The following is a 57671-nucleotide window of genomic DNA, read 5'->3' on the forward strand; positions in this document are numbered from 1 at the left end:
CACCTGCGGCGATTTTCAGCCCGGTCATTGCCCCTGTAGCAGCGGCTTCAATAATGCTTTTTGGCGGTGTTTCGGTGAAAGAGAGGTTATTAAAGGAAACTTGCGAAGATTCCGTAGCCGGGCTTAACAAGCGAGCAAACAAGATCCCGCCGGGGATCGCCATTAACGATGCCGCCAGCAGATATTCCACTGGCACGCCCAGTGCAGCGTACCCAATCATCGTCGAACCGGCAATTGAGGCCATGCCACTACAAATCGCCGTAAATAATTCATTGCGATTCAGACGATCAATAAATGGCTTCACGATCGCCGGAATTTCGTTTTGCCCGAGGAAAATGGTGGTGACAGCAACAAATGACTCAATCTTGCTGATATGTAAAGCTTTCTGGAATATACCGCCAAGAATACGAATTAAGATCCCCATCACGCCAATGTAGTAAAGAATACTCACCAGTGCAGTAACGAAGATAATTGCCGGTAATACCCTGAAACCAAAGATAAATCCTGCGCCATCAAACAGGGTGTCCATTTTCGGCCCAACCAGAGAACCGAAGATGAAGGCACTACCCGCATCGCTGTACGCCATCACTTTATGGACACCAAAAGCGACCTTTTCTGCAACCCAACGTCCAGGCGGAAGCCAAAGCATAATACCGCCAATCACGACCTGTAATACCAGCGCCGCGCCGACGGTTCTCAGGCTGATCTTCTTCTTATTCACCGACAGCAAAAACGCAATCGTCAGCAATACCACCATTCCCAGAACACTTCTCATGACATCCATAGTTATTATCTCTTCATGTCATTTTGGGCGACGGCTTTCTGCCCATTATAAATAGCCGGGCTTGCACCTTGCGATACAGGCCCGACTTGCTATCAACACTTAATGGGTTTTGATGTAGCCGCGAACGCATTCTTCGACTAATCCCCAGAACCAGTCGGTATCAATTGTGATGCCGACTTTGGTATTAGCGGGCTTACCGAGAACACCCAGTTCGTCGCAGACGGTACGCCCGTAACAAGGGCCGCTGTTGACGTCTACTTCGACATACATTTCCTGGGTTTTAATGCCATCAGGGTTAATCAGATAGCCAATGCAGGTGGCGTCATGCACCGGGCCACCAGCCAGACCATAATTTTCGAACTGAGTTTTGAGGGTGAAATTCATGATGTCACTGAACAGTTCACCGGCAGGGCCACCTGCCCTTTCCATCCGCGCAATCACATCCGGGGTGCAAACGGTCTGGTTAGTGAGATCGAGGCCCATCATCACCAACGGAACGCCGGAGGTGAACACTACGCGTGCGGCTTCCGGATCAGCAAAGATGTTGAACTCGGCAGACGGCGTAAAGTTACCTGTACCGTAAGCGCCGCCCATTAGCACAATTTCACGGATTTTCGGCAGAATTGCAGGCTGCATCCGCATTGCCACCGCGATGTTTGAAAGTGGACCAACCGGCACCAGAGTGATATCGCCATCGCTTGCCATCAGGGTATCGATGATGTATTTCACCGCATGGGTGCTTTCAGCTTTACGGGTCAGCGGCTCGAATACCGGGCCATCCAGTCCGGTTTCACCGTGAATATTATCGGCAACGATTTGTTTGCGCATAATCGGCTGCGGCATCCCCGCATAAACCGGAACATTAATCTCCAGTTTCTGACAAACATTCAGACCATTAATTAATGTCTTATTGAGGGTTTGATTACCGGCCACAATGGTAATACCTAATAAATCAATCGCCGGATGTTTCGCTGCCATCATTATTGCAATAGCGTCATCATGACCCGGATCACAATCCAGGATAATTTTTCTTTTTTCCATTGTTTATTCCCTCTGTTTCAAGTTGCGTTATTTTTTCTACAGCAAAGAAAATTCAATCGGGCCGATAATTGAATCTTAACAACAGCGTACGTATGCTAAATATGAGAAATCTCATAGCGGGTAAACATCGTGAAAGAAATCCACAATAATGATCTTAAGCAGCAATTAATTGACGAATCCGCATTTAAGGTGTGCTTTGCAACGGATGTTTCAGTGGACACTCGGCTGTTTCATTTTTTAGCGCGTGACTACATTGTGCAGGAAGGACAACAGCCGTCATGGCTGTTTTACCTGACGCGAGGCCGCGCCAGACTCTACGCCACGCTTGCTAATGGTCGGGTGTCGCTGATCGATTTCTTTGCCGCCCCCTGTTTTATTGGCGAGATTGAGTTAATCGATAAAGACCATAAACCGCGCGCGGTGCAGGCTATTGAAGAGTGTTGGTGTATTGCGCTTCCCATGAAAAATTACCGTCCGCTGTTATTAAACGACACACTATTTTTACGAAAACTCTGCGTCACCTTAAGCCATAAAAATTATCGCAATATTGTTTCCTTAACTCAGAATCAATCATTTCCGTTAGTGAATCGCCTGGCCGCATTTATATTACTCTCGCAGGAAGGTGATCTTTATCACGAAAAGCATACCCAGGCGGCAGAGTATCTGGGTGTTTCTTATCGACATCTGTTATATGTTCTCGCACAATTCATTCACGATGGTTTATTAATTAAAAATAAGAAAGGATATTTAATTAAAAACAGAAAGCAGTTGTTAGAGCTGGCGCGGGAGATGGACCCGGAGAATAAACTCTCCGGGATGATGCAGTAAAAATTATTTGAATGCTGCGTGATTGCCGGATGCGACGCTTGATGCGTATTATCCGGCCTACGAATCGAGCATTACGCCAGACCAATAAAGAACCCGGCAATTGTCGCACTCATCAGGTTGGAGAGCGTCGCGGCTGCCAGCGCCCGTAAACCAAGCTGAGCGATTTCGGGCGCACGTTTTGGCGAAATAGCCGAGAACGCCCCAACGACAACACCGATAGAGCCGAAGTTAGCAAAACCACAAAGCGCAAAGGAGATAATCGCCACGGTCTTCACGTCCAGCGTGCCGCCCGTTTGCAGATAGGGCGAGAAACTCAGGTAAGCGACAAATTCATTAATCGCCAGTTTCTGCCCAATCAAACTCCCCGCAAGGTTGGCATCACTCCAGTCAACCCCCATGATCCACGCCAGCGGTGCCAGCACATAGCCAAAAATACTTTCCAGAGAGGCATTGGCAAAACCAAACCAGCCGCCAATACCGCCGATAATGCCATTGATCAGCGCAATAATTGCGACAAATGCCATTACTACCGTCGCCACACCTGCGGCGATTTTCAACCCGGTCATCGCACCGTTCGCCGCCGCTTCGATAAAGCTTTTTGGCGGCGTCTCGCTGAATGACAGGTTTTCAAATGTCACCTGCGAAGATTCCGTCGCCGGGCTAAGAATACGCGCAAACAAGATCCCGCCAGGGATAGCCATCAGCGATGCTGCTAACAGATAGTCAATCGGCACGCCCATTCCGGCATAACCAATCATCATCGAACCGGCAATAGATGCCATGCCGCTACAAATTGCGGTAAACAACTCGTTGCGATTCATGCGATCAATAAACGGTTTAACGATCGCCGGGATCTCATTTTGCCCGAGGAAAATGGTGGTGACCGCAACAAATGATTCGATTTTGCTGATGTTAAGGGCTTTCTGAAAGATACTACCAAGAATACGGATCAGCAGTCCCATCACACCAATGTAGTACAGCAAACTGATGAGTGCGGTAACGAAAATAATCGCCGGAAGTACGCGAAAGGCGAAAATAAAGCCTGCGCCATCAAACAGGACATCCATTTTCGGCCCCACCAGCGAGCCAAAAATGAAGGCGCTGCCGGCGTCACTGTAGGACATGACTTTATGTACGCCTAACGCCGCCTGCTCTACCGCCCATTTTCCCGGCGGAAAATAGAGCATAACGCCGCCAATGGCGATTTGCAGCAGCAGCGCGGCACCTACGGTGCGTAAACTGATGCTTTTTTTATTCACTGACAACAAAAACGCGATTGCCAGCAATACCACCATCCCCACAACACTTCTCATTATATCCATAATGATTTCCCTTCATGCCAGTAAACCCGGCGTCAACGCCAGGTTTCGGTATGTATGATAAGTACGGGCGACGGCTTTCTGCCCGTCAGAAATTAACCCACGAGACGTTGATATTCTTTGGCAATTTCGCTCGCCAGAATGGCATTGTTAAACACCAACTGGATGTTAGATTTCAGGCTATCGCCGCCGGTCAGTTCAGCAACTCGCGCCAGCAGGAACGGCGTACTCTCTTTACCGATTACACCTTGCTCTTCAGCTTCGGCAACGGCCTGATCAATTGCAGCGTTAATACTTTCTTCCGGCATCGCAAACTGTTCCGGGATCGGGTTCGCCACCACCAGGCCACCGTTCAAACCACTTTGCCATTTCACCGCCATCGCACGGGCAATTTCGCTGGCGCTATCGAGACGGATGCTAACCTCAAACGGGCTGGTGCGGCAGAAAAATGCCGGTAATGCTTTGGTCTGATAACCAATTAACGGCACACCGAAGGTTTCTAAATATTCGGTGGTTAAACCTAAATCGAGAATAGATTTCGCTCCGGCACAAACCACGGTAACATTGGTATGCGCCAATTCCTGTAAATCGGCAGAAATATCGAATGTCTGTTCCGCGCCACGATGTACCCCACCAATACCGCCGGTGGCAAATACCTTAATTCCGGCAAGCGCCGCAATAATCATGGTTGAAGCAACAGTAGTAGCGCCATTTTTTCCGGCCGCAACAACAAAAGGTAAATCGCGACGGCTAACTTTGGTTACGTTATGTCCTTCACGCCCCAGTAATTCAATTTCTTCTTTGCTTAAGCCTACTTTCATCACACCGCCAATAATAGCGATAGTGGCTGGTACGGCTCCCTGTTGACGAATAGTTTCTTCTACTTCAATTGCAGTCTGGGCATTTTGTGGAAACGGCATACCGTGAGAAATAATGGTCGACTCCAGCGCCACAACCGGTTTTTTGTTTTTTAAAGCATCCTGCACTTCCGGGGAAATCTGTAATAACTCCGGGGAAATTTTTAATTCAGACATTCTGCGTTCTCCACTAACGATATAACGTTGGCAACCGATAAATCAGGGTTATTGGTGTATTCACAGGAGAGCGCCATTGACGAACATCCCTGTGCAAAACGAACGGATTCGGCAAACGGCATCCCGTCTACCCAGCACGAAGCAAGTCCCGCCATCATGGCATCGCCCGCTCCGGTAACATTGACGACATTGGTTTTAATCGGCGCAGACCAGCCGCTTTCACCGCGGATATCGCTGTAATAAACACCGTCACCGCCCATGCTCAGAACCAGTCGGTTCAGGCCATTTTGATGGAACCAGGCGGCAACTTTCGCCACATCTTCACGCCCCGAAAGGGCAATACCGCTCAGGGTTTCCGCTTCCAGACGGTTTGGCTTCAGTGTATGGATCTGCTTTAACCGTTCGCGTACTTTGACGCATTTCCATGCTGAAACAGGATCGACAAATACAGGTGCGTCGGCGGCGTTATCCAGGAGCCAGATCAGCGCCTCTTCACTGATATTACAGTCTGCGACAATGACCTTTGCCCCTTGAATAAAATCACGGTGCTGTGAGAGGAACTCCGCTGAAATACAGTTGCTAATATTCATATCATTTATAGCAACCAGCATTTCACCGGTATTATCGAGTAGAGATAAATAACTTGAGGTATTTTCCCCTGGCACAATAAGGCATTTATCGACATAAACACCGGACTGATTAGTTTGTGTCAGGAGCGATTGACCATAAAAATCACTTCCTACGGCGCTCAGTAGCCAGGATTTTTTCCCCAGCAACGCCAGGTTTTGTGAAATATTTCGCCCTACACCACCGGGGGTGAATTTTATTTTCCCAGGATTTGAATCCGCATAATTTAATGATCCATGTGAATATCCGGCGACATCAATATTAGCCGAACCTATAATTACGACATATTCCTTTTCGCGCATAGCACGTCCTCTGGTAAAAAATTACCAACCCTGTCAATCCACAAGAATATAGGTACTGCAAAGACCGTTTAAACATATGTTCATATTTAAACATGTGCTCATAGTATGCTTGTTTTACTTAAAGTAAATTACTGCCAGAGGGGCAAAATGAGCAGATTTGAGCAGGCTCACAAAACTCTATTATTGGCGGTTTTAGAAAAAGCGAAGAAATTGTGAAGTAATGCACAGAACTGAAACAATAAAAAAGGGCAGAAATTAATCTGCCCTTGAGAAAATGACGTTGCTGTTTGATGAGAGGTTCAGGTTTCTATTTGAAGTAAAAACCATTTAAATTCATAGAATTAATTTCAAACACTTTTCACTTATCTTGCGGTCATCAACGGATACAGGGCAGAAAATTCCTGCCCTGCAGTTCACGTTTTATTATGCTGTTTTCGCTACAGCGTCCACTTCCGGACGTTTCAGGAAAGCATAGGCCAAACCTGCCACCAGCGTACCGGCAATGATTGCCACCAGGTATCCCAGAACCGGCGTAATTGCGCCAGGGATCAGCAGAACAAACAGACCACCGTGCGGCGCCATCAGTTTCGCACCAATCGCCATAGAGATTGCACCAGTCAGCGCCCCACCAACGATACAGCACGGCAGTACTCGCATCGGATCGCGGGCGGCAAACGGAATTGCACCTTCAGAAATAAAGCACAGTCCCAGAACCAGAGCCGCTTTACCGCCTTCCTGCTGCGCTTTGTCGAATTTGCGACGAGCCACCATCGTAGCCAGCCCCATTGCCAGCGGTGGCACCATACCTGCCGCCATAATCGCCGCCATCGGGCCATAGGTTTGAGTACTCAGCAGACCCACACCAAACGCGTACGCCGCTTTGTTTACCGGACCGCCCATGTCAGTACACATCATTCCACCGAGGATCGCCCCCAGCAGAACCGCATTCGCAGTCCCCATAGTTTGCAGCCAGTGGGTCAGGCCTTCGAGGATGCCAGCAACCGGTTTACCGATCAGGTAGATCATCGCCAGACCCACCACCAGACTGGAAACTAGCGGAATGATCAGAATCGGTTTTAGCGCCTCCATACTCTGTGGCAGTTTCAGTTGCGTACTGATTAACTTCGCAATGTAACCGGCCAGGAAACCCGCAATAATACCGCCAATGAAGCCAGAACCGGTGCTGACCGCCAGCATACCGCCAATCAGACCCGGAGTAAGCCCCGGACGATCGGCAATAGAGAAGGCAATATAACCCGCCAGTACCGGAACCATCAGCGCAAAAGCTGAACCGCCGCCAATCTGCATCAGCGCCGCAGCAAGCGTCCCTTGCTCTTTAAATGCTTCAATACCAAACGCAAAAGAAAGCGCGATACACAGACCGCCAGCAACCACCATCGGCAACATGTAAGAAACGCCCGTCAACAGGTGACGATACGCGCCTGCACTCTCTTTCTTAGCTTCAGAGCTTGCCGTTTGGGCTTTACCTGCTGGCTCATAAGGCGTCGCTTCAGCAACCGCTTTATCCAGCTCCTGCGCCGTTTTCTTCAGCGCCAGTCCGGTAGAAGTGCGGTACATGGGTTTACCGGCAAATTTTGCCAGATCGACTTCAATGTCTGCCGCCACAATCACCAAATCCGCTGCCGCCACTTCTTCAGGCGTGATGGCATTCCCCGCACCAACAGAGCCACGGGTTTCAACTTTCACCCACCAACCGCGTTTTTTCGCTTCAGTTTCAATAGCTTCAGCCGCCATAAAGGTGTGTGCCACGCCGGTTGGGCAAGCAGTAACCGCAACCACGCGTTTCGGGCCGCTGGCTGCAACCGGTGCTGTAGCAGCTACCGGCGCAGTGTAAGGTTTCGCATGGCCTTTGGCTTCGCTCAGGAACAGCTCCGGATGCGCGACGGCCCGGGAAATATCGCCCAGCCAGACATTTTTACCGTTCAGCGCGCTATCGTTCGGGATGGAATCACCAAGAACAATCGCCATTTCAGCGTCGTTAGGATTATCGATGATTTCCAGTTTTGCTTTTCGCGCCGCCGCGCCCAGCAGGGTCTTCGCCATATAGGCGCGTGCCTGACCGAGATTAGCGTCAATAATCAGCAGCGTTTTCATTATGCCTCTCCTGCTGTCAGTTAAAAGGTTGTAAGTCGACGCGCGCCATCATTGCGGCCAACTGCGGACGATCGGTAATACCTACATTACTTTGACTTACCGCCAGGGCTGCAACAGCCGTCGCCAGACGCAGTGTGTGTTCACTGGATTCACGCATTAGCAAGCCATAAATCAGGCCACCAACCATAGAATCCCCTGCGCCAACTGTGCTTACGACATCGACTGCCGGTGGTTTGGCGATCCATTCGCCGGAGGCATTAACCCAAAGCGCGCCTTCGGCACCCAGTGAAATTACAACATGCGCGATACCTTGTTCACGTAGCGCATGTGCAGCTTCAATGACATCTTTCATTTCAGGCAGTTTACGACCCGCCCAGATTTCCAACTCACGGCGGTTAGGTTTCACCAGCCATGGTGCCGCTTTCAAACCAGCCACTAACGCTTCACGGCTACTATCAAAGATAATGCAAGGACACTGACTACGCAGGCGAGTCATCCAGTCAGTGAATGCTTCCGGGCTGACACCTGACGGTAAACTACCGCTGACACAGACCATATCGAACTGACCAAGCCAGCTTAAAGAATCCGTCACAAAGCGTTCCCAGTCGGCTGGAGTAACTTCGAAACCAGAGAAGTTGAGATCGGTGACTTCACCGTCTTTTTCTGTCAGCTTGACGTTAATGCGGGTACGCCCCTGGACAACCTGGAAACGGTTGGCAATGCCCAGCTCGCTGAACAGTTGCTGAAAACCGTCCTGATTGTCTTTGCCGAGGAAACCGCCAACGGTGACATCAATCCCCAGGTCTTTTAAAACTTTGGCCACGTTGATGCCTTTACCCGCTGCATGCAGACCGGTGGTTTTCACCAGGTTCACTTCGCCGCGTTCAATTTCCGGGCAGAAACCGACAAGGTCATAGGCCGGATTGAGGGTGATCGTAGCAACACGTCTGCTCATTACGCGCCCTCCCCAAGACCGGCGGCGATGGCGTCGCCAATGGCTTTCAGCGCCTGTTCAGCATCTGCTCCCTGGGCGGTAAAACGTAGGCGATGACCTTTCTTAACGCCAAGTGCTACAACTTTCATTAGACTACGTCCATTTGCCGGTTTGCCGGTGCCATCAAGGTTTGTCACGGTAATATCACTGTTAAATTGTTTAATGGTATTGACCAGCATGGTGCCTGGGCGGGCATGCAGGCCGTGTTCATTGCGCACCACAAACTCCGCGCTTAACACGTCGTCGGTCGGCACATCATCGCTGGTCAGCAGCGCCAGCAACGTTGCTGCATCAGCTTTCAACAGACGTTCAGCCTTATTGTCGATCAGCAGGTCGCTCAGACGCTTAAGTACCGCGACTGGCTGATCGTCATTCATCGCCACACTCACCAGCATGGCTGCCGTTTCGCCTTCAACATCAAAAGCATTTGCCGCACGGCTTACCGCAATGGCGCTGCGCAGGTTGCCTTCGGCACTATCGTTCAGCCAGATCCCCTGCCCGAGGTTCAACGGCTGTTCATTGATGGCTTTGGTAACAAAAGCGGTATCAACCGCGCCCGCTTCTTTCAGACGAGCAGCATTCAGCGCCTGAAGAGTCAGCAAATCGCTGGCGACGATATCCAGCGTCAGCATTTCGTTATCAAGCTTCAACTGTTCACTCTGCTTTTCGCCCATCAGCAGTGCGCGCAGTTCTTCTGCAGTGGTGGCTGATTTCAGTTGTTCAGCAACGGAATCATCGCTCAGGACGTGCGTCAGTTGACGCAACAGCCCCAGATGTTCATCCGAGCTGGCGGCAATACCGATAGCAACATATGCCACCTGACCTTCACCCCATGTCACGCCTTCCGGGAACTGAAACACCTGAACGCCGGTTTTCAGTACCTGATCGCGGGTGTCGGTGGTGCCGTGTGGAATAGCAATACCATTGCCGAGGAACGTTGAGGTTTGCTGTTCGCGCGCCAGCATGCCATTGACGTAACCTTCAGCGACATTACCGGCCTGCACCAGCGCCGCAGCGACCTGGCGAATCGCCTCTTCTTTGTCTCCGGCCTTTTCGCCCGGATGGATGTCCTGTACGGATAACTGGAACATAGTTCTCCTCTCTTGCTGAATTGAAACGATTCAGCTTCTATGAGAAAAAAAGCGCTAACCTGGCTTAGGGTTAAAGACAAGATCGCGCTGAAACGTTTCAAGAAAGCATAATACTTCTGTTTCAGCACGCAAGGGATGGCGCTAAATTATGTACAAAAGTTTGATGTGCTGCACATTTTTTTGCCGATAATCTGAATCGCTGATGGCGAAATTTGTTATCAACATGATCATTTCAGCAGCGTCAGCAAAGGTTCAACAAGAGTGAAATAGCATTTTGATTATTCATGGCGAGTTTGATTTCACTGACTGTTTATTTTCTGACAAGCGGCGTAAACTCCGCGTCTTCATCTTTCAGTGATCGACCAGCATGCATAATTCCCCCGCAGTCTCCAGCGCGAAATCGTTTGACCTGACATCAACGGCATTCTTAATTGTTGCCTTTCTCACCGGCATTGCAGGCGCTCTGCAAACCCCAACGCTCAGTATTTTTCTTACCGATGAGGTACACGCCCGCCCGGCAATGGTGGGATTCTTCTTTACCGGCAGCGCCGTCATCGGGATTCTGGTCAGCCAGTTTCTCGCCGGGCGCTCCGATAAGCGCGGCGATCGTAAATCACTGATTGTCTTTTGCTGCCTGTTAGGCGTGCTGGCCTGCACCCTTTTCGCCTGGAATCGCAACTACTTCATCCTGTTGTTTGTCGGCGTTTTTCTTAGCAGCTTTGGCTCTACCGCCAACCCGCAGATGTTTGCTCTTGCCCGTGAACATGCCGATAAAACCGGGCGTGAAGCAGTGATGTTCAGCTCTTTTTTGCGCGCCCAGGTTTCACTGGCATGGGTCATCGGCCCGCCGCTGGCTTATGCCTTAGCGATGGGTTTCAGCTTTACGGTAATGTATCTCAGCGCGGCGGTAGCGTTTATTGTTTGCGGCGTGATGGTGTGGCTGTTTTTACCGTCGATGCAAAAAGAGGTTCCGCTGGCGACCGGCACGGTTGAAGCACCGCGGCGTAACCGTCGCGATACGCTATTGCTGTTTGTCATTTGTACGTTGATGTGGGGTTCAAATAGCCTGTACATCATCAACATGCCGCTATTTATTATTAACGAACTACATCTTCCAGAAAAACTGGCGGGTGTGATGATGGGGACCGCCGCCGGGCTGGAAATCCCGACGATGTTAATTGCCGGTTATTTTGCCAAACGTCTGGGTAAGCGGTTCTTGATGCGCGTAGCAGCCGTGGGTGGCATCTGTTTTTACGCAGGTATGCTGATGGCACATTCACCTGTCATTCTGTTGGGCTTACAGATGCTGAATGCTATTTTTATCGGTATTCTTGGCGGTATTGGGATGCTCTATTTTCAGGATCTGATGCCCGGCCAGGCGGGTTCAGCAACCACGCTCTATACCAATACATCACGTGTGGGCTGGATTATCGCCGGTTCAGTAGCCGGAATAGTCGCAGAGATCTGGAATTATCATGCAGTGTTCTGGTTTGCGATGGTGATGATTATCGCCACCCTGTTCTGCTTACTGCGGATTAAAGATGTTTAAGGCGCGGTCAGTATTTCCAGATCGATAAGCCAGGTCATTGCCTGCTGACGCGTGTTGCCGCACATTTCTGCACTGGCTTGTAAGCCTGCGCAGACTCTCGGGCGCAGTGGCGAGGTAAAAATTTTACAGCGTTGCTGTTCATCGAGCTGAATGCAGGGTGTATTGGCGGGCTTGCCATCTGGCATACCCGGAATAGGGCTGGAGATTGAGGGGGCGGTACAACACGCCCCGCAATCCGGACGGCATTCCATACATTGTTCTCTTCAGGTTAACCACCGGATTGATGAGCGCGCACAGTACCACCTTTTTTGCACCAGCAAAAGTGCGAATACCTCTTGCCTGAAATGGCCGTCGCGAGTAGTTTGTCGCGATATTTTTGACATTTTCGACTACAGGAATTTTTCGATGCCAAGAGCGAACGAAATTAAAAAAGGTATGGTTCTGAATTACAACGGCAAATTGCTGCTGGTTAAGGATATTGATATTCAGTCCCCCACTGCCCGCGGTGCCGCTACGCTGTACAAAATGCGCTTTTCTGATGTCCGTACCGGGCTGAAAGTAGAAGAGCGTTTCAAAGGTGATGATATCGTTGACACCGTGACGCTGACCCGCCGCTATGTTGACTTCTCCTACGTTGATGGCAACGAATATGTCTTTATGGATAAAGAAGACTATACGCCGTATACCTTCACGAAAGATCAGATTGAAGAAGAACTGCTGTTTATGCCGGAAGGCGGTATGCCTGACATGCAGGTTTTGACCTGGGACGGCCAACTGCTGGCACTTGAACTGCCGCAGACCGTTGATCTGGAAATCGTTGAAACCGCACCAGGCATTAAAGGTGCTTCTGCCAGCGCACGTAACAAACCGGCGACATTAAGCACCGGTCTGGTGATTCAGGTGCCAGAATACTTAAGCCCGGGCGAAAAAATCCGTATCCATATCGAAGAACGCCGTTACATGGGGCGTGCTGACTAACTTCAGCCACATTCAAAAAGGGACTGCTCAGGCTGTCCCTTTTTTAATTTATTATACCAATCTGCTATTTTGTGCTTACTGAACGCCTTCCGCCCGTAAAATTTACTCGTTGATTGATCGCCCTCACACTTCATTGCATTAACAATCCAGACCAATTTCAATTGCTGTCATATAACTTTACACTGCCATTGTTAATTAATCGTTACTGAGACGTGACCTCTATGAATACTATTGCCTCCGTTACGCTCCCTCATCACGTACACACTCCATGCTACGATCGCCAGCAATTGAAATCCCGTATCGTTCATTTTGGCTTTGGAGCCTTTCACCGCGCACATCAGGCATTATTAACCGATCGTGTGCTGAATGCGCAGGGTGGCGACTGGGGAATTTGTGAAATCAGCCTGTTCAGCGGTGAGCAATTGATGAGCCAGCTTCGCGCACAAGACCATTTATACACTGTGTTAGAGAAAGGTGCAGACGGCAATCAGGCGATTATTGTCGGTGCCGTTCACGAATGCCTGAATGCAAAACTGGATTCATTAGCAGCGATTATTGAGAAATTTTGCGAACCGCAGGTGGCGATAGTTTCCCTGACGATTACCGAAAAGGGGTATTGCATCGACCCGGCCACCGGCACGCTCGACACCAGCAATTCGCGCATTATTCACGATCTACAAACGCCGGAAGAACCTCATTCCGCACCAGGCATTCTTGTCGAAGCACTGAAACGCCGCCGTGAACGCGGCCTTGCGCCATTTACCGTGCTCTCCTGCGACAATATTCCCGACAATGGCCATGTGGTGAAAAATGCGGTGTTGGGAATGGCAGAAAAACGCTCACCAGAACTCACCGAATGGATAAAAGAACACGTCAGCTTTCCGGGAACGATGGTTGATCGCATTGTTCCGGCAGCAACCGACGAATCGCTGGCGGAAATTAGCCAGCATCTGGCCGTGAATGATCCCTGTGCGATTAGCTGCGAACCGTTTATCCAGTGGGTAGTGGAAGATCACTTCGTTGCAGGACGTCCAGCCTGGGAAGTCGCAGGTGTACAACTGGTGGATGATGTTTTGCCCTGGGAGGAGATGAAACTGCGCATGCTTAATGGCAGCCACTCTTTTCTCGCTTATCTGGGTTATCTCGCAGGGTTTGCCCATATCAGTGATTGCATGCATGACCGCGCATTTCGCCATGCCGCCAGAACGTTAATGCTGGATGAGCAAGCGCCGACGCTACGGATTAAAAATGTCGATTTGACGCAATATGCGGATAAGTTAATTGAACGTTTTGCCAATCCCGCACTGAAACATAAAACCTGGCAAATCGCGATGGATGGCAGTCAGAAATTACCGCAACGCATGCTGGCGAGCATTCGCATTCATCTGGCGCGCGAAACAAACTGGCCGTTACTGGCGTTAGGAGTCGCAGGCTGGATGCGCTATGTGAGCGGCGTTGATGATGCCGGAAATGCCATTGATGTTCGCGATCCGCTCAGCGATAAAATTCGCGATCTGGTTGCGGAAAGTAGCAGTGAACAACGCGTTAGCGCCCTGCTTTCTCTGCGTGAAGTTTTCGGTGATGACCTGCCCAATAACCCGCATTTTGTGCAGACAATCAAAAATGCCTGGCAACAAATAGCGCAGTTTGGAGCGCATCAGGCACTGTTAAATACCCTCAAAATTTAACGATTTCTGCGGTTAAGGTGGACGGAGGCATGCTTCGTCCGCTCCTTCTCTTCTCTTTTCCAGCTTTTTTAGCCAGGATTAACGCACAGTTAACTAATCTGATTATTGCGGAGCCGTTGTGACCAGGACCAACCTCATCACCGGTTTTCTCGGCAGCGGGAAAACGACGTCAATTCTTCATCTATTAGCCCACAAAGATCCGCAAGAAAAATGGGCGGTGCTGGTTAATGAATTTGGTGAAGTCGGGATAGATGGTGCTTTGCTCGCTGACAGCGGTGCATTACTAAAAGAGATCCCCGGCGGCTGCATGTGCTGCGTTAATGGCTTACCGATGCAGGTGGGGCTGAATACCTTACTGCGCCAGGGAAAACCAGACCGCTTGCTGATAGAGCCTACAGGGCTGGGCCATCCAAAACAGATCCTCGATCTGTTAACCGCTCCGGTTTATGAACCGTGGATCGATCTGCGCGCCACGTTATGTATTCTCGATCCTCGCCTGCTGCTGGATGAAAAAAGCGTCAATAATGAAAATTTCCGTGACCAGTTGGCTGCCGCAGACATTATTGTCGCCAATAAATCCGACCGAGCGACGTCCGAAAGCGAGCAAGCGTTGCAACGCTGGTGGCAACAAAATGGTGGCGATCGGCAATTAATTCACAGCGAACATGGGCAAATTGATGGTCATCTTCTGGATTTACCCCGTCGCAATTTAATCAAATTACCCGCCAGCGCCGCCCATTCACATCAGCATACCGTGAAAAAAGGGTTAGCCGCGTTAAGCCTGCCAGAGCATCAACGCTGGCGTCGCAGTCTCAACAGCGGACAAGGGCATCAGGCCTGCGGTTGGATATTCGATGCTGATACGGTGTTCGACACCGTTGGCATTCTGGAATGGGCGCGGCTTGCACCAGTGGAACGCGTGAAAGGCGTGATGCGTATTCCTGAAGGACTGGTGCGAATCAACCGTCAGGGCGATGACTTGCACATTGAAACGCAAAACGTGGCACCACCGGACAGTCGCGTTGAGCTGATTTCCAGCAGCGAAACTGACTGGAATGCCTTACAGAGCGCGCTGTTGAAGCTTCGTTTAGTGACCAACGCGTAAGGTTGCTTGCGTTTTTCAGTAAGATGATTAGAGAAAATATGATTAAAAATTTGCCGCAAATAGCGTTGTTAAACGTTGTCGGCCTCGCGCTGTTTCTTTCCTGGTACATTCCCGTCAATCATGGATTCTGGTTGCCGATTGACGCGGATATTTTCTATTTTTTTAATCAGAAACTGGTCGAAAGCAAGACTTTTTTATGGCTGGTCGCATTGACCAATAATCGCGCTTTTGACGGCTGTTCACTGCTGGCAATGGGACTGCTGATGCTGAGTTTCTGGCTGAAAGAAAACGCCTCCGGCAGACGCCATATCATGATTATCGGTCTCGTCATGCTGTTAACCGCAGTGGTATTAAACCAGTTGGGCCAGGCATTAATTCCGGTAAAGCGAGCCAGCCCGACATTAACATTTGCGAATATTAACCGCGTCAGCGAACTGTTATCTGTGCCAACAAAAGATGCCTCGCGAGATAGTTTTCCTGGCGATCATGGCATGATGTTGCTTATTTTTTCTGCATTCATGTGGCGTTATTTCGGAAAAGTCGCAGGCGTCATCGCCCTTATTATTTTTGTGGTATTTGCATTTCCCAGAGTGATGATTGGCGCACACTGGTTTACCGATATCATTGTCGGTTCCCTGACTGTGATATTGATTGGTTTGCCCTGGTGGTTGATGACGCCATTAAGTGATCGATTAATCACCTTCTTTGACAAATCATTGCCAGGAAAAAGAAAACATTCCTAAAACAAATAACTCACAGTAATTAACATCATCAGGTTTATTTTCATAGACCGGATAATCCTGATGATGCACTGCGTTGCTTTCGTTCATCGAGTAAAATAGTCATTCTCTAACGAAATGAATGGATTGCATGCTTTTTGCCCAATCGTTCTTTAATTGACCAATCCCGGTTATTAACTTTCTGTATCACTTTTTCTTATAAAAAATCATGTAAAACCCCTCGCCAAGACCGCGCCAATCGGGTAATCTCGAACTCGTTTTGCCTCGGCGGTAAATTATCCTCACAGCATATAATTTTGTGCGTTAGTCCACAGATTTGGCCTTAGGGAATTGTTTCAACATGCCCAGGTAATTAGTCTCGTCTCGCTTGGCATTTTTTTATAACGATATTTGTCGTTAAGGACTTCAAGGGAAAACAAACAACATGGTCAAATCTCAACCGATTTTGAGATATATCTTGCGCGGCATTCCCGCGATTGCAGTAGCGGTTCTGCTTTCTGCATGTAGTGCAAACAACACCGCAAAGAATATGCATCCTGAGACACGTGCAGTGGGTAGTGAAACATCATCACTGCAAGCTTCTCAGGATGAATTTGAAAACCTGGTTCGTAATGTCGACGTAAAATCGCGAATTATGGATCAGTATGCTGACTGGAAAGGCGTGCGTTATCGTCTGGGCGGCAGCACCAAAAAAGGTATCGATTGTTCTGGTTTCGTACAGCGTACATTCCGCGAACAATTTGGCTTAGAACTCCCTCGTTCAACTTATGAACAACAGGAAATGGGCAAGTCAGTTTCCCGCAGTAATTTGCGTACAGGTGACTTAGTTCTGTTCCGTGCCGGTTCAACGGGACGCCATGTCGGTATTTATATCGGCAATAATCAGTTCGTTCATGCTTCCACCAGCAGTGGTGTTATTATTTCCAGCATGAATGAGCCGTACTGGAAAAAGCGTTACAACGAAGCACGTCGGGTTCTTAGTCGCAGCTAATAAACCGTTTGGATGCAATCCCTTGGCTATCCTGACGAGTTAACTGAAGGCACTGCTTAAGCAGTGCTTTTTTATTTTCATCCATTATAGAAAATGATGTTTCCATGCCTTGATCCAGGCTATAGTCCCGTCATTCTCTTCTACTTCAGCGTTATCGTAATCTCAGGAATATTAACGGAACTATGTTCATACGCGCTCCCTCTTCCGGACGTAAGATCCTGCTTACCTGCATTATTGCGGGCGTGATGATCGCGATACTTGTCAGTTGCCTTCAGTTTTTAGTGGCCTGGCATAAACATGAAGTCAAATACGACACCTTGATTACCGACGTACAAAAATATCTCGACACCTATTTCACCGAGCTGAAGTCCACTACTGATCACCTCCAGCCACTCACCTTAGATACCTGTCAGCAAGCCAACCCTGAACTGACTGCACGTGCGGCATTCAGTATGAATGTACGAACGTTTGTGCTGGTAAAGGATAAAAAGAGTTTCTGTTCTTCTGCGACTGGTGAGATGGACATTCCGCTCAATGAACTGATTCCGGCGCTCGACATTAGTAAAAATATTGATATGGCAATGTTGCCTGGCACACCGATGGTGCCCAACAAACCCACGATCGTCATCTGGTATCGCAATCCTTTATTAAAAAATAGCGGCGTTTTTGCAGCATTGAACCTGAACCTGACGCCGTATCTTCTCTATAGCTCTCACCAGCAAGATTTCGATGGTATAGCACTCATTATTGGTAATACTGCGATATCGACCTTTACGCCGCATTTGATGAACGTCCGCGAGTTAACCGGCACGCCGGTACGTGAAACCAAAATCGCAGGCATTCCGCTGACTGTTCGACTTTATGCTAACGACTGGACATGGAGTGATGTGTGGTACGCGTTTTTACTGGGTGGAATGAGTGGAACTGTCGTTGGCCTGCTCTGCTATTACCTGATGAGCGTGCGTATGCGCCCTGGCAGAGAGATTATGATGGCCATCAAGCGTGAGCAGTTTTACGTGGTGTATCAACCGGTGGTTGATACACAAACGCTGCGGGTAACGGGTCTGGAAGTGTTACTGCGCTGGCGTCATCCGGTAGTGGGTGAAATCCCCCCGGATGCCTTCATTCATTATGCCGAATCGCAAAAGATGATTGTGCCACTGACCCAGCACCTGTTTGAGCTGATTGCTCGTGACGCGGCAGAATTACACAACGTACTGCCGGTGGGCGTAAAGTTTGGTATTAACATTGCGCCGGACCATTTGCACAACGAGAGCTTTAAAGCCGATATACATCGACTGCTTGCCTCCCTGCCCGCTCACCATTTCCAGATTGTGCTGGAAATTACCGAGCGCGATATGCTGAAAGAACATGAAGCGTCACAACTCTTCGCATGGCTGCATTCTGTCGGCGTGGAAATTGCCATTGATGACTTCGGCACCGGACACAGCGCGCTTATCTATTTGGAACGTTTCACGCTCGATTACCTGAAAATTGACCGCGGTTTCATCAATGCCATAGGTACGGAAACGGTCACCTCACCAGTGCTTGACGCGGTGCTGACGCTGGCGAAGCGTCTCAATATGCTGACAGTTGCTGAAGGGGTTGAAACGCCGGAACAGGCACGCTGGTTACGCGAACGTGGTGTTAATTTCCTGCAAGGTTACTGGATTAGTCGCCCTCTGCCGTTGGATGATTTTATCCGCTGGTTGGAGAAACCGCATACGCCGCAGTGGTAAGGAGTGCTTGTGTCCCTTATTATTCATAGAGAAAGCATGCCGGATTGCGGCTAATGATGAGTAAAAGGAAATCCATTGCAGATGATTGTGCGCATACTGCTGGTGTTTATCACCCTGTTCACCTTCGGTGTGCAGGCGCAGGCTATTAAGGAAAGCTATGCCTTTGCAGTACTGGGAGAACCCAGATATGCCTTTAATTTCAACAATTTTGATTATGTTAATCCTGCCGCGCCAAAAGGCGGGCAGATAACGTTATCCTCCATTGGCACCTTCGATAATTTCAACCGCTATGCACTACGCGGAAACCCCGGTGCACGTACCGAGCAGTTGTACGACACACTATTTACCACCTCCGATGACGAGCCGGGCAGTTATTACCCGCTAATTGCCGAAAGCGCGCGCTATGCCGACGATTATTCCTGGGTTGAAGTTGCTATTAATCCGCGCGCCCGTTTTCATGATGGTTCGCCCATTACTGCCCGCGATGTTGAGTTCACTTTTCAAAAGTTTATGACTGAAGGCGTGCCGCAATTTCACCTGGTATACAAAGGCACCACAGTTAAAGCCATTGCGCCGTTAACCGTGCGCATCGAATTAGCTAAACCCGGCAAAGAAGATATGCTTAGCCTGTTTTCACTGCCGGTATTTCCAGAAAAATACTGGAAGGGTCACAAACTGAGCGACCCGCTCGCTACGCCTCCACTTGCCAGTGGTCCGTATCGCATTACGGCCTGGAAAATGGGGCAAAATATTGTCTATTCCCGCGTGAAAGATTACTGGGCGGCAAACTTACCGGTAAACCGTGGACGCTGGAATTTCGACACCATTCGCTACGATTATTACCTTGACGATAACGTCGCTTTTGAAGCATTTAAAGCTGGTGCCTTTGATTTGCGCATGGAAAACGACGCCAAAAACTGGGCCACGCGCTATACCGGTAAAAATTTCGACAAAAAATACATTATCAAAGATGAGCAAAAGAACGAATCAGCCCAGGATACACGCTGGCTGGCGTTTAATATTCAGCGCCCGGTATTCAACGATCGCCGGGTTAGGGAAGCCATCACCCTCGCCTTCGACTTTGAATGGATGAACAAGGCCTTGTTTTACAATGCCTGGAGTCGCACTAACAGCTATTTTCAGAATACCGAATACGCTGCCAGAAATTACCCCGACGCTGCGGAACTGGTGCTGTTGGCACCAATGAAAAAAGATCTACCGCCAGAGGTGTTCACACAAATCTACCAGCCGCCAGAATCCAAAGGCGATGGCTACGACCGTGATAATCTGTTAAAAGCCGACAAACTTCTCAACGAAGCAGGCTGGGTACTGAAGGGTCAGCAACGCGTTAACGCTACGACGGGTCAGCTTCTCAGCTTTGAATTATTGCTTCCAGCCAGCAGTAATAGCCAGTGGGTATTGCCGTTCCAGCACAGCCTGCAACGGCTTGGTATCAACATGGACATTCGCAAGGTGGATAACTCACAAATCACCAACCGAATGCGCAGCCGCGACTATGACATGATGCCACGCGTGTGGCGGGCGATGCCGTGGCCCAGCTCCGATTTACAGATTTCCTGGTCATCGGAATATATCAACTCTACTTATAATGCTCCCGGCGTACAAAGTCCGGTCATCGACTCGCTGATCAACCAAATTATTGCCGCCCAGGGAAATAAAGAAAAATTACTGCCGTTGGGGCGCGCCCTGGATCGCGTATTAACGTGGAATTATTACATGTTGCCGATGTGGTACATGGCGGAAGACCGTCTCGCCTGGTGGGATAAATTCTCCCGCCCGGCAGTGCGTCCCGTTTATAGTCTCGGTATTGATACCTGGTGGTATGACGTCAATAAAGCGGCCAAACTGCCGTCAGCCAGACAACAGGGAGAGTAGATGGGCGCTTACCTGATTCGCCGTCTGTTGCTGGTGATCCCAACGTTATGGGCGATTATCACCATCAACTTTTTTATCGTGCAAATTGCGCCTGGCGGTCCGGTCGACCAGGCCATCGCCGCCATTGAGTTTGGTAATGCCGGAGTATTACCAGGTGCAGGCGGCGAAGGCGTGCGTGCCAGCCATGCACAAACGGGCGTCGGCAACATCAGCGACAGCAACTACCGCGGTGGACGCGGATTGGATCCAGAAGTGATCGCAGAGATCACCCATCGCTACGGTTTCGATAAACCGATCCACGAACGTTACTTCAAAATGCTCCGGGACTACATTTGTTTTGATTTTGGCGACAGCCTGTTTCGTAGCGCCTCAGTGCTGACATTGATTAAAGACAGCCTGCCGGTTTCCATCACCCTCGGATTGTGGAGCACGCTGATTATCTATCTGGTGTCAATTCCGCTGGGTATTCGCAAAGCCGTTTATAACGGTAGTCGCTTTGATGTCTGGAGTAGCGCATTTATTATCATCGGCTACGCTATTCCGGCCTTTTTGTTTGCAATCCTGCTGATTGTCTTCTTCGCGGGCGGCAGTTATTTCGACCTGTTCCCTCTGCGCGGCCTGGTTTCCGCTAATTTTGATTCACTACCGTGGTATCAGAAAATCACCGATTATCTGTGGCACATCACGCTACCCGTGCTGGCGACGGTGATTGGCGGCTTTGCGGCGCTCACCATGCTGACAAAAAACGCCTTTCTTGATGAAGTGCGCAAGCAATATGTGGTTACCGCGCGCGCGAAAGGAGTGAGTGAGAAAAACATTCTCTGGAAACATGTGTTCCGCAACGCCATGCTGTTGGTGATTGCCGGTTTTCCAGCGACTTTCATCAGCATGTTTTTCACCGGTTCGCTGTTGATTGAGGTGATGTTTTCACTCAATGGCCTCGGTTTGCTGGGCTATGAAGCGACCGTCTCGCGCGATTATCCGGTGATGTTTGGCACCTTGTATATTTTCACCCTGATTGGCCTGCTCCTGAATATCGTCAGTGATATCAGCTATACACTGGTCGATCCTCGTATTGATTTTGAGGGACGCTAATGCCGCAACTCAGCCCCGTCAATCAGGCCCGTTGGGCGCGTTTTCGTCATAATCATCGCGGCTACTGGTCGTTATGGATTTTCCTCTTCTTATTCAGTTTGAGTTTGTGTTCTGAACTGATCGCCAACGATAAACCGTTGCTGGTACGTTATGACGGTAGCTGGTATTTCCCGTTGCTGAAAAACTACAGTGAAAGTGATTTTGGCGGCCCGCTGGCAAGCCAGGCGGATTATCAGGATCCGTGGCTAAAACAACGGCTGGAGGATAAAGGCTGGGTACTGTGGGCACCGATTCGCTTTGGTGCTACCAGTATCAATTTTGCGACCGATAAGCCCTTCCCCTCCCCACCCTCACCGCAAAACTGGCTGGGGACGGATGCCAACGGCGGCGATGTGCTGGCGCGTATTCTGTATGGCACACGGATCTCGGTTCTGTTTGGTCTGATGCTGACACTCTGTTCCAGTGTGATGGGCGTGCTGGCGGGGGCGCTGCAAGGTTATTACGGCGGAAAAGTGGATCTCTGGGGGCAGCGCTTCATTGAAGTGTGGTCGGGGATGCCGACGCTGTTTCTGATAATTCTGCTTTCCAGTGTCGTTCAACCTAACTTCTGGTGGCTGCTGGCGATTACCGTCTTGTTTGGCTGGATGAGTCTGGTGGGCGTAGTGCGTGCGGAATTTTTGCGTACCCGTAATTTCGACTACATCCGCGCAGCGCAGGCGCTTGGCGTCAACGATCGCAGTATTATCCTGCGTCATATGTTGCCAAATGCAATGGTCGCTACCCTCACCTTTTTACCGTTTATTTTATGTAGCTCGATCACCACCCTGACCTCGCTCGATTTCCTCGGCTTCGGCTTGCCACTCGGTTCACCATCGCTCGGAGAACTGCTGTTACAAGGGAAAAATAACCTTCAGGCACCGTGGCTTGGGATCACCGCCTTCTTGTCGGTGGCGATATTATTGTCATTGCTGATCTTTATTGGTGAAGCAGTCCGCGACGCATTTGATCCTAATAAGGCGGTGTAGCATGACGCAAACTCTGTTAGCGATTGAAAATTTGTCGGTGGGTTTTCGCCATCAGCAAACCGTTCGCACCGTAGTGAATGATGTTTCGCTACGCATTGAAGCTGGCGAAACGCTGGCGCTGGTGGGTGAGTCTGGCTCCGGCAAGAGCGTTACTGCGCTGTCGATTTTACGTCTTCTCCCTTCCCCGCCTGTTGAATATCTCTCTGGCGATATTCGTTTTCATGGCGAATCGCTGCTTCATGCCAGCGAGCAAACGTTGCGTGGTGTGCGGGGAAATAAGATTGCCATGATTTTCCAGGAGCCGATGGTATCGTTAAACCCATTGCATACTCTGGAAAAACAGCTTTATGAAGTGCTTTCACTGCATCGCGGGATGCGTCGGGAAGCGGCGCGTGGTGAAATGCTTAATTGCCTCGATCGCGTCGGTATCCGCCAGGCAGCAAAACGGCTGACAGACTACCCGCATCAGCTCTCCGGCGGCGAACGTCAGCGGGTGATGATTGCAATGGCGCTACTCACTCGACCGGAATTATTGATTGCTGATGAACCGACTACCGCGCTGGACGTCTCTGTCCAGGCGCAGATTTTGCAATTATTACGCGAACTGCAACATGAACTGAATATGGGCATGTTATTTATTACTCATAACCTCAGCATTGTCAGAAAACTGGCCCACCGCGTGGCAGTGATGCAAAACGGTCGCTGTGTGGAGGAAAATCGCGCCACTGCGCTCTTTGCCTCCCCCGTTCATCCTTACACGCAAAAACTACTCAACAGCGAACCGTCAGGCAATCCAGTGCCGTTGCCAGAGCCAGCCTCAACGTTGCTTGATGTTGAACAGCTTCAGGTCGCTTTCCCCATTCGTAAGGGACTCCTGAAACGCGTCGTCGATCATAACGTGGTGGTGAAAAGCGTCAGTTTTACGCTTCGGGCGGGTGAAACGCTGGGTTTAGTGGGCGAGTCCGGCTCCGGCAAAAGCACCACAGGACTGGCGTTGCTACGATTAATTGACTCTCAGGGCAGCATCGTTTTTGACGGTCAGCCATTGCAAAATCTAACTCGTCGCCAGCTATTGCCCATTCGCCATCGCATTCAAGTGGTATTTCAGGATCCAAACTCCTCACTCAACCCACGACTCAACGTGTTGCAGATTATTGAGGAGGGGTTACGTGTGCATCAACCCACCCTTTCAGCCACGCAACGCGAAGAGCAAGTGAAAGCCGTAATGCAGGAAGTGGGGTTAGATCCTGAAACGCGCCACCGTTATCCGGCGGAGTTCTCGGGAGGTCAACGACAACGTATTGCGATTGCCCGAGCATTGATTCTGAAACCTTCGCTGATCATTCTTGATGAACCAACATCATCGCTCGACAAAACGGTACAGGCGCAAATATTGGCGCTATTGAAATCATTGCAACAAAAGCACCAACTAGCCTATTTGTTTATCAGCCATGATTTGCATGTTGTTCGCGCATTATGTCATCAGGTTATCGTGCTGCGACAGGGAGAAGTAGTGGAACAAGGACCGTGCGCGCGCGTGTTTGCCGCACCGCAACAGGAGTATACGCGTCAGCTACTGGCGTTGAGCTGATGCTTAAAAAGGATTGTAGTTTGAGAAAGGTTCGGCAATTGCCACACCAAAATTTTTCAGTCGACAGGTGGCGGCGAACTCATCCTGCCGATTAACAAACAGACATGGCTCACCTTCACACTCCAGTACCGAGCACGGAACTTCAATATCGCTTAATGCCTGGCTAAGTTTGTACATCACCGACCATGCGTTATCGCCATCCGGGCTAAGCAATTTAAGCGCCACCAGGCTGTTGTCACCGCACGGTCCATTTTGCGGAATCGGTTCAACTTTTGAACCTGCGAAACCAGCAGACCAACGATAGTTCTGCGGCAGTCGATGGACGATTGAGAGTTGTAATGAAGTCACTTATTTTCCCCGGAAGCACATTTAATTCACAATTTATTTACATTAATTTTAACACATCATCAACAACCCGTCTTTAAACAGATCGTAAAGAATTGATGCCTCGCCTGCGTGGCCTCTATGGCTCTGATTTAAATAATATCTGCGGGCGTGGTCACGTTTGCGGGGCTATATGTACCCGTTTCTGAGATCTAACTCAACCTTTTTAACTACAATGATGTGACTTTTTACATAAATTGATTTTACATAAAACAAACAAATGACGGGGGATTGATAGATTTGTGGTTGATATGCATCAACAAAGGAAGCCTTTTAGCTTCCCTGTTGAGCAATAGTTCACCGTTTTTTGGGTCTGCTGGCGTACAAACAGAAGAGAATTGAACTGGTTGCACAGAATGCGATTGACCAAATCATCGGCCATGCGGAATTAAAGGTCGCCAGCGAAAGCAGCGCGCCAACAATTGCGCCAATGCCAAAACGAAAAGTTCCTGCAAGCGACGACGCGGTTCCCGCCATATGAGGGAACTCATCCAGAATTACCGCCATCGCGTTAGAAGACACCATCGATACGCAGCCAACAAACGCCGCCACACCCACTACCAGCGACCAGAATCCTAGCCCCAGTAATGCGCTGATGACCATCCACGCCGCCATAATAAATTGAATCCACAGCCCCGAGCGGAACATATTCAGCGCGCCAATGCGGCGAACAAAGCGACTGTTAAAAATGGTCATCACAAACAGGAAAACAATGTTTAACGCAAAGTAATAACCGAAGTTTTCCGGTGCGACATGGTTAATTTCAATGTAGACAAACGGTCCGGCGCTTAAGAACGAGAACATCCCGGCAAAGCTAAAACCGCTGGCCAACATATAACTCAGGACACGCTTATGGCGGAACAACGCGGCAAAGTTACCAATGGTGGTACGGATGTGAAACGGCTGGCGACGCTCCGGCGGCAAGGTTTCTTTGATCAGGAAGAAGATCATTGCCGAAGCCAGAATCGCCGCTACAGCGAGGATCCAAAAAATATAATGCCAGCTCAACCACACCAGCACCCAGCCGCCAACAATCGGTGCCATCAGCGGCGCGATGGTGGTCACCAGCATAACGAACGACATCATCCGCGAGAACTCTTCTTTCGGGTAAATATCGCGCATCAGGGCATTGATAACCACGCTGGCCGCTGCCGCCGCCAGACCGTGAAAGAAACGCATCACAATCAACTGATCGATGGTTTGCGCCAGCGCGCACGCCACCGCCGCCGCGGCAAACACCAATGTACCACCGAGGACAACCGGCTTGCGCCCGAAGCTATCCGCCATCGGCCCGTAGATTAACTGCCCCAACGCAAACCCCAGAATATAAGTACTCAGAGTCATCTGCGTACTGCCCGCAGGCACACCAAACTGGGCAGAAATCACCGGCAGCGCAGGCAGATACATATCAATCGACAGCGGCATCAACATGGCCAGCAGGCCAAGGATAAAGACAATAGCAAACGACGAATGCTGTCGGGTGGTCACAACTGGCTCCTGAAAGTCATTAAAGTGTTAAACGACGCTGGCAATTTCTTCTTCAGTTAACGGACGATATTCACCGGGTGCTAAATCTGCATCCAGCGTAATGCCGCCAATACGTTCACGGTGCAGTTCAACCACGTGGTTACCCACAGCGGCAAACATACGTTTCACCTGATGATAACGCCCTTCACTAATGGTCAAACGAACCTGCGTTGGGGTAATCACTTCCAGCACCGCAGGCTTAGTGAGATCTTTTTCGTTATGCAGTTGTACACCTTTAGCAAATTGCTCTGCCGTGTCGTCCGCTACGGGTGATTCCAGCGTCACCAGGTACGTTTTCTCGCAATGATGACGTGGAGAAGTAATGCGGTGCGACCACTGACCATCGTCGGTCATCAGCACCAGACCGGTAGTATCGATATCCAGCCGCCCTGCCGCATGCAGTTTCCATGCTACAGGTTCATCAAGAAAATAGAGCACCGTTGGGTGATCCGGGTCATCCGTGGAACAAACATAGCCCTGAGGCTTATTGAGCATGAAGTAACGTGGGCCATGTTGCTGTACCAACGGGTTACCATCGTAAGCCACACTGTGTTCAGGAAGCAGTTTAAACGCTGCATTGCGGACGATTTCGCCATCGACGGTGACACGAGTGCCGCGGATTTCACGCCCGGCAATAGCACGGCTAACGCCGAGTTGCTGTGCGATAAATTTATCAAGTCGCATGTGTGTGATTTTGCCTGTAAAAACGGAGGTCGGGCATTGACCCGAAAATCTGAACTGTTGTCTGCCCAGTATAGCGGTCTAATAACTTCCCTCAAGGGAAAAAGATCCGTGGCATACTATTAGCAGAATAATCTACCTACGCGAGACCATGATTTTTACACTCCGTCCATATCAGCAAGAAGCCGTGGATGCCACGCTCAACCATTTTCGTCGTCATAAAACTCCTGCCGTTATCGTACTCCCTACCGGTGCGGGTAAAAGTCTGGTGATAGCGGAACTGGCACGGCTGGCGCGTGGTCGCGTGCTGGTGCTGGCACACGTCAAAGAACTGGTAGCGCAAAACCATGCAAAATATCAGGCGCTGGGGCTGGAAGCGGATATTTTTGCTGCCGGACTAAAGCGCAAAGAGAGCCACGGTAAAGTAGTATTTGGCAGCGTACAGTCGGTCGCCCGCAATCTCGACGCCTTTCAGAGTGAATTTTCACTGTTGATTGTCGATGAATGCCATCGTATTGGCGACGACGAAGAGAGCCAGTATCAGCAAATCCTTACTCACCTGACAAAAGTGAATCCCCACTTACGCCTGCTGGGGCTGACTGCCACGCCCTTTCGGCTGGGGAAAGGCTGGATCTATCAGTTTCATTATCACGGCATGGTGCGCGGCGACGAGAAAGCCCTTTTCCGGGACTGCATTTATGAGTTACCGCTGCGCTATATGATTAAACACGGTTATCTGACACCACCGGAACGGCTGGATATGCCGGTAGTGCAATATGATTTCAGCCGCTTACAGGCACAGAGCAACGGGCTGTTCAGCGAAGCTGATCTCAACCGCGAGCTGAAAAAACAGCAACGCATTACGCCACACATTATTAGCCAGATTATGGAGTTCGCCGCAACGCGCAAAGGGGTGATGATTTTCGCCGCGACGGTCGAACACGCAAAAGAGATCGTTGGTCTACTGCCCGCCGAAGATGCCGCGCTTATTACCGGCGACACGCCCGGCGCTGAACGTGATGTATTAATTGAAGATTTTAAAGCCCAGCGTTTTCGCTACCTGGTCAACGTTGCGGTACTGACCACCGGATTTGACGCGCCACATGTCGATCTTATCGCCATTCTGCGCCCTACCGAATCGGTAAGTCTTTACCAACAAATTGTCGGGCGTGGTCTGCGTCTGGCTCCGGGTAAGACAGATTGCTTAATTCTTGATTATGCAGGTAACCCTCACGATCTCTACGCCCCGGAAGTAGGTACGCCGAAAGGCAAAAGTGACAACGTCCCGGTGCAGGTTTTCTGCCCTGCCTGCGGCTTTGCCAACACGTTTTGGGGCAAAACAACCGCCGACGGCACATTGATTGAACACTTTGGTCGCCGTTGTCAGGGATGGTTCGAAGATGACGACGGGCATCGCGAACAGTGTGATTTTCGCTTCCGCTTTAAAAACTGCCCCCAGTGCAATGCAGAAAATGACATTGCCGCGCGCCGCTGCCGCGAGTGCGACACCATTTTGGTTGATCCGGATGATATGTTAAAAGCGGCGCTACGGTTGAAAGATGCTCTGGTGCTACGCTGTAGCGGCATGTCTTTACAGCATGGGCACGACGAAAAAGGCGAATGGCTGAAAATCACCTATTACGATGAAGATGGTGCTGATGTGAGTGAGCGCTTCCGTCTGCAAACACCCGCCCAGCGAACCGCCTTCGAGCAGCTTTTTATCCGCCCGCATACGCGCACACCGGGCATCCCTCTGCGCTGGATAACCGCCGCCGATATCCTCGCCCAGCAAGCGTTGCTGCGCCACCCGGATTTTGTCGTTGCACGAATGAAAGGCCAGTACTGGCAGGTTCGTGAAAAAGTGTTCGATTACGAAGGCCGTTTTCGTCGGGCGCACGAATTACGCGGTTAATGGTAGTTTTGATTGATGTGAAAGGCGTTTGAGTATAGAATCTCGCCCGCTTTTGCATACGCAAAGCAGATCACTTACCTGTTGCTGGGTCGCCTGTAGCAGGAATCAATTAAGAGAGAAAGAAATGTTTACTATCAACGCAGAAGTACGTAAAGAGCAGGGTAAGGGTGCGAGCCGCCGCCTGCGTGCCGCTAACAAATTCCCGGCAATCATCTACGGTGGCAACGAAGCGCCGCTGGCAATTGAGCTGGATCACGACAAAGTCATGAACATGCAAGTTAAAGCTGAATTTTACAGCGAAGTTCTGACCATCGTTGTTGACGGTAAAGAAATCAAAGTTAAAGCTCAGGATGTACAGCGTCACCCGTACAAACCGAAGCTGCAGCACATCGACTTCGTTCGCGCTTAATTGCTGAATAAGTTGTAAGAAACCCCGCTCCGGCGGGGTTTTTTGTATCTGCAGATTATGCCTGATGCGACGCTGCTCGTCTTATAAGGCCTACGGTATGGTTGTTTTTTGTCGGCCAGATAAAGCGTTCACACCGTATCTGGCATTCATAACACCAAACCGATTAATTGCTGCCAGAAGTCCGGCGCTGCAATTGATCGCGCAGATTCGGCGGTGTGCCCTTAATGGTCAGTGTATCGGTCGCCGGATCCCAAAAAATCCGTTCACCTAACAGCATCGCATCAAAGTTAATGGTCAAGCCACCGCCGCTACCGGCAAACTTCGTCAACTGACGCAGTGTGCTGCGGTCTGCCGGGAAGCTCTCTTCCAGTTCATACCCTTTTTCAGCCGCAAATTCCGTGAAGCTCACTTCGCTGACGCCCGCCAGCTCTTTTGACAGCGATTCCAGCTCGATTTCTTCGCCCGCCTGCAATTGCTCATTACAGTAGCTATAAACCTGCTGGCGAACATTTTGCCGTTCTGCTTTATCCAGTTGCGCTTCGGCAGTGAAATCATCAACCGCCTGCAACAAACCGCGGTTTTGCGCTTTCGCATTCAACCCTTCGCTGGCACCGAGGAAGTCCATAAAGAAATCAGCCACTTTGCGCCCTACTCGTCCTTTCAGGAAAGTCAGATAACGGGTCGATTCTGGGTTAGTTTCCCACTCGGTCAAATCGATACGCGCCACAATATCCGCATGATTGATATCAAGATAATGGGTCGGGTTGATGTCGAGGTTTTCGTTAACGCGCATACTGCTTAAATTGTTCAGCACGCAAATCAGCAGATACTCCACAGCCAGATAACGGTAGTGGCAAAACAGCACAAAACCGCCGTCAGCAAAGGGGTATTTCGCCAGCTCGTCACGCAGGCGACCTGTTGCCGCGCGGCTAAATGCCAGAAAATCTTCTTCGCCCTGGCGCTGCAAACGTAACGCCTGCGCCAGTTCACTCTCTTCGTTGAACAAGCCGTAGGCTTTATTTTTAGCGCTATAGACCCGATGCAGTTCTGCCACCATCTCAACGACGGTTTCCGTCGGCTCCAGCAATGAATCGCGCAACACCAGCTCAAGGTTCTGCTCATCACGCTTGATAAGCTGGTGCAGAGCAATCTGGTTGATATCCAGACTCATGATAAACTCTCCTTTAAGACCGGGCGGTATTCAATCACCGCCGGTAAAGCGACGCAATAAAAGATGGCAGCCATTTTACAGAAGGCAGCGTAACGCGAATGATTTAAAGTATAAAAAAGCAGAAAAAAAACCGTTGCTACGGTAATATGTTGCCCTTTCATCAACTAACTGATTTCGATTTATGCCACAAATTTCCCGCTACAGTGATGAACAGGTTGAACAATTGCTCGCAGAGCTGCTCAACGTACTGGAAAAACATAAGGCTCCGACCGACCTTTCCCTGATGGTGTTAGGCAACATGGTCACTAACCTTATCAATACCAGCATTGCCCCGGCTCAACGCCAGGCGATTGCCAACTCTTTTGCCCGCGCCTTGCAGTCCTCGATCAACGAAGACAAAGCGCACTAAGGGAAACAGATAACAGGTTATGGTAACTCATCATCAGCGCTACCGTGAAAAAGTCTCCCAAATGGTCAGTTGGGGGCACTGGTTTGCACTGTTCAATATTCTGCTTTCACTCGTCATAGGCAGCCGTTACCTGTTTATCGCTGACTGGCCGACAACACTTGCTGGTCGTATTTATTCCTACGTAAGCATTATCGGCCATTTCAGCTTCCTGGTGTTCGCCACCTACTTGCTGATCCTCTTCCCGCTGACCTTTATCATCGGCTCCCAGAGGCTGATGAGGTTTTTATCCGTCATTCTGGCAACGGCGGGAATGACGCTGTTACTGATCGACAGCGAAGTCTTTACTCGTTTCCATCTCCATCTTAATCCCATCGTCTGGCAGTTGGTTATCAACCCGGACGAGAATGAGATGGCGCGCGACTGGCAACTGATGTTCATCAGCGTGCCGGTTATTTTATTGCTTGAACTGGTGTTTGCGACGTGGAGTTGGCAAAAGCTGCGCAGCCTGACACGTCGTCGGCGCTTCGCCCGTCCGCTGGCCGCATTCTTATTTATCGCCTTTATCGCCTCGCACGTGGTGTATATCTGGGCCGATGCCAATTTCTATCGCCCAATCACCATGCAGCGCGCCAATCTGCCGCTTTCGTATCCGATGACGGCGCGACGTTTTCTTGAGAAGCATGGCCTGCTTGATGCACAGGAGTATCAACGCCGTCTTATTGAGCAAGGCAATCCGGACGCCGTTTCCGTACAGTATCCGTTAAGCGAACTGCGCTACCGCGATATGGGCACCGGACAGAACGTCTTGCTGATTACTGTCGATGGCCTGAACTATTCACGCTATGAGAAACAGATGCCTGCACTGGCGGGTTTTGCCGAGCAAAATATTTCATTCACACGCCATATGAGTTCGGGCAACACCACCGACAACGGCATCTTTGGCCTGTTCTATGGCATCTCGCCAAGTTATATGGATGGCATTCTGTCGACCCGCACGCCTGCGGCGTTAATTACCGCGCTTAACCAGCAAGGCTATCAGCTTGGGTTATTCTCATCCGATGGCTTTACCAGCCCGTTGTATCGCCAGGCATTGTTGTCAGACTTCTCAATGCCAAGCGTTCGCACGCAATCCGATGCTCAGACCGCCACGCAGTGGATCAACTGGCTGAGCCGCTACGCGCAAGAAGATAATCGCTGGTTCTCATGGGTATCTTTCAATGGCACCAACATTGACGATAGCAACCAGCAAGCATTTACCCATAAATATAGCCGGGCAGCAGGCAATGTTGATGAGCAGATCAACCGCGTGTTAAATGCGCTGCGTGATTCTGGCAAGCTGGACAATACGGTGGTGATTATTACTGCCGGTCGGGGTATTCCACTGAGCGAAGAGGAAGAAACCTTTGACTGGTCCCACGGTCATCTTCAGGTGCCGTTAGTGATCCACTGGCCGGGCACACCGGCGCAGCGTATTAATACCCTGACCGATCATACCGATCTAATGACCACGTTGATGCAACGCCTGCTGCACGTCAGTACGCCTGCCAGCGAATATTCGCAAGGTCAGGATTTGTTCAATCCTGAACGCCGTCATTATTGGGTTACCGCAGCGGATAACGATACGCTGGCAATCACCACGCCAAAAATGACGCTGGTGCTGAACAATAATGGTAAATACCGCACTTACAACTTACATGGTGAAAGAGTGAAAGACGAAAAACCACAGTTAAGTTTGTTATTGCAGGTGCTGACAGACGAGAAGCGTTTCATCGCTAACTGATTAATTATAAATCAGTTAGCAAAATATCTTACTTGCAATCGGTGTGGAAAACGGTAGTATTAGCAGCCACGAGTCGGCACGTAGCGCAGCCTGGTAGCGCACCGTCATGGGGTGTCGGGGGTCGGAGGTTCAAATCCTCTCGTGCCGACCAAAATTCCCTTAAGAACCAGCCTGTTATGGCTGGTTTTTTTATATCTACACGTTGTCCCGCAACCCACACTTGCAGTTTTACTACATGCCCATACATAAAATGGGGTAACATTCACGCGCCTGGTAGCGTTTCCAACGCTACGCTCAAACATAATGATTCTAATAAAACCTCAGGAGACTACTATGCCTGAAGCAACGCCTTTTCAGGTGCTGATTGTGGATGATCATCCACTTATGCGACGCGGTGTTCGTCAGTTACTGGAACTTGATCCTGGCTTTGAAGTGGTCGCTGAAGCGGGCGACGGCGCAAGTGCTATCGATCTGGCGAATCGACTGGATATCGACGTGATCTTGTTGGATCTGAATATGAAAGGCATGAGTGGCCTGGATACCCTCAATGCCTTGCGCAGGGATGGCGTTACCGCGCAAATTATTATTCTGACCGTTTCAGATGCCTCCAGTGATGTGTTTGCGTTGATAGACGCAGGCGCTGACGGTTATCTGTTGAAAGATAGCGACCCGGAAGTACTGCTGGAAGCGATTCGCGCCGGGGCAAAAGGCAGCAAAGTCTTTAGCGAACGCGTCAATCAGTACTTACGCGAACGTGAAATGTTTGGCGCAGAGGAAGATCCCTTCAGTGTGTTGACGGAGCGTGAACTGGATGTTCTGCACGAACTGGCGCAGGGGCTGTCGAATAAGCAGATTGCCTCAGTGTTGAATATTTCCGAGCAAACAGTGAAAGTACACATTCGCAATCTGCTGCGTAAACTCAATGTCCGCTCACGCGTGGCAGCAACTATTTTGTTCCTGCAACAACGCGGGGCACAGTAAAAAAAGCCCGATGGCGTCACCATCGGGCCTCTTCTTATTTACTTTGTTGCGGCGACAAATGCTGCATCGCCTGCGCGATACTGCGTTCAATCACCGCTCGACGGGTATCGTTGGCGGGTAAGAGCTTCAACATCATCTCCCACGCAGCAACGGCTTCGCCAAATCGCTGCTGTTCAAAGGCGTTAAACGCATACATGCTTAACACACGAATATTGCTGTGGTCGCTTCTCACCAGTTGGCGTAACAACTCTCCACCCAGGCGGTTGTCGTTGGGATCAGAAGAACGCGTCAGTGCTTCAGCATAACCCAGCGCCGCATCACTATTTTTCGGGTCGAGGCGATACGCGTTAGCATACGCATCGGTCGCAATACTGGCATTACCCAGCGCCATCCCAATGCGACCCAGCATAATCCAGCCTTCAATATCTCCCGGATTTTTTTGCAGTTGAGTACGCATCCCCAGCGCGAGGCGCGACATCTCTTCTTCATTCAACGGTTCAGCTTTCGGATCCAGCGCCCTGTCCAGCAGTGCCGGAGCCTGCACCATGGCCTGCTGCCAGGCTTTTACCTGCTGATAATTGCCGGTCTGGTAGTAACTGACGCCAGCCATAACTAACGCCACCACAATACCCGGCAGATAAACAACATATCCGGCACGCTTACCTTCCGGCATGCTTTGTTCGGGAAACTCCTCCTGCGCCACATGCACCCGACGCCGCGAACGGGAGTAAATCACCCAACCGCCAATGCCAATAGCCACCACCGGTAGCACCCACAGCAGCACGGTCAGCGGCGTTAACGGCGGATCGTAAGTAACGAAGTTGCCGTAACGCGCCACCATATAATCAACAATCTCTTTCTTACTCTTGCCTTCCTGCATCAGTTCGTACACTTTCTGTCGCAGGTCGGTGGCAATCATCGAGTTGGAATCGGCAATGCTGTTGTTCTGGCATTTCGGGCAGCGCAGTTCTTCAGTGAGCTGACGGAACTGTTGTTCCTGTGCTTCATCCTTAAACTGCAACACGTCGATGGTCGCCAGTGCCGAGCTGGAGATCATCAGCATCAGCACGCCCAATAAAAACCTCATTGTGCGGCCTCCTTACTGTATTTCTCCCATAGCGGCTTGATCTCTTCTTGCCAGACGCGGGGATTGAGATCGCCCGCATGGCGATAGCGAATGATGCCGTTGCCGTCGATGAGGAACGTTTCTGGCGCGCCATAGACGCCCAGATCCAGCCCTAACATGCCGTCGCCGTCAAACAGACTTAACGCGTAAGGATTGCCCAGCTCTTTCAGCCAGCTAATCGCTTTCTGCCTGTCGTCTTTATAGTTCATACCGACCACGCGGATACCCTGCGCAGAAAGCTGATTCAGGTATTGATGTTCCGCACGGCAGGTCGGGCACCAGGTCGCCCAGACGTTCAGCAGCACCGGCTTGCCCTGAGTCAGCACGTCCGCCTGATAAAACTGACCTGGATTATCCAGTGATTCAAGGCGAAACTTCGGCACTGGCTTGCCAATAAGCGCCGATTCCAGATTGGTCGGATCATCTCCTTCAGCATTACGTGCCAATTGCCACAGCAACGCTGCAGCAATCGCCAGGAAGATAATCAAAGGAATTAACAATACTTTGCGCTTCATACAGCCTCCGGCGCAGTTTTTTGCGGGTTCACGCGCTTGCGATAACGAGGATCAAACAGGCACAGTAGCCCCCCCAACGCCATCATCAGTCCGCCCGCCCAGATCCAGCGAACAAACGGTTTGTAGTAAAGACGTACAGCCCACGCACCGTTTTCCAGCTCTTCACCGAGCGCCGCGTACAGGTCACGGGTGATGCCGCCGTCAATTGCCGCTTCGGTCATCATCGAACCAGCGGTGTTGTAATAACGTTTTTCTGCATACAACACCGTTTCCGGTTTGCCGTCACGCGTCACGCCGATTGTCGCCACGCCGCCACGCCAGTTAGGACCGCTAACGTCTTTTACGTCGCGGAATGTGAAACGATACTCATGAATATCGACGCTATCGCCAGACTTCATGCGTACGTCACGCTCAACGCTATAGTTCTGACTGAAGGCGATACCAACAATTGTCACTGCAAGCCCCAGGTGAGCCGCCACCATTCCCCAGTAGCTGAAGGTTGTTTTGGTGCCACGCGAAATACGCTGCGCCGCTTCGGCAATCGCCAGCACACCAATCCAGCAGGCCATTGCCAGACCGAGTACCGTCATCGCCACGACTTTGCTTTCGAACAGCCACGGCAACAGCAACGACAACGCCAGCGTGCTAATAAAGGCGATAATCAACAAATTGCGGATTTTACGCGGACGATCGCGCCCCCAGCGCACCAGCGGGCCAACGCCAAGCAACAACGCAAACGGCACCATCAGCCAGGTAAACATGGTGTTGAAGAACGGTTCGCCAATCGAAATGCTGCCCAGCCCGAGTTGCTTATGCACCAGCGGCAGCAGCGTCCCCAGCAGTACCACCAGCATCGCGGCGACCAGCAAAACGTTGTTCGCTAACAACAGAGATTCCCGCGACCACAGCGCATTGTTTACGCGTGAGCGAACTTTGTGTCCACGCGCGGCAAACAGCAGCAGCGAACCGCCAATCACCAGCACCATAAAGGCGAGGATAAACATGCCGCGCGCCGGGTCAGACGCAAATGCATGTACCGATACCAGCACGCCGGAGCGCACAAGAAAAGTTCCCAGCAGACACAACGAGAAGGCACTGATTGCCAGCAATAATGTCCACGCTTTGAAGCTGGCACGTTGTTCAGTCACCGCCAGCGAGTGCATCAGCGCAGTACCCACCAGCCACGGCATAAACGAGGCGTTTTCTACTGGATCCCAGAACCACCAGCCGCCCCAACCAAGTTCGTAATAAGCCCACGCAGAACCAAGTACGATGCCAAGCGTCAGGAAGATCCACGCCGCCAGCGTCCAGGGACGGGTAAAACGTGCGTAGGTGCTGTCCAGACGTCCGCTCAATAAAGATGCAATGGCAAAAGCAAACGCCACCGAGAAACCGACGTAACCCATATAGAGCAGAGGCGGATGGAAGATCAGCCCTGGATCCTGCAACAGCGGGTTAAGATCACGCCCTTCAATCGGGAAGTTCGGCAGCGTGCGGGAGAACGGGTTAGAGGTAAAGAGAATGAACAGCAAAAAGCCGACGCTGACCATTCCCATTATCGCCAGTACGCGGGCAACGATATCCAGCGGAATACGCTGGCTAAAAATCGCTACCGCAAAGGTCCAGCCGCTCATCAGCAGCACCCACAACAGCAGAGAGCCTTCATGCGCGCCCCAGGTGGCCGCCACGCGATACCACACCGGAAGCTGGGTATTAGAGTTGCTGGCCACGTAGGTGACGGTGAAGTCGTTCACCACGAACGCATTGACCAGCACCAGAAATGCGCCAGCCACAGACATAAACAGCAACCAGGCAAACAAGCGAGAAGAGGCCATCATGCGCGCATCTCCACGCGCCACGCCCCACAAAGGATAGACGGACAGCAGCAGCGCAATCCCTAATGCCAGGCACAGCAGTCCGTTACCAATTTCCGGCATCATGATGCTGGATCCTTATAAACACTGGCCGGGCGACGGTGATTAGCTTCCATCGCTTTCTCGACTTCTGGCGGTGTGTAGTTTTCATCGTGTTTCGCCAGTACTTCTTTCGCGAGGATATGATTGCCTTTTTCCAGTTCGCCCTGCACCACAACGCCCTGCCCTTCACGGAACAAGTCCGGCAGAATGCCTTCGTAAGAGACATCCACTGAGCCTTCAGCATCGTAAATGGTGAAGGTCACTTTCAGCGAGTCAGGATCGCGCTGCACGCTACCCGGCATCACCATCCCGCCGACGCGCAGACGCTGACCGACTTCCGGCATCTGCTGGGTTTCACGCTTGCCGTAGAGAATTTCCCCCGGCGTATAGAAAAGATCGATATTCGAGCGCAGCGCATACAGCACCAGACCGATAGTCAGCGCCAGCCCCGCCAGCACGGCACAGGCAATCCACAAGCGGTTTTTACGGCGAATATTCATGCAGCCTCCTGCTGTTGCGCAGCACGTAAACGCGCCTCACGCGCCCGTTGTTGCGCCACGCCACGCAGAATTGCGCGATGCTGCATCACCGAGTGCACGACCAACACCACCAGCGGAATAACAGTCATCACTACCGCCAGCCAGACAAAAAAGGCGTAACCGCCCATTGCGAAAAATTCATTCCAAGAAGCAAATGCAGGGGTCATTTACGGCCTCTTTTCAGTATCAGTTCACTCACCCACGGACGGCGTTTTTCCATCAGCAAAATCAAATTACGCATCCGCATTAGCGTCAGCGTGGCAGACAGCAGCAGGAAACCAAAAATCGACCAGCGCAGCGGCGAACGCATCGCCGGATCGATACTTTGCTGCATCCGCGTTGATCCCTGATGCAGGGTGTTCCACCACTCCACGGAGTAATGAATAATCGGCAGGTTTACTACACCAATCAGCACCAGGATCCCCGCCGCACGCCCCGCCAGACGGCGGTCGTCGAAAGCGTGCCACAGCGCAATCACACCAACATACAGAAACAGCAACACCAGTTCAGAGGTCAGACGTGCGTCCCATACCCACCAGGTCCCCCACATCGGTTTTCCCCATGCGGAACCGGTAACCAGGGCAATAAAGGTAAACACGGCACCAATGGGAGCCATCGCCGCCACCGCCAGATTGGCCATTTTCATCTGCCAGACAAGGCCGATAAACGCCGCCACCGCCATTGAGGCATAAATGCCCATCGACCAGATCGCCGCAGGCACATGTAGATAGATAATGCGGTAGCTATTTCCCTGCTGATAATCAGCCGGAGCGAAGCCGAATCCCCAGATCCAGCCAACGGTAAGCACGACCACACTGGCGATTGCCAGCCACGGTATAAACCAGCCACAGATTTGGTACAGCCGTGGTGGGATCGCCAGTTGATGCAGTGTTTTCCACATAGTTTCGATACCAGACTCGAACAAAAATCAGTAATCCAGCGTTATTGAATGCTGATTCGTAACGCTGCCGCCGTCGCAAAAGGACTTAATGTCGCGGTGCCTGCCAGCAACGCGCCTAAAATTGCCAGATACCCGTCAACGGGCAAATGCATCGAAGCCGCGTCCATCGCGGCGGTAGCAAAGATGAGTAATGGGATGGTCAGCGGTAACACCAGTATGCTGAGCAGCACGCCACCGCGCTTAAGTCCCACTGTCAGCGCCACGCCCGGAGCACCGAGAAATCCCAGCGTTGGAGTTCCCAACAGCAGCGTCAGCGCCATCACTTGCCAGCCATAAACGTCCATTCCCAGTAGCAATGCCACCAGTGGCGAGAGGATAAGTAACGGTAAACCGGTTACCATCCAGTGCGCCATCACCTTCGCCAGCACAACGGCGGGCAAGGGTAACGGCAACAACATCAGTTGTTCAAGACTGCCGTCCTGCAAATCGTCACGGAACAGTCGCTCCAGCGCCAGTAAGGAAGAAAGCAGCGCTGCCACCCAAATAATGCCCGGTGCAATACGTGCCAGCAGTTGCGGCTCCGGACCGATACTGAGCGGAAAAAGGGTAATAACAATCAGGAAAAACCACAGCGGGTTGGCGATTTCGGCGCTATGGCGAAACGCTACGCGCAGCTCAAGACGGAAAATGCGCCAGAACATCATACGCCCCTCGTTTTCGTCAGAGATATGCGGCGGATTTTACTTTCGGCAACGTTGAGCGGTTGGTGAGTAGTAAGAATCACAATCCCCCCCTGCTCCGTATGCTGTGCCATACGCTGGGTCAGACGATCGACGCCGTTAACGTCAATCGCGGTAAACGGTTCGTCGAGGATCCACAAGGTGGCACGGGTCAGCCACAGACGCGCCAGCGCAACGCGGCGTTGTTGCCCGGCAGAGAGTTGATTCACGGGAATATCTTCGAATCCGGCAAGCCCGGCCTGCGCCAGAGCGTCCAGACAGTGTGCGGTATCACCATCGCGATGATAAAAGTGCAGATTTTCTAACGCCGTCAGCCGGGTTTTGATCCCCGGCTGATGGCCTATCCATAACAGGTTTTGATGGTAGCTATCGCGTACCTGATGCAAGGGCTGCCCTTGCCAGAGAACTTCACCCGCATCAGGGCGAGACAACCCCGTCAGCAAACGGAGAAGCGTTGTCTTCCCCGCGCCGTTGCTGCCGGTGATTTGTACCCACTCTCCTGCATTCAGCGTAAATGACAAACCACTAAATAAAGTGCGTTCATCCCGCTCGCAGAGTAATTCTCTGGCTTCAAGCATACCCACGCAATAACCCTGTTAAAAACCTGGTTCGACTTCACGCATATCAGGCAGCTTGTGCGCTATCCCTTTATGGCAGTCAATACAGGTTTGCCCGTCTTTCACCGCCTGAGCGTGCATCTTCGCGGCAACACCTTTCTGGGCGGTTGTATCCATATACTCGAAGTTGTGACAGTTACGACACTCCTGCGAGTTATTGTCCTTCATCCGCCGCCACTCATTCTGTGCCATAGTCAGGCGATGAGCTTCAAACTTTTGCGGCGTGTCAATAACGCCAAAAATTTTACCATACAGCTCTTTACTTGCTTTGAGCTTGCGTATCATTTTCGGCACAAACTCGTGCGGAACGTGACAATCCGGACAGGTCGCACGCACGCCACTACGGTTGTTGTAATGCACGGAATCCATGTATTCCTGATACACCGTATTGCGCATTTCGTGGCAGCTAATGCAGAACTCTTCGGTATTGGCTTTTTCCATTCCGGTGTTAAAGCCGCCCCAGAAGACAATACCGCCAACAAAACCGATCAACAGCAGCGTACCCAGCGCCAGACGACTGGGAGTACGCCACCATTTCCACAGGCGCTTAATCAGGCCAGGCTTACGGTCAGAATTTCCCATAATAACCTCTTATTTCCCGTAACCTTTTGATGGGGTGAAGGTATTCCCCACGATTGGCGCGGTATCGGCCTGCGGCACGTGACATTGCAGACAGAAGTAACGACGCGGAGCCACTTCCGCACCTACCTTGCCATCGCTGTCCATAAAGTGAGTTGGACTGATGCGCGGCGCGCCAGTGGTGCGATAGCTCTCGACACCGTGGCACTGTAAGCAGCGGTTGGTATTGGTCGTTACCTGATAACCTTCAACGCTATGCGGGATCATCGGCGGCTGATTCACATAGTTCAGCGGCATCCGATCCTGCTCTTTTGGCATCCGAATGGCCCCTTCCTGCGTCCCGGATACTTCCGGCGACTGGCTAAAATCGACGCCATTAGCCGCCCAAACCGCGCCGCTCACCACCAGGGCCAGCATCGCCGTCCATTGACACAGCGCTTTCTTCAGGTCATGGCTTTTCATGATTTCGCTCCCGAACTCCATCGTGTAGTTATTGTAAATACATCCTCAGAACAGACATCCACGCAGCGACCGCACGTCATGCAATCGCGGCTGGTGACCTGCACCGGGCTTTGTTCATCCAGCACCGGGGCACGTAGTACATGCGGTTCCGGGCAAACATGAAAACAATCCATACAGCGGTTACATTTCTGCCGATCGGTAGCCGCAACGGTAACAATACCTTTGCTACCCAACACGCCATACAGCGCACCGACCGGGCAAATGTGACCGCACCAGCCGTGTTCAACGACCAGTAGATCAAATAAAAACAGCGCGAGAATAAGCAGCGCGCCGCTGCCGAATCCCATTACCAGGCTGCGCCCCATCAGGGAAACAGGGTTAATCCATTCCCAGATGAGTGTGCCGGTTAAGGCAGATCCCACCAGTATGACGACCAGCAGCACGTAGCGAATGTGCCGCGGGATCGTCGCAGACTGATTGAGGTCAAATCGCCTGCGTAACCAGTTTGCTAAATCGGTAATCGGGTTCAGCGGACAGACCCAACTGCAAAATAATCGCTTTCCTGCCAGGGCGTAGAGCACAGTGATAATCACTGCGCCGGTCAACGCCACTGTGGCAGGTAGATGACCGCTGGCAAGGCTTTGCAGCGTCATCAGCGGATCGGTCAGCGGAATGGTGTCGAGTAACAAGCTACTGCTATAGTTGCCGTGCAAGATCCACACACCAAACCACGGGCCGCTCAAAAACATTCCCAGTACGAAGAACTGACAAAGGCGACGCAACACCAGCCAACGGTGACTACGCCACCAGCCTTTTTTCGCCAGCGCCTCGCGCCCGGCGTCACGTTTACGATTTGCCATCGTTCCCCTCCAGCCAGCCGAAGCGGTAATGGTGACCTAACTCCCCTTTCGCCAGTGACAGCGGTAACACCTTGATTGCCGGTTGCTCCAGTACGCACACTTTTTCGCACTTACCGCAGCCGGTGCAGGCATCGCTGTGAACCGTTGGCAGAAAACGGGCGTGTTTACCGGTACGCGTGTTGCGCTCCAGTTCCAGGGTAATCGCCTCATCAATTTTCGGGCATTCGCGATAACAGACATCGCAGCGCAGCCCCTGAAAGTTGAGGCAGTTCTCCTGATCCACCAGCACTGCCAGCCCCATCCGCGCGTCGTCGATCGATTCGATTTCACGATCCAGCGCACCACTCGGGCACACTTTGGCACACGGTACGTCCTCACACATTTCGCAAGGAATATCGCGCGCCACAAAGTACGGCGTGCCCGCCGACAGGCCAGAGGCCAACGTCGCCAGCTTTAAGGTGTCGTAAGGGCAAGCCTGAACACACTGCCCGCAACGCACACAGGCACTGGCAAAGGCGTTCTCGTTTATGGCTCCGGGCGGGCGCAACCGCACGCCAGATGCACGTGCGGTTTGCTGTTGTAACCCCAGCGCCACACCCACGGCAGCCAGCCCGCCTGCTGTGCGAACGACATCGCGCAGAAAGCGGCGGCGACCATTTTGAGGTTTCGCTGACCGGGACATAATGGCTTACACCTTCTCCAGTTTGACCGCGCACTTCTTAAAGTCCGTCTCTTTCGAGAGCGGATCGGTCGCGTCCAGCGTCAGTTTGTTAACCAACTGTGCGGCGTCGAAGAACGGCATATACACCAGGCCCTTCGGCGGACGGTTACGACCGCGCGTTTCGACAATCGAGATCACTTCGCCACGACGAGAAACCACTTTCACTTTGTCACCACGACGCAGGTCACGCGCTTTCGCATCCAGCGGGTGAATAAACAGGACCGCTTCCGGGAAGGCACGGTGCAGTTCTGGTACACGGCGAGTCATACTGCCGGTATGCCAGTGCTCCAGTACGCGCCCGGTAGAGAGCCACAGATCGTATTCTTCATCCGGAGCTTCCGCCGCCGGTTCAAACGGCAGTGCGAAGATCACCGCTTTGCCATCCGGTTTACCGTAGAACTTGTAGCCTTCGCCCGCTTTCACATACGGGTCGTTGCCTTCACTGTAACGCCACTGCGTTTCTTTACCGTTAACTACCGGCCAGCGCAGGCCGCGTGCTTTGTGGTAGTCATCGAACGGAGCCAGATCGTGACCGTGACCGCGGCCAAACCATGCGTACTCTTCGAACAGCCCTTTTTGCAGATAGAAGCCCAGCTCGCGGGATTCATCATTAAGTTGATCTTCTGCCAGTTCGGATACCGGGAATTTGCTCACTTCCGGGGTGGCATACAGTACCTCGTACAGCGTTTTGCCACGCAGCTCCGGTTTCTTCGCCAGCAGCTCTTCCGGCCACACTTCTTCAGTTTTGAAGCGGCGGGAGAACTGGACTAACTGCCAGAGATCCGATTTTGCTTCGCCCGGTGCCTGTACCTGTTGACGCCAGAACTGAGTACGGCGTTCTGCGTTACCGTAAGCCCCCTCTTTCTCTACCCACATTGCTGTCGGCAGAATCAAGTCCGCGGCCAGCGCACTGACTGTCGGATATGGATCGGAAACGATGATAAAGTTGCGCGGATCGCGCCAGCCCGGCATACGCTCTTCATTAATGTTCGGCCCGGCCTGCATGTTATTGGTACACATGGTCCAGTAAACATTCAGCGTGCCGTCTTTCAGCGCACGGTCTTGTGCTACCGCGTGCAGACCGATTTTTGCCGGAATGGTGCCGCTCGGGATATTCCACTTCTTCTCGCAGATATCACGGTGTTTCTCGTTGGTCACCACCATGTCCGCTGGCAGACGGTGAGCAAAGGTGCCCACTTCACGCGCAGTACCACACGCGGAAGGCTGACCCGTGAGGGAGAACGGACCGCAACCCGGCTGGGAAATTTTGCCGGTCAGCAGATGCAGGTTGTAGACCAGGTTGTTGGCCCACACGCCGCGGGTATGCTGGTTGAAACCCATCGTCCAGTAGGAGATGACTTTCTTGTTCGGATCGGCATACAGTTGCGCCAGTTGTTCCAACTGATCTTTTGGCACGCCGGTCATTTCAGCGGTTTTTTCCAGCGTATATTCGGCAACAAAGGCTTTGTAATCTTCAAAGCTCATCGGCTCGGAAGCATCGGAACCCGGATTTTTCGCCGCTTTTTCCAGCGGATGGGTTGGACGTAAACCGTAGCCGATGTCCGTCGCCCCTTTACGCAGGTTGACGTGTTTGCTGAAGAAGTCCTGATTTATCGCATTGTTTTGAATGATATAGTTGGCGATATAGTTCAGGATCACCAGGTCAGACTGCGGCGTAAAGATGATGCCGTTATCCGCCAGTTCAAAGCTACGATGCTGGTAAGTAGAAAGCACCGCCACGGTGACGTTCTGGTTAGAGAGACGACGGTTGGTAATGCGCGACCAGAGGATCGGGTGCATCTCCGCCATGTTCGCGCCCCACAGCACAAACGCGTCAGCCTGTTCGATGTCGTCATAGCAGCCCATCGGCTCATCCATACCAAAGGTACGCATAAAGCCAACGACCGCCGACGCCATACAGTGGCGTGCGTTCGGGTCGATGTTGTTAGAACGGAAGCCCGCTTTGAACAACTTGGACGCGGCATAACCTTCCCAGATAGTCCACTGACCAGAACCGAACATACCGATCGACTCTGGCCCTTTTTCTTTCAGGGCGGTTTTGAATTTCTCTTCCATCACATCAAAGGCTTGATCCCAGGTAATTGGGGTGAACTCGCCTTCTTTGTCATATTTACCGTTTTTCATACGCAGAAGCGGCTGCGTCAAACGGTCTTTACCGTACATAATTTTGGGCAGGAAATAGCCCTTAATGCAGTTCAGACCACGGTTAACCGGTGCGTCCGGGTCGCCCTGACAGGCCACCACACGCCCCTGTTGCGTTCCGACCAGAACGCCACAACCAGTACCGCAAAAACGGCATGGCGCTTTATCCCATTTAATGGCTTCCTGCTGACCAACAACGGCGCGGGCAACGCCCGGCACGCTGAGACCGGCAGCCGCCGCAGCGGCCGCAACGGCGTTAGCTTTCATAAAGCTACGACGACTGAGTTTCATGGTGTTTCCTCACCTTGCTCTTCCTGCTGGTGATAAACCAGCGACACCGCCAGCACGCCTTCTACGTTGCGTACTGACTCAATGGTTTGAATTAGCGTTTCGCTGTCTTCTGCTTCCACCACCACTATCAACTGACCACTCGGCGCGTCGCTGACAGCGACTTCACAGCCATCAAAGGCGTTCAGTTGGGTGCTGATGTCTGAAATTCGTTCGCTTTTGGCCTGAACGACCAGGCTGCAAACTTGCCAGTTAGTGTGCATGGAGATACTCCGCAGTAATGGCTGATACCGGACAACTAGCTGCACATGCTCCACATCCGTTGCAAAGTTGGCTATTAAGTTGCGGCTGGTAGATCCCGGAAAGCGTCGGGCGAAAGATAATGGCCATTGGTTCACAGCTATCCTGACAGCGACGGCATTCGACTGCCTGATACGCCAGGCACGTCTCCCCGATGGTGAACAGCAAATCCCAGGCCCTGGTGTGGCGCGGAGAAAATAGTGATTCGGGGCAAGCCTGCGCACAGGCATAACAGAAACTGCACTCGTTGTTTTTGAAATTAACGCTCGGATAGCCGCCCGCACCACGTTGCAGAATGTTGTTTTCACAAGCATTAATACAGGCGTCGCAGCGGGTACAATGGGTCAGAAAATGAGATTCATCACCAGACCAGGGCGGACGGATACCGTTACTGGCTTTGCGCCAGCGACCAGTGAGTATGCCCCGACGGGATACATCAATCTTCACATTGACCTTCCATCATTAACGCGCTCTGAAAACGGAGAGCGACCAAATAAACCGCATAATTAATAAGCCATTTTTATAGCCGCTAAGATATTAAAGGATGTGTCAAAGATGCATACCCCGATCGGGGTAAAACCTGTAGTAGGATCAAAAGAGTGGTGGGAAGGCTGGCAAAAACGGTCTTTTGCTCACATTTCAAATGGTTATAAATAAATTTATATAGCGATAAATTCACCAAATATATTTCTTCAGGCTTCACCATTCATCAGCATATAACACCAAAAGAGAAGGTAAAGTTGTCTGAATATTCCTTAAGTTATTCATAAAGCAAATTAATAAATTTGATGAATATGTTAACCTTCAGCGACATCATCGGTGAAAAACCTATAAATGAAGAAAGGAAAACAAAATGAAGACCATTCTACCTGCAGTGTTGTTTGCCGCTTTTGCCACGACCTCTGCCTGGGCGGCAGAAAGCATCCAGCCGCTGGAAAAAATTGCCCCTTATCCGCAAGCCGAAAAAGGGATGAAGCGTCAGGTGATTCAGTTAACCCCGCAAGAAGATGAATCTACCCTGAAAGTAGAACTGTTGATCGGTCAGACGCTGGAGGTCGATTGCAATCTGCATCGTCTTGGCGGAAAACTGGAAAGCAAAACGCTGGAAGGCTGGGGCTATGATTATTATGTCTTTGATAAAGTTAGCTCCCCGGTTTCGACGATGATGGCCTGTCCGGATGGCAAGAAAGAGAAGAAATTTGTTACCGCGTATCTGGGTGATGCCGGAATGCTGCGTTACAACAGCAAGCTGCCGATCGTGGTGTATACACCAGACAATGTGGATGTGAAATACCGCGTCTGGAAGGCGGAAGAGAAGATTGAGAACGCGGTAGTTCGCTAAACGAATGTGAAGTGCTGCACTCCGCAGGTCGGATAAGGCGGTTACGCCGCATCCGACATCTAACGCCCTGGCCGGTTGCCTGATGCGACGCTGCGCGTCTTATCAGGCCTACGCCGCTGTGAAGTGCTGCCCCCGTAGGTCGGATAAGGCGGTTACGCCGCATCCGACATCTAACGCCCTGGCCAGTTGCCGGATGCGGCGCACCATTACAACGCAATATCCGCCACTTCTTTTTGTACTGGTTGCGGTTTCAACTGCGCTTTCGGCGTGCTATCTGCCGCCTGCGGCTTATCATATTTCAGGCTCAGAACTTCGCTGGTGTACTGCAATTCACGTTCTGTTGCCGCCGCATCACCGTTCAGCTTGCTGCCATAAGACGGAACAATTGCTTTCAGCGTGGCCTGCCATTGTGGGCTGGAAACACGATCACCAAACACTTTTTCCAACAGACTCAACATAATCGGCGCAGCGGTAGATGCCCCCGGCGATGCGCCGAGCAGCGCAGCAATGGTTCCTTGCTGGTCGCTGACCACTTCTGTACCCAGACGCAGCACGCCGCCTTTATCGGCATCACGTTTGATAATCTGCACGCGCTGTCCCGCTTGCCACAAACGCCAGTCCTCTTTTTTCGCTTGTGGGTAGTACTCTTTCAACGCTTCAAAACGATCCTCTTCACTCAACATCACCTGACTCACCAGATATTTCACCAGATCGAAATTATCCAGCCCGACGTGCATCATCGGCATCACGTTAGAGGTGGTGGTGGAACTCATCAGATCCCACAGCGAACCGTTTTTGAGGAATTTGGTTGAGAAGGTAGCAAATGGCCCGAACAGCACCACGCGTTTACCGTCCAGTACACGGGTATCGATATGCGGAACTGACATCGGCGGCGCGCCAACGGATGCTTTACCATAGACCTTCGCCAGATGGTGATTAACCACATCCGGGTTTTCCGAAACGAGGAACTGACCGCCCACCGGGAAACCGGCGTATTCTTTCGCTTCCGGAATACCGGACTCCTGCAACAGTTTCAGTGCCGCGCCACCCGCGCCGATAAAGACAAATTTCGCACGGATGTTCTGTGCGGTGCCGTTTTTCAGATCGGCAACGGTGACGGTCCAGGTGTTATCGTCATTACGTTTGATAGCGCGGACTTCGCTGCTGAGTTGCAGCGAGAAGTTAGATTTCTTCTGTAATGAGGCGATCAACTGACGGGTGATCTCACCGTAGTTCACATCGGTGCCAATTTCTGTACGCGTAGCCGCCACTTTCTGTTGTGGATCACGCCCTTCCATCACTAACGGTGCCCACTCCTTGATTTGCGCGTGATCTTCAGAGTAACGCATACCACGAAACAGCGAACTTTGTTGCAATGCCGCGTAACGGGCACGCAGGAAATTGACGTTATCTTCGCCCCAGACAAAGCTCATATGCGGAACGGTATTGATAAATGAACGCGGGGTACGCAGCACGCCGCGCTCGACCTGGTGCGCCCAGAACTGGCGGGAAATCTGGAATGCTTCGTTAATGGCGACTGCTTTTTCAATACTGATGCTGCCATCGGCGTTTTGCGGGGTGTAATTGAGTTCCATCAGCGCAGAATGCCCGGTTCCGGCGTTGTTCCAGCCGTTCGAACTCTCCTGCGCGACACCCTCCAGGCGCTCTACCATGGTCATCGACCATTCAGGCTCCAGTTCCCGTAAATAGGTCCCCAACGTGGCGCTCATAATGCCGCCGCCAATCAACAGTACATCAGTTTCCTGCTCCTCGGACGCTTTCGCTTTTGCCGTCATTGAAACGGCATTAAGCCCCACGGCCATCGAGAAGAGCATGGCAGTCACTTTTTTCATCTTGTTAATGCCTTACTTTTAGTCGCTTTATTGCAGGTGAGATTTGCGCGGCATCAACGTTAACACTTAAGTAACAATATTTAAATAATGTTTATAAATTATCTTCTATTTTTATAAACATTATGATTTCGTTGATTAATTATAGGGTTATTAGAAACGAAGGGAACGCTTACCTGGCAGCAGAAGTCCGTCAGGTAAGCGTCAAAATATCATGCCGTCCGGGCAACGGCATCACGCGAAGCGGCATCACGCTCTTCGCCGGTTAGTTCGCTAAGCAGCCCACTGCGCATTTCCAGCAGGCGGTCGGCGTGAATAAAATAGTGGTCATCATGACTGATGGCGAAAATCGTTTTGCCCATCTCCTGCATCAGCGGCAGTAATACCTGATAAAACTCACGGCGGAAGTGTGGATCCTGATCCGCTGCCCATTCATCCAACAGGATTATGTCGCGTTCTTCTGCCAGTGCCAGCAACAACGCCACGCGTTTCTTCTGCCCTTTCGATAACTTCAGGTTAAGAATACGCCCGTTACTTAACTCAAGCTTATGACCCATTTTCAACTGATCCAGCCACTTCTCAACCAGTTGTGGATTTGCGGTTTTACCCTCCGGCCCCAGCAGTTGATCAAACAACCAGACATCGGTAAACACGGCGGAAAACAGCTTGCGATAATCTTCTGGTTTTTCAGCGCTGATGGGGTTGCCATCCAGCAAAATTTCACCGCTTTGCGGCTGATACAACCCCGTCAGCAACATCGCCAGCGTCGATTTACCGCTACCGTTGCCACCAATCAGGAACAGCAGTTCGCCACGTTTAATAGTGAGGTTAATCGGGCCAACGGAAAAAGCATTATCCTGATAACTAAACGTCACGTTACGCAGCTCCAGGGTTTGCCAGTTGGGAAACGCCTGCGGGCGCGGAAACTCCGCTTTAAAAGGCGCGAGCGCGAATTTGTTCAGCTTGTTGAACGCCACCTGTGCCGTCAGCAGCGTCGGCAACGCACCAACCGCCGAAAGCAGCGGTGTACGCAGGAACAACAGCGTCAGCGAATAAGTCGCCGCAACGTTGGTATCAGCCCAACCGAGACTGTTTGCCATCCAGAACACCAGGCCTATTGCGCCCAGCATCATAATGTTCGACCAGTTCACGGCACTAAGATGGAATGTATCAGCACGAATAATATGATGGCGATATTCTTGCGCATCGGGGATGTAGAGATTGTTAAAAACGTACTCGGCGCGCTCGCGGTTCAGGGTCAGCTCTTTGCGCCCTTCCAGTACAGTTTGAAAATCCGTGTACAGCTTGTCTTCGGTTTCTCGCAGGGTCGCCATATGTTTGTACACCCGCGCCACCAACAAAAAACCACCCCAGATGGTGATTGCCATCCAGATCGCCGTTACCAGCAACATTTTACCCGACAGCATCCACAGATACGCCGCCGAACCCACAGTGAGAATGATACCCTGCACCAGTTCAGGTAAGCGCACAAAAGCGATGGTGATATTGCGCACATCGCTGGTTAACCCCGCCAGCAATGAGGCACTGCCCAGTTGTTCAATGCGCTCGACGTGGGTATCCAGAATCCGCTTGATAAATTCGCTACGCAGTCGGTAAACGAAATGATGGCCCAGTGTGGTGAGCGCCAGTTGCGATCCCAGTGTTACCGCCATCAACAGCAGCAATAAACCCAGAAACTCCGGCAACACCAGCAAACTGGTATCTGCCGTTTCGATAAGACGCTGATTGATAAAAGCAATTAAGCCAATGCCTAACGCCGCACTGGCGAGGCTGAGCGCCATCACACTGATAAATGGCCAGCGATACTGCCGCCAGACAAGTACAAGAAGTTCCATGCAGAAAACCCGGACAATGAATTACAGCCCGCAGTTTAAACATCTCCGCGCACACAGCAATAATAATTCTTATTTTTATTCTTCTTTACCTGCCTGGCGAAAGGTCAGGTTGTAGCGACAGTCGGCGGTCAGTGGATGAAATCCCGCTTTTAGTGGTTGAATACCGTGATAAAACAGCCGTGACTCACCGCCCCACACCACCACATCGCCATGTTCCAGCAACAGACGTTTTAGCGGATCATTACGTTTCAAGCCGCCAAACTGGAAAATTGCAGGCAGTCCCAGAGAAACAGAAACAATTGGCGCGCGCAGATCCGGCTCGTCTTTATCCTGATGCAATGACAGTTTCGCGCCAGGGACGTAGCGGTTGATAAGGCAAGCGTCAGGCTGGAAATCGGGATACCCCGCCGCCGTTGCTGCCCGTTGGCACAAATCACGAAAGCCTTGCGGCATGGCGGGCCACGGCTTATTTGTTTGTGGATCAATAGGCGAATAGAGATAGCCTTGCTGGTTAGTCGTCCAGCCAAGACGTCCACAGTTGGTCATTGCCACCGACATGGTATACCCACCCGGTGTAACCATCTGGCGAAACGGCGACTGGTTGGCGACACCGTTAATTTCCTGCATCAGATCTTCTGCGATATCAAAAGCAAAACGGCGCAGGATCACTGCGCCGGAAGCCAGCGGTTCTTGCCAGGGTTCAGCATCAGTGAACAGATCCAGCATTACCTCTCCTCATTTTCAGCTTCGCGACGTAGCAATTGCGCTTTACGCGAAACACCCCAGCGGTAACCGGAAAGTGCGCCATCGCCACGTACCACCCGATGACAAGGTATAACGATCGCTAACTTATTGGCGGCGCAAGCACTTGCCACTGCACGCACCGCTGTTGGTTTGCCGATGGAATTTGCCAGTCGCTGGTAACTCACTGTTTCACCACAAGGAATGGAACGCAATGCTTGCCAGACTTGTTGTTGGAAAGCGGTGCCGCGAATATCCAACGGTAACGTCAGCGGCGTATTACGGTTATTAAGGCTGGCGATGACCTCGCGCACATGTTGCTGAAATGTCGGATCAGCAGGGGCGTTGTCGGCGGCAGGAAACATCTGCTGTAGCTCGCCAATTAATGTCGCATCGTCATCGCCCAGTAAAATCGCGCAAATCCCCCGCTCGCTTTCCGCCACCAGGCAACGCCCCAGCGAACAATCGGCCAGCGCATAACGAACAGCCAGGTTTTCGCCACCATGACGAAACTGTTTAGCCGTCATGCCCAGCGTTTCGTCGGCTTTACGGTAGTAACTGCTGCCGTCGGGAAATCCGGCGTGGAGAATCGCCTGGGTGACGCTCTCCCCTTTCGTTAACGATTCGCGCAAGCGACGAGCACGCCAGGCCTGTTGCCAGGCTTTTGGTGTCATTCCGGTCGTAGCTTTAAATAAACGGTGTAAGTGGAATGGACTCATCGCCACCTGGTCGGCTAAAGCCTCCAGCGTCACGGGCGTTTCTTGTTCCAGCAGCCGACAAGCATGGGTGATTTTATCCAACCGGTCTTGCCGGGCATTGGCTTTGTCCGGCTGGCAACGTTTGCAGGGGCGAAAACCTGCGGCAAGCGCCTCGCTGGCATCCGCATAAAAGGAGACGTTTTCCCGCAGGGCATGTCTGGCGCGGCAAGACGGGCGGCAAAAGATGCCCGTGGTACGCACGGCGAAAACGAATTTGCCGTCGGCGTGCGGGTCGCGGGCCAGGACAGATTGCCAGCGTTGATCGTCAGTTAAGCATGTGGCGTTTTTCATAAGCAGCTCCCTGGTTAAGGATAGCCTCTAGTCTGCCCGGTCACCATCACGCAAAAACCAACAATCTTGCGCTTTAATTTTTTTCGCTGATAAGGAAGCTTTTAAACTGCGGCGACATCCAGGTTTTAAAACTATCGCCCTCTTTGGTGATCATATAGACCGCCAGCCCTTCCCGGCGAACGATTTCTTTGGCTTTATCCGGCCCGAGAACCATTAACCCGGTGTCCCAGGCATCGGCTTCCAGCGCCGTCGGGGCAATTACCGTCACGGACACCAGATTATGTTCGATGGGACGCCCGGTTTGCGGATCGATAACATGGGACAGGCGTTTGCCGTCCAGCTCGTAATAGTTGCGATAGCTACCGGAGGTGCTAATCCCGTGGCCATTGATATCGACCACGGCCTGAACCGCATTCTCTTTATCGGTCGGTTTTTGGATCGCCACCCGCCACGGCTGCCCTTCACCATTCATGCCCCGGCTGTTCAGTGCGCCGCCAACCGACACCAGATAGCGGGAAATACCTTCCTGCTCCATGAGACGCGCCAGATGATCTGCCGCATAACCTTCACCCACGGTGGAGAGATCGACATATAAGTCCGGCACATCTTTTTGCAGATATTGCTGATGCAACTGATTAATTACCATCAGGTGCTGTAAGCCGGTTTTGGCTTTCATCGCGTCGATCTGTTCCTGGGTCGGGATTTGTACCGGCTGTTGCTCCGGGCCAAAGCCCCACAAATTCACCAGCGGCCCGACGGTAATATCCATCGCACCGTCAGTCTTTGCGCCAATGCGTAGCGAAGTGGTGACGATATCAGCCATCGCTTCACTTACCGGCCACGGCGATAAACTTTGCGAGTCGTTAAAACGCATCAGCGCGGAATCTTTTTTATAAGTCGAAAGTAGCTGATCGTCGGCATCCAACTGAGTCTGGATCTTCTCTTTGAGTTCAACACTACGTTTGGCGTCAATGCCCGGAATGCTGGCACGCCAGAAGGTTCCCATCGTTTTGCCTTCAAGAACGGTAACTTCAGGAGCGTTGGGTTTGGCGGGTTGTGGTTTTTGATCGCAACCAACAAACAAGAGCGCGGCAGCCAGCAATGCCACACGGGTAAAGTTCATTTCCATACGTGATTATCCTCATGCGAACGGTCGCAAGAGTACACCAAAAGACTGCGTTTGTACGCTGAAAACAATGAAAAAAGGGCCCGCAGGCCCTTTGTTCGATATAAATCGAGATTAGAACTGGTAAACCAGACCCAGAGCTACGATGTCATCAGTGTTGATGCCAGCAGCGCGGGTGAACTGGTTGTCGTCCAGCAGGTTGATTTTGTAGTCAACGTAGGTGGACATGTTTTTGTTGAAGTAGTAGGTAGCACCAACATCAACATATTTCAGAATATCTTCGTCGTCGTAGCCACGACCCAGGTTTTTACCTTTAGACTGCAGGTATGCTACAGACGGACGCAGACCGAAGTCGAACTGGTACTGAGCAACAGCTTCGAAGTTCTGTGCTTTGTTCGCCCACCCCAGGGAACCTACGCGAGTTGCGTTATAGGTCTGGGTGTACTGAGCAGCCAGGTAGATGTTGTTCGCGTCGTATTTCAGACCACCAGTGTAGGTTTCAGCACGGTCGCCGTTACCGATGTAAGCAGCGCTGTTCTGATCATCAGTACGTTTGGAGCTGGAAACTGCAGCACCGATACCGAAGCCTTCGTAATCATAAGTGATAGAACCGCCAACGCCGTCGCCGTTCTGACGCAGAGCGCCACGACCGTTGTTGGTCATGCCTTCGCCGCTTACGCTACCGTTTTTACCCTGATACTGAACAGCAAAGTTCAGGCCGTCAACCAGACCGAAGAAGTCGGTGTTACGGTAGGTCGCGAAGCCGTTACCACGCTGCTGCATGAAGTTGTCAGAACCGTAGGTGTCGCCACCGAATTCTGGCAGAACGTCGGTCCAGGAAGTTACGTCGTAAACAACGCCGTAGTTACGACCGTAGTCGAAAGAACCGATATCCTGGAATTTCAGACCAGCGAATGCCACACGGGTCCAGGAGTTGTTTTCGCTTTCCGGAGCGTTGCCCTGGATCTGATATTCCCACTGGCCATAACCGGTCAGTTGGTCAGTAACCTGAGTTTCACCTTTGAAGCCGAGACGCATGTAGGTCTGGTCGCCATCTACAGACTTGTCGTCAGAGAAATAGTGCAGGCCGTCTACTTTACCGTACAGATCTAATTTGTTGCCGTCTTTGTTGTAAACTTCAGCAGCGTTTGCTGCGCCTGCTACCAGCAGAGCTGGGACCAGGAGGGACAGTACTTTAACTTTCATGTTATTAACCCTCTGTTATATGCCTTTATTTGCTTTTTTATGCCACTGCATACTGATTAACCCTCATTAATCAGTCGGCAAGTCCATTCTCCCCAAAAATGCAGAATAATCCAACACGAATATGATACTAAAACTTTTAAGATGTTTCATTTATCGTTATAGATGTTTCAAAATGTAAATGTGATGGAACTTTTTAAGATTCTTGATGATTGGCGAAATAAGCACCTAACATCAAGCAATAATAATTCAAGGTTAAAATCAATAACTTATTCTTAAGTCGTTGATAGCACTGAATGCCAAAACAAAATCTTCACTCGCAACTAAAATATGTCTCGCTATCATCATTAACTTTATTTATTACCGTCATTCATTTCTGAATGTCTGTTTACCCCTATTTCAACCGGATGCATCGCATCCGGTTTTTTTTACCCTTCTTTACACAACTTTTATTTTCTTGTGCTACCCATGCAAAATTATAACAACTGTTAATAATTTCACATAAAATTAACAATATTATAATTCCCCGCCATCTTTCCTTATTTGTAATTAACTTTGTTCTTTTTGCAGATTATTTGTACAAAAAAATGCCGCATGTACATCTCTTTCCCATCGTGCAAAAGGATAAATATCATTGGGGAAGAGAGAACCATCTATCTGGTAATAGTCTGGAATTTCGCTCTATACCCTTTATACTGCCCTATCACTTCGAGAAGTTTTAACAGGTCATAAACACGAATGCGTCAGAAAGAGACAACGGCCACGACCCGCTTTTCACTCCTACCGGGGAGCATTACCCGCTTCTTTTTACTGTTGATCATTGTGTTACTTGTGACGATGGGAGTGATGGTACAAAGCGCTGTCAACACCTGGCTAAAAGATAAAAGCTACCAGATTGTCGACATTACCCATGCTATACAAAAGCGTGTCGATACCTGGCGTTACGTGACCTGGCAGATCTACGACAACATCGCTGCGACGACTTCGTCTTCCACCAGTGAAGGTTTGCAAGAGACGCGTCTGAAACAGGATGTCTATTATCTGGAAAAACCACGCCGCAAAACAGAAGCCCTGATCTTTGGTTCTCACGACAATTCAACGCTTGAGATGACCCAACGAATGTCTACTTATCTGGACACATTATGGGGCGCAGAAAATGTACCGTGGTCGATGTATTATCTGAACGGCCAGGATAACAGCCTGGTGTTGATCTCTACTCTGCCATTAAAAGATCTCACTTCTGGTTTCAAAGAGTCGACCGTCAGTGACATTGTCGACTCACGTCGCGCGGAGATGCTGCAACAGGCCAACGCACTGGATGAACGCGAAAGTTTTTCTAATCTGCGTCGTCTTGCCTGGCAGAACGGCCATTACTTTACCTTACGTACCACCTTTAACCAGCCAGGACATCTGGCGACGGTGGTTGCATTTGATCTGCCTATTAATGACCTGATCCCGCCGGGGATGCCGCTGGATAGCTTCCGTCTTGAGCCAGAAGCGGGCGCAACGGGTAACAATAATAATGAGAAAGAAGCCGCAGACAGCGTCAGCATTAACTTCAACAGTTCTAAAATTGAAATCTCTTCGGCGCTCAACTCCACCGATATGCGATTGGTCTGGCAGGTTCCTTACGGCACTTTACTGCTGGATACATTGCAAAACATTCTGCTGCCACTGCTACTGAACATCGGTTTGCTGGCGCTGGCGCTTTTTGGTTATACCACCTTTCGCCATTTCTCCGGCCGCACCACTGAAAGAGCCCCCAGTACTGCAGTGAATAACGAACTGCATATTTTGCGGGCAATAAATGAAGAGATTGTGTCACTCCTACCGCTCGGCCTGCTGGTTCACGATCAGGAATCGAATCGCACAGTAATAAGCAATAAGATTGCCGACCATCTGCTACCGCATTTGAATCTGCAAAATATCACCACTATGGCAGAGCAACATCAGGGAATCATTCAGGCGACTGTTAATAACGAACTGTATGAGATTCGCATGTTCCGCAGCCAGGTAGCGCCGCGTACACAAATCTTCATTATTCGCGATCAGGATCGCGAAGTGCTGGTAAACAAGAAACTCAAGCAGGCACAGCGTCTGTATGAGAAAAATCAGCAGGGCCGGATGGCTTTTATGCAAAACATTGGTAACGCACTGAAGGAGCCAGCCCGGGGGCTTGCAGAAAGCGCAGCAAAACTTAACTCGCCGGAAAGCAAACAACTGGCGAATCAGGCGGACGTATTAGTACGACTGGTTGATGAAATTCAGTTAGCGAACATGCTGGCGGACGATAGCTGGAAGAGCGAGACTGCGCTTTTCTCCGTGCAGGATTTAATTGATGAAGTGGTGCCTTCTGTATTGCCTGCGATCAAACGCAAAGGTCTGCAACTACTGATTAACAATCATCTGAAAGCACATGACATGCGCCTTGGCGATCGTGATGCCTTACGCCATATTTTGCTGCTGCTGATGCAATATGCCGTCACCTCAACGCAACTGGGGAAAATTACCCTCGAGGTTGATCAGGATGAATCCTCCGAAGAACGTCTGACTTTCCGTATTCTGGACACCGGAGATGGTGTAAGTATTCATGAAATGGATAATTTACATTTCCCGTTCATCAACCAGACCCAGAGCGATCGCTATGGTAAGGCAGACCCGCTGGCATTCTGGTTGAGTGATCAACTGGCGCGCAAACTGGGCGGTCATTTAAACATCAAAACACGGGACGGCCTTGGTACACGCTACTCCGTGCATATCAAAATGCTCCCGGCAGACCCGGACGTTGAAGAGGAAGAGGAACGTTTACTGGATGATGTCACCGTGATGGTGGATGTAACTTCTACAGAAATTCGGAATATTGTCACTCGCCAGTTAGAAAATTGGGGTGCAACCTGTATCACACCCGATGAAAGATTAATTAGTCAGGATTATGATATCTTTTTAACGGATAATCCGTCTAATCTTACTGCCTCTGGCTTGCTTTTAAGC

At 51.1% G+C, this 57671-nt stretch carries 53 protein-coding genes, 1 tRNA gene and 1 pseudogene (2 of these 55 running past the window's edge); 21 read left to right on the forward strand and 34 right to left on the reverse strand.

Annotated features, from left to right (window positions below; genetic code table 11):
• Positions 1–784 carry the 5' portion of a NupC/NupG family nucleoside CNT transporter gene (locus A31E_RS11695; protein ID WP_000382959.1) on the reverse strand. 467 nt of this gene lie to the left of the window's left edge, so only the first 784 of its 1251 coding nucleotides appear in the window; the start codon lies at positions 782–784; its stop codon lies beyond the left edge, outside the window.
• Between the two features lie 99 nt (positions 785–883).
• On the reverse strand, positions 884–1825 hold the full coding sequence (gene rihB / locus A31E_RS11690) for a ribosylpyrimidine nucleosidase (protein WP_000415437.1): 942 nt from the start codon (positions 1823–1825) through the stop codon (positions 884–886).
• A gap of 129 nt (positions 1826–1954) precedes the next feature.
• Here rihB and A31E_RS11685 point away from each other — a divergent pair, with 129 nt between their 5' ends.
• Entirely contained in the window at positions 1955–2653 is a 699-nt protein-coding gene (locus A31E_RS11685; protein WP_000658566.1) for a transcriptional regulator YeiL, read from the forward strand.
• Positions 2654–2724: 71 nt separating this feature from the next.
• On the opposite strand, the gene A31E_RS11680 is transcribed toward A31E_RS11685, so the two are convergent.
• The 6 genes from A31E_RS11680 to fruB form a co-directional block, all read right to left on the reverse strand.
• Positions 2725–3975 (reverse strand): NupC/NupG family nucleoside CNT transporter, encoded by a 1251-nt coding sequence (locus A31E_RS11680; RefSeq protein WP_016248968.1) that lies wholly within the window; start codon positions 3973–3975, stop codon positions 2725–2727.
• 92 nt (positions 3976–4067) lie between these two features.
• Positions 4068–5006: a pseudouridine-5'-phosphate glycosidase gene (gene psuG, locus A31E_RS11675; RefSeq protein ID WP_001516716.1), complete on the reverse strand. Its 939-nt coding sequence runs from the start codon at positions 5004–5006 to the stop codon at positions 4068–4070.
• Positions 4994–5935: a pseudouridine kinase gene (locus A31E_RS11670; RefSeq protein ID WP_001516717.1), complete on the reverse strand. Its 942-nt coding sequence runs from the start codon at positions 5933–5935 to the stop codon at positions 4994–4996. The genes psuG and A31E_RS11670 overlap by 13 nt, the downstream gene beginning before the upstream one ends.
• A 423-nt stretch (positions 5936–6358) precedes the next feature.
• On the reverse strand, positions 6359–8050 hold the full coding sequence (fruA, locus tag A31E_RS11665; RefSeq protein ID WP_001516718.1) for a PTS fructose transporter subunit IIBC: 1692 nt from the start codon (positions 8048–8050) through the stop codon (positions 6359–6361).
• A gap of 16 nt (positions 8051–8066) precedes the next feature.
• Positions 8067–9005 (reverse strand): 1-phosphofructokinase, encoded by a 939-nt coding sequence (fruK, locus tag A31E_RS11660; RefSeq protein WP_001516719.1) that lies wholly within the window; start codon positions 9003–9005, stop codon positions 8067–8069.
• Positions 9005–10135 carry a fused PTS fructose transporter subunit IIA/HPr protein gene (gene fruB, locus A31E_RS11655; protein ID WP_000487268.1) on the reverse strand — a complete coding sequence of 377 codons (1131 nt, stop codon included), beginning with the start codon at positions 10133–10135 and terminating at the stop codon, positions 9005–9007. The genes fruK and fruB overlap by 1 nt, the downstream gene beginning before the upstream one ends.
• A 367-nt stretch (positions 10136–10502) precedes the next feature.
• Between fruB and setB the strand changes: the two genes are divergently transcribed.
• Positions 10503–11684: a sugar efflux transporter SetB gene (gene setB / locus A31E_RS11650; RefSeq protein ID WP_000551958.1), complete on the forward strand. Its 1182-nt coding sequence runs from the start codon at positions 10503–10505 to the stop codon at positions 11682–11684.
• Here setB and A31E_RS11645 read toward each other — a convergent pair.
• A complete protein-coding gene (locus tag A31E_RS11645) occupies positions 11681–11935 on the reverse strand; it encodes a YkgJ family cysteine cluster protein (protein ID WP_001516722.1) in 255 nt (84 codons plus the stop codon). The two genes, setB and A31E_RS11645, sit on opposite strands and share 4 nt — an antisense overlap.
• Before the next feature lie 154 nt (positions 11936–12089).
• Between A31E_RS11645 and yeiP the strand changes: the two genes are divergently transcribed.
• From yeiP to yejF, 10 genes are all read left to right on the forward strand, one after another.
• Positions 12090–12662 carry an elongation factor P-like protein YeiP gene (yeiP, locus tag A31E_RS11640; RefSeq protein WP_001136827.1) on the forward strand — a complete coding sequence of 191 codons (573 nt, stop codon included), beginning with the start codon at positions 12090–12092 and terminating at the stop codon, positions 12660–12662.
• A 221-nt stretch (positions 12663–12883) separates the two neighbouring features.
• Positions 12884–14350 (forward strand): mannitol dehydrogenase family protein, encoded by a 1467-nt coding sequence (locus A31E_RS11635; RefSeq protein ID WP_010379413.1) that lies wholly within the window; start codon positions 12884–12886, stop codon positions 14348–14350.
• Positions 14351–14468: 118 nt separating this feature from the next.
• Entirely contained in the window at positions 14469–15455 is a 987-nt protein-coding gene (gene yeiR, locus A31E_RS11630) for a zinc-binding GTPase YeiR (protein ID WP_000198840.1), read from the forward strand.
• Positions 15456–15493: 38 nt separating this feature from the next.
• Complete coding sequence (locus A31E_RS11625) at positions 15494–16198, forward strand: phosphatase PAP2 family protein (protein WP_016248969.1); 705 nt, start codon at positions 15494–15496, stop codon at positions 16196–16198.
• Positions 16199–16619: 421 nt separating this feature from the next.
• On the forward strand, positions 16620–17186 hold the full coding sequence (gene mepS / locus A31E_RS11620; protein WP_000241011.1) for a bifunctional murein DD-endopeptidase/murein LD-carboxypeptidase: 567 nt from the start codon (positions 16620–16622) through the stop codon (positions 17184–17186).
• Positions 17187–17368: 182 nt separating this feature from the next.
• On the forward strand, positions 17369–18925 hold the full coding sequence (locus A31E_RS11615) for a cyclic di-GMP phosphodiesterase (RefSeq protein WP_000470617.1): 1557 nt from the start codon (positions 17369–17371) through the stop codon (positions 18923–18925).
• Positions 18926–19006: 81 nt separating this feature from the next.
• A complete protein-coding gene (locus A31E_RS11610) occupies positions 19007–20821 on the forward strand; it encodes an extracellular solute-binding protein (RefSeq protein ID WP_016248970.1) in 1815 nt (604 codons plus the stop codon).
• Positions 20822–21916 carry a microcin C ABC transporter permease YejB gene (locus A31E_RS11605; protein ID WP_000501591.1) on the forward strand — a complete coding sequence of 365 codons (1095 nt, stop codon included), beginning with the start codon at positions 20822–20824 and terminating at the stop codon, positions 21914–21916.
• The gene (locus A31E_RS11600) at positions 21916–22941 is read left to right on the forward strand and encodes an ABC transporter permease (RefSeq protein WP_016248971.1); all 1026 of its coding nucleotides are present in this window, start codon (positions 21916–21918) and stop codon (positions 22939–22941) included. The genes A31E_RS11605 and A31E_RS11600 overlap by 1 nt, the downstream gene beginning before the upstream one ends.
• A gap of 1 nt (position 22942) precedes the next feature.
• Positions 22943–24532 (forward strand): microcin C ABC transporter ATP-binding protein YejF, encoded by a 1590-nt coding sequence (gene yejF, locus A31E_RS11595; protein ID WP_016248972.1) that lies wholly within the window; start codon positions 22943–22945, stop codon positions 24530–24532.
• Between the two features lie 3 nt (positions 24533–24535).
• Here yejF and A31E_RS11590 read toward each other — a convergent pair whose 3' ends face one another.
• From A31E_RS11590 to rsuA, 3 genes are all read right to left on the reverse strand, one after another.
• Positions 24536–24880, reverse strand: a complete 345-nt coding sequence (locus A31E_RS11590) for a YejG family protein (RefSeq protein ID WP_000202798.1) — start codon at positions 24878–24880, stop codon at positions 24536–24538.
• Positions 24881–25213: 333 nt separating this feature from the next.
• Positions 25214–26404 carry a multidrug efflux MFS transporter Bcr gene (bcr, locus tag A31E_RS11585; RefSeq protein ID WP_000213385.1) on the reverse strand — a complete coding sequence of 397 codons (1191 nt, stop codon included), beginning with the start codon at positions 26402–26404 and terminating at the stop codon, positions 25214–25216.
• A 27-nt stretch (positions 26405–26431) separates the two neighbouring features.
• Positions 26432–27127, reverse strand: a complete 696-nt coding sequence (gene rsuA, locus A31E_RS11580) for a 16S rRNA pseudouridine(516) synthase RsuA (RefSeq protein WP_001234858.1) — start codon at positions 27125–27127, stop codon at positions 26432–26434.
• 148 nt (positions 27128–27275) lie between these two features.
• On the opposite strand from rsuA, the gene A31E_RS11575 reads away from it, so the two are divergent.
• Positions 27276–29036 carry a DNA repair helicase RadD gene (locus tag A31E_RS11575; protein ID WP_000578097.1) on the forward strand — a complete coding sequence of 587 codons (1761 nt, stop codon included), beginning with the start codon at positions 27276–27278 and terminating at the stop codon, positions 29034–29036.
• A 124-nt stretch (positions 29037–29160) separates the two neighbouring features.
• Positions 29161–29445 (forward strand): 50S ribosomal protein L25, encoded by a 285-nt coding sequence (gene rplY / locus A31E_RS11570; RefSeq protein ID WP_000494188.1) that lies wholly within the window; start codon positions 29161–29163, stop codon positions 29443–29445.
• Between the two features lie 163 nt (positions 29446–29608).
• Here rplY and yejK read toward each other — a convergent pair whose 3' ends face one another.
• Positions 29609–30616, reverse strand: a complete 1008-nt coding sequence (gene yejK, locus A31E_RS11565) for a nucleoid-associated protein YejK (protein ID WP_000050774.1) — start codon at positions 30614–30616, stop codon at positions 29609–29611.
• Between the two features lie 181 nt (positions 30617–30797).
• On the opposite strand from yejK, the gene A31E_RS11560 reads away from it, so the two are divergent.
• The 4 genes from A31E_RS11560 to narP all read left to right on the forward strand — a co-directional run bounded on the left by A31E_RS11560 (position 30798) and on the right by narP (position 33786).
• The gene (locus A31E_RS11560; protein ID WP_001135667.1) at positions 30798–31025 is read left to right on the forward strand and encodes a YejL family protein; all 228 of its coding nucleotides are present in this window, start codon (positions 30798–30800) and stop codon (positions 31023–31025) included.
• Between the two features lie 19 nt (positions 31026–31044).
• Positions 31045–32805 (forward strand): LPS biosynthesis-modulating metalloenzyme YejM, encoded by a 1761-nt coding sequence (yejM, locus tag A31E_RS11555; RefSeq protein WP_000256124.1) that lies wholly within the window; start codon positions 31045–31047, stop codon positions 32803–32805.
• Positions 32806–32879: 74 nt separating this feature from the next.
• A tRNA-Pro gene (locus A31E_RS11550) sits at positions 32880–32956 on the forward strand.
• Positions 32957–33138: 182 nt separating this feature from the next.
• The gene (narP, locus tag A31E_RS11545; RefSeq protein ID WP_001516729.1) at positions 33139–33786 is read left to right on the forward strand and encodes a nitrate/nitrite response regulator protein NarP; all 648 of its coding nucleotides are present in this window, start codon (positions 33139–33141) and stop codon (positions 33784–33786) included.
• Positions 33787–33820: 34 nt separating this feature from the next.
• Here the strand turns inward: narP and ccmH are convergent, their stop codons facing one another.
• Genes ccmH through napF form a run of 15 tightly spaced genes read right to left on the reverse strand, consistent with a single transcriptional unit; the run spans position 33821 to position 45960 of the window.
• Positions 33821–34873 carry a cytochrome c-type biogenesis thiol:disulfide oxidoreductase CcmH gene (gene ccmH, locus A31E_RS11540; protein ID WP_016248973.1) on the reverse strand — a complete coding sequence of 351 codons (1053 nt, stop codon included), beginning with the start codon at positions 34871–34873 and terminating at the stop codon, positions 33821–33823.
• Positions 34870–35427 carry a thiol:disulfide interchange protein DsbE gene (gene dsbE, locus A31E_RS11535; RefSeq protein ID WP_000824445.1) on the reverse strand — a complete coding sequence of 186 codons (558 nt, stop codon included), beginning with the start codon at positions 35425–35427 and terminating at the stop codon, positions 34870–34872. Before dsbE ends, ccmH begins: the two co-directional genes overlap by 4 nt.
• Positions 35424–37367: a cytochrome c-type biogenesis heme lyase CcmF gene (gene ccmF / locus A31E_RS11530; RefSeq protein WP_000982437.1), complete on the reverse strand. Its 1944-nt coding sequence runs from the start codon at positions 37365–37367 to the stop codon at positions 35424–35426. Before ccmF ends, dsbE begins: the two co-directional genes overlap by 4 nt.
• The gene (gene ccmE, locus A31E_RS11525) at positions 37364–37843 is read right to left on the reverse strand and encodes a cytochrome c maturation protein CcmE (RefSeq protein ID WP_001026411.1); all 480 of its coding nucleotides are present in this window, start codon (positions 37841–37843) and stop codon (positions 37364–37366) included. The genes ccmF and ccmE overlap by 4 nt, the downstream gene beginning before the upstream one ends.
• The gene (gene ccmD, locus A31E_RS11520; RefSeq protein ID WP_000186540.1) at positions 37840–38049 is read right to left on the reverse strand and encodes a heme exporter protein CcmD; all 210 of its coding nucleotides are present in this window, start codon (positions 38047–38049) and stop codon (positions 37840–37842) included. The genes ccmE and ccmD overlap by 4 nt, the downstream gene beginning before the upstream one ends.
• Positions 38046–38783 carry a heme exporter protein CcmC gene (gene ccmC, locus A31E_RS11515; protein ID WP_001295447.1) on the reverse strand — a complete coding sequence of 246 codons (738 nt, stop codon included), beginning with the start codon at positions 38781–38783 and terminating at the stop codon, positions 38046–38048. Before ccmC ends, ccmD begins: the two co-directional genes overlap by 4 nt.
• A gap of 41 nt (positions 38784–38824) precedes the next feature.
• Entirely contained in the window at positions 38825–39487 is a 663-nt protein-coding gene (gene ccmB, locus A31E_RS11510; protein WP_000971724.1) for a heme exporter protein CcmB, read from the reverse strand.
• The gene (gene ccmA / locus A31E_RS11505; protein ID WP_000525579.1) at positions 39484–40107 is read right to left on the reverse strand and encodes a cytochrome c biogenesis heme-transporting ATPase CcmA; all 624 of its coding nucleotides are present in this window, start codon (positions 40105–40107) and stop codon (positions 39484–39486) included. The genes ccmB and ccmA overlap by 4 nt, the downstream gene beginning before the upstream one ends.
• Before the next feature lie 12 nt (positions 40108–40119).
• Complete coding sequence (gene napC / locus A31E_RS11500; protein WP_000528371.1) at positions 40120–40722, reverse strand: cytochrome c-type protein NapC; 603 nt, start codon at positions 40720–40722, stop codon at positions 40120–40122.
• 9 nt (positions 40723–40731) lie between these two features.
• Positions 40732–41181, reverse strand: a complete 450-nt coding sequence (napB, locus tag A31E_RS11495; RefSeq protein ID WP_000835174.1) for a nitrate reductase cytochrome c-type subunit — start codon at positions 41179–41181, stop codon at positions 40732–40734.
• Complete coding sequence (gene napH, locus A31E_RS11490) at positions 41178–42041, reverse strand: quinol dehydrogenase ferredoxin subunit NapH (protein ID WP_000013486.1); 864 nt, start codon at positions 42039–42041, stop codon at positions 41178–41180. Before napH ends, napB begins: the two co-directional genes overlap by 4 nt.
• On the reverse strand, positions 42028–42723 hold the full coding sequence (gene napG / locus A31E_RS11485; protein ID WP_000091299.1) for a ferredoxin-type protein NapG: 696 nt from the start codon (positions 42721–42723) through the stop codon (positions 42028–42030). The genes napH and napG overlap by 14 nt, the downstream gene beginning before the upstream one ends.
• Positions 42724–42729: 6 nt before the next feature.
• On the reverse strand, positions 42730–45216 hold the full coding sequence (napA, locus tag A31E_RS11480; protein WP_016248974.1) for a periplasmic nitrate reductase subunit alpha: 2487 nt from the start codon (positions 45214–45216) through the stop codon (positions 42730–42732).
• Positions 45213–45476, reverse strand: coding sequence for a chaperone NapD (gene napD / locus A31E_RS11475; RefSeq protein ID WP_000557372.1), 264 nt, complete (start codon positions 45474–45476; stop codon positions 45213–45215). Before napD ends, napA begins: the two co-directional genes overlap by 4 nt.
• A complete protein-coding gene (napF, locus tag A31E_RS11470) occupies positions 45466–45960 on the reverse strand; it encodes a ferredoxin-type protein NapF (protein ID WP_000687310.1) in 495 nt (164 codons plus the stop codon). Before napF ends, napD begins: the two co-directional genes overlap by 11 nt.
• A gap of 108 nt (positions 45961–46068) precedes the next feature.
• On the opposite strand from napF, the pseudogene A31E_RS26790 reads away from it, so the two are divergent.
• Positions 46069–46233 (forward strand): annotated as a pseudogene (locus A31E_RS26790) (hypothetical protein).
• Positions 46234–46366: 133 nt separating this feature from the next.
• Entirely contained in the window at positions 46367–46855 is a 489-nt protein-coding gene (gene eco, locus A31E_RS11465; RefSeq protein ID WP_016248975.1) for a serine protease inhibitor ecotin, read from the forward strand.
• 206 nt (positions 46856–47061) lie between these two features.
• Here eco and mqo read toward each other — a convergent pair whose 3' ends face one another.
• The 6 genes from mqo to ompC all read right to left on the reverse strand — a co-directional run bounded on the left by mqo (position 47062) and on the right by ompC (position 54683).
• A complete protein-coding gene (gene mqo, locus A31E_RS11460) occupies positions 47062–48708 on the reverse strand; it encodes a malate dehydrogenase (quinone) (protein ID WP_000758095.1) in 1647 nt (548 codons plus the stop codon).
• A gap of 209 nt (positions 48709–48917) precedes the next feature.
• Entirely contained in the window at positions 48918–50561 is a 1644-nt protein-coding gene (gene yojI, locus A31E_RS11455; protein WP_001516738.1) for a microcin J25 efflux ABC transporter YojI, read from the reverse strand.
• A 75-nt stretch (positions 50562–50636) separates the two neighbouring features.
• Positions 50637–51287 (reverse strand): DNA oxidative demethylase AlkB, encoded by a 651-nt coding sequence (gene alkB, locus A31E_RS11450; protein ID WP_001516739.1) that lies wholly within the window; start codon positions 51285–51287, stop codon positions 50637–50639.
• Positions 51287–52351, reverse strand: coding sequence for a bifunctional DNA-binding transcriptional regulator/O6-methylguanine-DNA methyltransferase Ada (ada, locus tag A31E_RS11445; RefSeq protein ID WP_016248976.1), 1065 nt, complete (start codon positions 52349–52351; stop codon positions 51287–51289). Before ada ends, alkB begins: the two co-directional genes overlap by 1 nt.
• Before the next feature lie 73 nt (positions 52352–52424).
• Positions 52425–53480: an FAD:protein FMN transferase ApbE gene (apbE, locus tag A31E_RS11440; RefSeq protein ID WP_016248977.1), complete on the reverse strand. Its 1056-nt coding sequence runs from the start codon at positions 53478–53480 to the stop codon at positions 52425–52427.
• Positions 53481–53591: 111 nt separating this feature from the next.
• Complete coding sequence (ompC, locus tag A31E_RS11435) at positions 53592–54683, reverse strand: porin OmpC (RefSeq protein WP_016248978.1); 1092 nt, start codon at positions 54681–54683, stop codon at positions 53592–53594.
• A gap of 735 nt (positions 54684–55418) precedes the next feature.
• Here ompC and rcsD point away from each other — a divergent pair.
• Positions 55419–57671: the 5' portion of a phosphotransferase RcsD gene (gene rcsD / locus A31E_RS11430; protein WP_016248979.1), read on the forward strand. It continues 420 nt past the right edge of the window; the window shows 2253 of its 2673 coding nt (coding positions 1–2253); its start codon is at positions 55419–55421; the stop codon falls past the right edge of the window.

Source organism: Escherichia sp. KTE159 (assembly GCF_000408805.1).
GTDB lineage: Bacteria > Pseudomonadota > Gammaproteobacteria > Enterobacterales > Enterobacteriaceae > Escherichia > Escherichia marmotae.

Excerpts from the sequence above, each read along its gene's own strand:
- ccmB (WP_000971724.1), bottom strand. The coding sequence starts at position 39,487 with ATGATGTTCTGGCGCATTTTCCGTCTTGAGCTGCGCGTAGCGTTTCGC.
- A31E_RS11615 (WP_000470617.1), top strand. The coding sequence starts at position 17,369 with ATGTTCATACGCGCTCCCTCTTCCGGACGTAAGATCCTGCTTACCTGC.
- napG (WP_000091299.1), bottom strand. The coding sequence starts at position 42,723 with ATGTCCCGGTCAGCGAAACCTCAAAATGGTCGCCGCCGCTTTCTGCGC.
- mepS (WP_000241011.1), top strand. The coding sequence starts at position 16,620 with ATGGTCAAATCTCAACCGATTTTGAGATATATCTTGCGCGGCATTCCC.
- A31E_RS11575 (WP_000578097.1), top strand. The coding sequence starts at position 27,276 with ATGATTTTTACACTCCGTCCATATCAGCAAGAAGCCGTGGATGCCACG.
- rsuA (WP_001234858.1), bottom strand. The coding sequence starts at position 27,127 with ATGCGACTTGATAAATTTATCGCACAGCAACTCGGCGTTAGCCGTGCT.
- yeiP (WP_001136827.1), top strand. The coding sequence starts at position 12,090 with ATGCCAAGAGCGAACGAAATTAAAAAAGGTATGGTTCTGAATTACAAC.
- fruK (WP_001516719.1), bottom strand. The coding sequence starts at position 9,005 with ATGAGCAGACGTGTTGCTACGATCACCCTCAATCCGGCCTATGACCTT.
- A31E_RS11680 (WP_016248968.1), bottom strand. The coding sequence starts at position 3,975 with ATGGATATAATGAGAAGTGTTGTGGGGATGGTGGTATTGCTGGCAATC.
- napB (WP_000835174.1), bottom strand. The coding sequence starts at position 41,181 with ATGAAAAGCCATGACCTGAAGAAAGCGCTGTGTCAATGGACGGCGATG.
- eco (WP_016248975.1), top strand. The coding sequence starts at position 46,367 with ATGAAGACCATTCTACCTGCAGTGTTGTTTGCCGCTTTTGCCACGACC.
- apbE (WP_016248977.1), bottom strand. The coding sequence starts at position 53,480 with ATGGAAATGAACTTTACCCGTGTGGCATTGCTGGCTGCCGCGCTCTTG.
- yejK (WP_000050774.1), bottom strand. The coding sequence starts at position 30,616 with ATGAGTCTGGATATCAACCAGATTGCTCTGCACCAGCTTATCAAGCGT.
- A31E_RS11610 (WP_016248970.1), top strand. The coding sequence starts at position 19,007 with ATGATTGTGCGCATACTGCTGGTGTTTATCACCCTGTTCACCTTCGGT.
- ompC (WP_016248978.1), bottom strand. The coding sequence starts at position 54,683 with ATGAAAGTTAAAGTACTGTCCCTCCTGGTCCCAGCTCTGCTGGTAGCA.
- napA (WP_016248974.1), bottom strand. The coding sequence starts at position 45,216 with ATGAAACTCAGTCGTCGTAGCTTTATGAAAGCTAACGCCGTTGCGGCC.
- fruA (WP_001516718.1), bottom strand. The coding sequence starts at position 8,050 with ATGAAAACGCTGCTGATTATTGACGCTAATCTCGGTCAGGCACGCGCC.
- ccmC (WP_001295447.1), bottom strand. The coding sequence starts at position 38,783 with ATGTGGAAAACACTGCATCAACTGGCGATCCCACCACGGCTGTACCAA.
- ccmH (WP_016248973.1), bottom strand. The coding sequence starts at position 34,873 with ATGAGGTTTTTATTGGGCGTGCTGATGCTGATGATCTCCAGCTCGGCA.
- A31E_RS11625 (WP_016248969.1), top strand. The coding sequence starts at position 15,494 with ATGATTAAAAATTTGCCGCAAATAGCGTTGTTAAACGTTGTCGGCCTC.
- setB (WP_000551958.1), top strand. The coding sequence starts at position 10,503 with ATGCATAATTCCCCCGCAGTCTCCAGCGCGAAATCGTTTGACCTGACA.
- ccmF (WP_000982437.1), bottom strand. The coding sequence starts at position 37,367 with ATGATGCCGGAAATTGGTAACGGACTGCTGTGCCTGGCATTAGGGATT.
- fruB (WP_000487268.1), bottom strand. The coding sequence starts at position 10,135 with ATGTTCCAGTTATCCGTACAGGACATCCATCCGGGCGAAAAGGCCGGA.
- ccmE (WP_001026411.1), bottom strand. The coding sequence starts at position 37,843 with ATGAATATTCGCCGTAAAAACCGCTTGTGGATTGCCTGTGCCGTGCTG.
- narP (WP_001516729.1), top strand. The coding sequence starts at position 33,139 with ATGCCTGAAGCAACGCCTTTTCAGGTGCTGATTGTGGATGATCATCCA.
- ada (WP_016248976.1), bottom strand. The coding sequence starts at position 52,351 with ATGAAAAACGCCACATGCTTAACTGACGATCAACGCTGGCAATCTGTC.
- A31E_RS11670 (WP_001516717.1), bottom strand. The coding sequence starts at position 5,935 with ATGCGCGAAAAGGAATATGTCGTAATTATAGGTTCGGCTAATATTGAT.
- A31E_RS11635 (WP_010379413.1), top strand. The coding sequence starts at position 12,884 with ATGAATACTATTGCCTCCGTTACGCTCCCTCATCACGTACACACTCCA.
- rplY (WP_000494188.1), top strand. The coding sequence starts at position 29,161 with ATGTTTACTATCAACGCAGAAGTACGTAAAGAGCAGGGTAAGGGTGCG.
- A31E_RS11560 (WP_001135667.1), top strand. The coding sequence starts at position 30,798 with ATGCCACAAATTTCCCGCTACAGTGATGAACAGGTTGAACAATTGCTC.
- A31E_RS11645 (WP_001516722.1), bottom strand. The coding sequence starts at position 11,935 with ATGGAATGCCGTCCGGATTGCGGGGCGTGTTGTACCGCCCCCTCAATC.
- A31E_RS11600 (WP_016248971.1), top strand. The coding sequence starts at position 21,916 with ATGCCGCAACTCAGCCCCGTCAATCAGGCCCGTTGGGCGCGTTTTCGT.
- A31E_RS11605 (WP_000501591.1), top strand. The coding sequence starts at position 20,822 with ATGGGCGCTTACCTGATTCGCCGTCTGTTGCTGGTGATCCCAACGTTA.
- rihB (WP_000415437.1), bottom strand. The coding sequence starts at position 1,825 with ATGGAAAAAAGAAAAATTATCCTGGATTGTGATCCGGGTCATGATGAC.
- mqo (WP_000758095.1), bottom strand. The coding sequence starts at position 48,708 with ATGAAAAAAGTGACTGCCATGCTCTTCTCGATGGCCGTGGGGCTTAAT.
- alkB (WP_001516739.1), bottom strand. The coding sequence starts at position 51,287 with ATGCTGGATCTGTTCACTGATGCTGAACCCTGGCAAGAACCGCTGGCT.
- ccmD (WP_000186540.1), bottom strand. The coding sequence starts at position 38,049 with ATGACCCCTGCATTTGCTTCTTGGAATGAATTTTTCGCAATGGGCGGT.
- psuG (WP_001516716.1), bottom strand. The coding sequence starts at position 5,006 with ATGTCTGAATTAAAAATTTCCCCGGAGTTATTACAGATTTCCCCGGAA.
- napD (WP_000557372.1), bottom strand. The coding sequence starts at position 45,476 with ATGCACACTAACTGGCAAGTTTGCAGCCTGGTCGTTCAGGCCAAAAGC.
- napC (WP_000528371.1), bottom strand. The coding sequence starts at position 40,722 with ATGGGAAATTCTGACCGTAAGCCTGGCCTGATTAAGCGCCTGTGGAAA.
- yejM (WP_000256124.1), top strand. The coding sequence starts at position 31,045 with ATGGTAACTCATCATCAGCGCTACCGTGAAAAAGTCTCCCAAATGGTC.
- napH (WP_000013486.1), bottom strand. The coding sequence starts at position 42,041 with ATGGCAAATCGTAAACGTGACGCCGGGCGCGAGGCGCTGGCGAAAAAA.
- yojI (WP_001516738.1), bottom strand. The coding sequence starts at position 50,561 with ATGGAACTTCTTGTACTTGTCTGGCGGCAGTATCGCTGGCCATTTATC.
- dsbE (WP_000824445.1), bottom strand. The coding sequence starts at position 35,427 with ATGAAGCGCAAAGTATTGTTAATTCCTTTGATTATCTTCCTGGCGATT.
- yejF (WP_016248972.1), top strand. The coding sequence starts at position 22,943 with ATGACGCAAACTCTGTTAGCGATTGAAAATTTGTCGGTGGGTTTTCGC.